The 57671-nt window shown below is 51.1% G+C and carries 54 protein-coding genes and 1 pseudogene (1 of these 55 running past the window's edge); 47 read left to right on the forward strand and 8 right to left on the reverse strand.

Going from position 1 to position 57671, the window contains the following annotated elements; all coding sequences use genetic code 11:
* Positions 1-298: 298 nt before the first annotated feature.
* Genes ACO0LL_RS12970 through ACO0LL_RS12985 form a run of 4 tightly spaced genes read right to left on the reverse strand, consistent with a single transcriptional unit; the run spans position 299 to position 3672 of the window.
* On the reverse strand, positions 299-1009 hold the full coding sequence (locus ACO0LL_RS12970; protein ID WP_422951280.1) for an ABC transporter ATP-binding protein: 711 nt from the start codon (positions 1007-1009) through the stop codon (positions 299-301).
* Positions 1006-1773, reverse strand: coding sequence for an ABC transporter ATP-binding protein (locus ACO0LL_RS12975; protein ID WP_422951281.1), 768 nt, complete (start codon positions 1771-1773; stop codon positions 1006-1008). Before ACO0LL_RS12975 ends, ACO0LL_RS12970 begins: the two co-directional genes overlap by 4 nt.
* Positions 1770-2741 (reverse strand): branched-chain amino acid ABC transporter permease, encoded by a 972-nt coding sequence (locus ACO0LL_RS12980; protein ID WP_422951282.1) that lies wholly within the window; start codon positions 2739-2741, stop codon positions 1770-1772. The genes ACO0LL_RS12975 and ACO0LL_RS12980 overlap by 4 nt, the downstream gene beginning before the upstream one ends.
* Positions 2742-2751: 10 nt before the next feature.
* Complete coding sequence (locus tag ACO0LL_RS12985) at positions 2752-3672, reverse strand: branched-chain amino acid ABC transporter permease (protein ID WP_422951283.1); 921 nt, start codon at positions 3670-3672, stop codon at positions 2752-2754.
* A 209-nt stretch (positions 3673-3881) separates the two neighbouring features.
* Between ACO0LL_RS12985 and ACO0LL_RS12990 the strand changes: the two genes are divergently transcribed.
* From ACO0LL_RS12990 to ACO0LL_RS13040, 11 genes and pseudogenes are all read left to right on the forward strand, one after another.
* Positions 3882-5516, forward strand: coding sequence for an AMP-binding protein (locus ACO0LL_RS12990; RefSeq protein ID WP_422951284.1), 1635 nt, complete (start codon positions 3882-3884; stop codon positions 5514-5516).
* Between the two features lie 65 nt (positions 5517-5581).
* Complete coding sequence (locus tag ACO0LL_RS12995) at positions 5582-6757, forward strand: ABC transporter substrate-binding protein (RefSeq protein WP_422951285.1); 1176 nt, start codon at positions 5582-5584, stop codon at positions 6755-6757.
* Positions 6758-6800: 43 nt separating this feature from the next.
* Positions 6801-9194: a bifunctional salicylyl-CoA 5-hydroxylase/oxidoreductase gene (locus ACO0LL_RS13000; protein WP_422951286.1), complete on the forward strand. Its 2394-nt coding sequence runs from the start codon at positions 6801-6803 to the stop codon at positions 9192-9194.
* Positions 9195-9196: 2 nt separating this feature from the next.
* Positions 9197-9979, forward strand: a complete 783-nt coding sequence (locus ACO0LL_RS13005) for an SDR family NAD(P)-dependent oxidoreductase (protein WP_422951287.1) — start codon at positions 9197-9199, stop codon at positions 9977-9979.
* Positions 9979-10554 (forward strand): MarR family winged helix-turn-helix transcriptional regulator, encoded by a 576-nt coding sequence (locus ACO0LL_RS13010; RefSeq protein WP_422951288.1) that lies wholly within the window; start codon positions 9979-9981, stop codon positions 10552-10554. The genes ACO0LL_RS13005 and ACO0LL_RS13010 overlap by 1 nt, the downstream gene beginning before the upstream one ends.
* Positions 10551-11405 (forward strand): enoyl-CoA hydratase family protein, encoded by an 855-nt coding sequence (locus ACO0LL_RS13015; protein WP_422951289.1) that lies wholly within the window; start codon positions 10551-10553, stop codon positions 11403-11405. Before ACO0LL_RS13010 ends, ACO0LL_RS13015 begins: the two co-directional genes overlap by 4 nt.
* 14 nt (positions 11406-11419) lie before the next feature.
* Positions 11420-12601 (forward strand): acyl-CoA dehydrogenase family protein, encoded by a 1182-nt coding sequence (locus tag ACO0LL_RS13020; protein WP_422951448.1) that lies wholly within the window; start codon positions 11420-11422, stop codon positions 12599-12601.
* A gap of 9 nt (positions 12602-12610) precedes the next feature.
* Positions 12611-13024 carry an acyl-CoA thioesterase gene (locus ACO0LL_RS13025; protein WP_422951290.1) on the forward strand — a complete coding sequence of 138 codons (414 nt, stop codon included), beginning with the start codon at positions 12611-12613 and terminating at the stop codon, positions 13022-13024.
* A 71-nt stretch (positions 13025-13095) separates the two neighbouring features.
* A complete protein-coding gene (locus ACO0LL_RS13030; protein WP_422951291.1) occupies positions 13096-13488 on the forward strand; it encodes a RidA family protein in 393 nt (130 codons plus the stop codon).
* Positions 13476-15005, forward strand: a pseudogene (locus tag ACO0LL_RS13035) (3-hydroxyacyl-CoA dehydrogenase); the annotation flags it as partial. The gene ACO0LL_RS13030 and the pseudogene ACO0LL_RS13035, both read left to right, overlap by 13 nt.
* Before the next feature lie 91 nt (positions 15006-15096).
* The gene (locus tag ACO0LL_RS13040) at positions 15097-16272 is read left to right on the forward strand and encodes an acyl-CoA dehydrogenase (protein WP_186946636.1); all 1176 of its coding nucleotides are present in this window, start codon (positions 15097-15099) and stop codon (positions 16270-16272) included.
* 69 nt (positions 16273-16341) lie between these two features.
* Here the strand turns inward: ACO0LL_RS13040 and ACO0LL_RS13045 are convergent, their stop codons facing one another.
* A complete protein-coding gene (locus ACO0LL_RS13045; RefSeq protein ID WP_422951292.1) occupies positions 16342-18003 on the reverse strand; it encodes an isovaleryl-CoA dehydrogenase in 1662 nt (553 codons plus the stop codon).
* 127 nt (positions 18004-18130) lie between these two features.
* Here ACO0LL_RS13045 and ACO0LL_RS13050 point away from each other — a divergent pair, with 127 nt between their 5' ends.
* From ACO0LL_RS13050 to ACO0LL_RS13075, 6 genes are all read left to right on the forward strand, one after another.
* A complete protein-coding gene (locus tag ACO0LL_RS13050; RefSeq protein ID WP_422951293.1) occupies positions 18131-18769 on the forward strand; it encodes a TetR/AcrR family transcriptional regulator in 639 nt (212 codons plus the stop codon).
* Positions 18770-18778: 9 nt separating this feature from the next.
* A complete protein-coding gene (locus ACO0LL_RS13055) occupies positions 18779-21106 on the forward strand; it encodes a DNA polymerase III subunit gamma/tau (RefSeq protein ID WP_422951294.1) in 2328 nt (775 codons plus the stop codon).
* 81 nt (positions 21107-21187) lie between these two features.
* On the forward strand, positions 21188-21514 hold the full coding sequence (locus tag ACO0LL_RS13060; protein WP_110253135.1) for a YbaB/EbfC family nucleoid-associated protein: 327 nt from the start codon (positions 21188-21190) through the stop codon (positions 21512-21514).
* A gap of 2 nt (positions 21515-21516) precedes the next feature.
* Complete coding sequence (gene recR, locus ACO0LL_RS13065) at positions 21517-22113, forward strand: recombination mediator RecR (protein ID WP_162058699.1); 597 nt, start codon at positions 21517-21519, stop codon at positions 22111-22113.
* 29 nt (positions 22114-22142) lie between these two features.
* A complete protein-coding gene (locus ACO0LL_RS13070) occupies positions 22143-22808 on the forward strand; it encodes a hypothetical protein (protein ID WP_422951295.1) in 666 nt (221 codons plus the stop codon).
* A 35-nt stretch (positions 22809-22843) separates the two neighbouring features.
* Positions 22844-24091, forward strand: coding sequence for a CaiB/BaiF CoA transferase family protein (locus ACO0LL_RS13075; RefSeq protein WP_422951296.1), 1248 nt, complete (start codon positions 22844-22846; stop codon positions 24089-24091).
* 164 nt (positions 24092-24255) lie between these two features.
* Here ACO0LL_RS13075 and ACO0LL_RS13080 read toward each other — a convergent pair whose 3' ends face one another.
* Together ACO0LL_RS13080 and elbB are read right to left on the reverse strand one after the other, a co-directional pair.
* Positions 24256-24858 (reverse strand): MarC family protein, encoded by a 603-nt coding sequence (locus ACO0LL_RS13080; protein ID WP_422951297.1) that lies wholly within the window; start codon positions 24856-24858, stop codon positions 24256-24258.
* A gap of 41 nt (positions 24859-24899) precedes the next feature.
* On the reverse strand, positions 24900-25550 hold the full coding sequence (gene elbB / locus ACO0LL_RS13085) for an isoprenoid biosynthesis glyoxalase ElbB (RefSeq protein ID WP_422951298.1): 651 nt from the start codon (positions 25548-25550) through the stop codon (positions 24900-24902).
* Positions 25551-25932: 382 nt separating this feature from the next.
* Here elbB and ACO0LL_RS13090 point away from each other — a divergent pair, with 382 nt between their 5' ends.
* The 16 genes from ACO0LL_RS13090 to ACO0LL_RS13165 all read left to right on the forward strand — a co-directional run bounded on the left by ACO0LL_RS13090 (position 25933) and on the right by ACO0LL_RS13165 (position 41834).
* Positions 25933-26133, forward strand: coding sequence for a DUF1289 domain-containing protein (locus ACO0LL_RS13090; RefSeq protein WP_162058702.1), 201 nt, complete (start codon positions 25933-25935; stop codon positions 26131-26133).
* Positions 26134-26188: 55 nt separating this feature from the next.
* On the forward strand, positions 26189-28447 hold the full coding sequence (locus ACO0LL_RS13095) for a molybdopterin cofactor-binding domain-containing protein (RefSeq protein WP_422951299.1): 2259 nt from the start codon (positions 26189-26191) through the stop codon (positions 28445-28447).
* Between the two features lie 219 nt (positions 28448-28666).
* Positions 28667-29137 (forward strand): type II secretion system major pseudopilin GspG, encoded by a 471-nt coding sequence (gene gspG / locus ACO0LL_RS13100; protein ID WP_422951300.1) that lies wholly within the window; start codon positions 28667-28669, stop codon positions 29135-29137.
* Between the two features lie 9 nt (positions 29138-29146).
* Positions 29147-29611 (forward strand): type II secretion system minor pseudopilin GspH, encoded by a 465-nt coding sequence (gene gspH, locus ACO0LL_RS13105; protein ID WP_422951301.1) that lies wholly within the window; start codon positions 29147-29149, stop codon positions 29609-29611.
* Between the two features lies 1 nt (position 29612).
* Positions 29613-29999: a type II secretion system minor pseudopilin GspI gene (gene gspI / locus ACO0LL_RS13110; RefSeq protein WP_162041053.1), complete on the forward strand. Its 387-nt coding sequence runs from the start codon at positions 29613-29615 to the stop codon at positions 29997-29999.
* Positions 29989-30672: a PulJ/GspJ family protein gene (locus tag ACO0LL_RS13115; RefSeq protein WP_422951302.1), complete on the forward strand. Its 684-nt coding sequence runs from the start codon at positions 29989-29991 to the stop codon at positions 30670-30672. The genes gspI and ACO0LL_RS13115 overlap by 11 nt, the downstream gene beginning before the upstream one ends.
* Positions 30669-31673, forward strand: a complete 1005-nt coding sequence (gspK, locus tag ACO0LL_RS13120; RefSeq protein WP_422951303.1) for a type II secretion system minor pseudopilin GspK — start codon at positions 30669-30671, stop codon at positions 31671-31673. The genes ACO0LL_RS13115 and gspK overlap by 4 nt, the downstream gene beginning before the upstream one ends.
* Positions 31674-31679: 6 nt before the next feature.
* A complete protein-coding gene (gene gspL, locus ACO0LL_RS13125) occupies positions 31680-32927 on the forward strand; it encodes a type II secretion system protein GspL (RefSeq protein WP_422951304.1) in 1248 nt (415 codons plus the stop codon).
* The gene (gspM, locus tag ACO0LL_RS13130) at positions 32927-33427 is read left to right on the forward strand and encodes a type II secretion system protein GspM (RefSeq protein WP_422951305.1); all 501 of its coding nucleotides are present in this window, start codon (positions 32927-32929) and stop codon (positions 33425-33427) included. Before gspL ends, gspM begins: the two co-directional genes overlap by 1 nt.
* Positions 33428-33442: 15 nt before the next feature.
* Positions 33443-34222, forward strand: coding sequence for a type II secretion system protein N (gene gspN / locus ACO0LL_RS13135; protein WP_422951306.1), 780 nt, complete (start codon positions 33443-33445; stop codon positions 34220-34222).
* 29 nt (positions 34223-34251) lie between these two features.
* A complete protein-coding gene (gene gspD / locus ACO0LL_RS13140; RefSeq protein ID WP_422951307.1) occupies positions 34252-36384 on the forward strand; it encodes a type II secretion system secretin GspD in 2133 nt (710 codons plus the stop codon).
* Between the two features lie 3 nt (positions 36385-36387).
* Positions 36388-37818 (forward strand): type II secretion system ATPase GspE, encoded by a 1431-nt coding sequence (gene gspE, locus ACO0LL_RS13145; RefSeq protein WP_422951308.1) that lies wholly within the window; start codon positions 36388-36390, stop codon positions 37816-37818.
* A 4-nt stretch (positions 37819-37822) separates the two neighbouring features.
* A complete protein-coding gene (gene gspF / locus ACO0LL_RS13150; protein WP_422951309.1) occupies positions 37823-39043 on the forward strand; it encodes a type II secretion system inner membrane protein GspF in 1221 nt (406 codons plus the stop codon).
* A 10-nt stretch (positions 39044-39053) separates the two neighbouring features.
* Positions 39054-39653: a type II secretion system protein N gene (locus ACO0LL_RS13155; protein ID WP_422951310.1), complete on the forward strand. Its 600-nt coding sequence runs from the start codon at positions 39054-39056 to the stop codon at positions 39651-39653.
* Positions 39650-40474, forward strand: a complete 825-nt coding sequence (locus ACO0LL_RS13160) for a uracil-DNA glycosylase (RefSeq protein ID WP_422951311.1) — start codon at positions 39650-39652, stop codon at positions 40472-40474. Before ACO0LL_RS13155 ends, ACO0LL_RS13160 begins: the two co-directional genes overlap by 4 nt.
* A gap of 103 nt (positions 40475-40577) precedes the next feature.
* Positions 40578-41834 carry an HD-GYP domain-containing protein gene (locus ACO0LL_RS13165; protein ID WP_422951312.1) on the forward strand — a complete coding sequence of 419 codons (1257 nt, stop codon included), beginning with the start codon at positions 40578-40580 and terminating at the stop codon, positions 41832-41834.
* A gap of 54 nt (positions 41835-41888) precedes the next feature.
* Here the strand turns inward: ACO0LL_RS13165 and ACO0LL_RS13170 are convergent, their stop codons facing one another.
* The gene (locus tag ACO0LL_RS13170; protein WP_422951313.1) at positions 41889-42869 is read right to left on the reverse strand and encodes an NADPH:quinone oxidoreductase family protein; all 981 of its coding nucleotides are present in this window, start codon (positions 42867-42869) and stop codon (positions 41889-41891) included.
* 105 nt (positions 42870-42974) lie between these two features.
* On the opposite strand from ACO0LL_RS13170, the gene surE reads away from it, so the two are divergent.
* The 14 genes from surE to der form a co-directional block, all read left to right on the forward strand.
* On the forward strand, positions 42975-43712 hold the full coding sequence (gene surE / locus ACO0LL_RS13175; protein ID WP_422951314.1) for a 5'/3'-nucleotidase SurE: 738 nt from the start codon (positions 42975-42977) through the stop codon (positions 43710-43712).
* Positions 43709-44578: a protein-L-isoaspartate(D-aspartate) O-methyltransferase gene (locus ACO0LL_RS13180; RefSeq protein WP_422951315.1), complete on the forward strand. Its 870-nt coding sequence runs from the start codon at positions 43709-43711 to the stop codon at positions 44576-44578. Before surE ends, ACO0LL_RS13180 begins: the two co-directional genes overlap by 4 nt.
* Before the next feature lie 42 nt (positions 44579-44620).
* A complete protein-coding gene (locus ACO0LL_RS13185; RefSeq protein WP_422951316.1) occupies positions 44621-45571 on the forward strand; it encodes a peptidoglycan DD-metalloendopeptidase family protein in 951 nt (316 codons plus the stop codon).
* 166 nt (positions 45572-45737) lie between these two features.
* Complete coding sequence (gene rpoS, locus ACO0LL_RS13190) at positions 45738-46787, forward strand: RNA polymerase sigma factor RpoS (protein WP_422951317.1); 1050 nt, start codon at positions 45738-45740, stop codon at positions 46785-46787.
* A 118-nt stretch (positions 46788-46905) separates the two neighbouring features.
* Positions 46906-48240, forward strand: coding sequence for a 23S rRNA (uracil(1939)-C(5))-methyltransferase RlmD (gene rlmD, locus ACO0LL_RS13195; RefSeq protein WP_422951318.1), 1335 nt, complete (start codon positions 46906-46908; stop codon positions 48238-48240).
* Between the two features lie 236 nt (positions 48241-48476).
* On the forward strand, positions 48477-48902 hold the full coding sequence (gene ndk, locus ACO0LL_RS13200; RefSeq protein WP_110253161.1) for a nucleoside-diphosphate kinase: 426 nt from the start codon (positions 48477-48479) through the stop codon (positions 48900-48902).
* A gap of 86 nt (positions 48903-48988) precedes the next feature.
* Positions 48989-50149, forward strand: coding sequence for a 23S rRNA (adenine(2503)-C(2))-methyltransferase RlmN (rlmN, locus tag ACO0LL_RS13205; RefSeq protein WP_422951449.1), 1161 nt, complete (start codon positions 48989-48991; stop codon positions 50147-50149).
* Positions 50146-50952, forward strand: coding sequence for a type IV pilus biogenesis/stability protein PilW (pilW, locus tag ACO0LL_RS13210; RefSeq protein WP_422951319.1), 807 nt, complete (start codon positions 50146-50148; stop codon positions 50950-50952). Before rlmN ends, pilW begins: the two co-directional genes overlap by 4 nt.
* Positions 50945-52018 carry a helix-turn-helix domain-containing protein gene (locus ACO0LL_RS13215; RefSeq protein WP_422951320.1) on the forward strand — a complete coding sequence of 358 codons (1074 nt, stop codon included), beginning with the start codon at positions 50945-50947 and terminating at the stop codon, positions 52016-52018. Before pilW ends, ACO0LL_RS13215 begins: the two co-directional genes overlap by 8 nt.
* 2 nt (positions 52019-52020) lie before the next feature.
* The gene (gene ispG, locus ACO0LL_RS13220) at positions 52021-53298 is read left to right on the forward strand and encodes a flavodoxin-dependent (E)-4-hydroxy-3-methylbut-2-enyl-diphosphate synthase (RefSeq protein WP_422951321.1); all 1278 of its coding nucleotides are present in this window, start codon (positions 52021-52023) and stop codon (positions 53296-53298) included.
* A 14-nt stretch (positions 53299-53312) separates the two neighbouring features.
* Complete coding sequence (gene hisS / locus ACO0LL_RS13225) at positions 53313-54671, forward strand: histidine--tRNA ligase (RefSeq protein ID WP_422951322.1); 1359 nt, start codon at positions 53313-53315, stop codon at positions 54669-54671.
* Positions 54672-54722: 51 nt separating this feature from the next.
* Positions 54723-55379 carry a YfgM family protein gene (locus tag ACO0LL_RS13230; protein WP_422951323.1) on the forward strand — a complete coding sequence of 219 codons (657 nt, stop codon included), beginning with the start codon at positions 54723-54725 and terminating at the stop codon, positions 55377-55379.
* A 12-nt stretch (positions 55380-55391) separates the two neighbouring features.
* Positions 55392-56552 carry an outer membrane protein assembly factor BamB gene (gene bamB / locus ACO0LL_RS13235; RefSeq protein ID WP_422951324.1) on the forward strand — a complete coding sequence of 387 codons (1161 nt, stop codon included), beginning with the start codon at positions 55392-55394 and terminating at the stop codon, positions 56550-56552.
* 5 nt (positions 56553-56557) lie between these two features.
* Positions 56558-57671, forward strand: partial view of a ribosome biogenesis GTPase Der gene (gene der / locus ACO0LL_RS13240; protein WP_422951325.1) — the 5' portion only. 230 nt of this gene lie beyond the right edge of the window; only the first 1114 of its 1344 coding nucleotides appear in the window; its start codon is at positions 56558-56560; its stop codon lies off the right edge, out of view.

Here is a 57671-nt window from a genome sequence, read left to right on the forward strand (position 1 = left end):
AGGAAGATGAGCGTTACGACCAAATGAAATTGGGACTGTAGCCGCCTTTAGGCGGATCAAGGGTTACCAGCGCCTTTGAGGCGCCCCAGCAATAAACCTCCGGCTTTGCCGGAGGTAATTTAATTTATGCACCACAACTAGTATTCGATATATTCACATACCGACCCTGATGCTGTTTTGAGAGTAATCTATTATCGTGATTAAAGGTTTACTATTATCGCGCAGATTTGCTGCTGAATGATTTGGATTGAGTCATGCGAAAGTGCTGGGATTGAGTGCGTAACGACGATAGTAATTTTTAAACCCCCACATATTTCTGCCAGGTCTCAGGCGACTGCGTCAGGCTCTCGCTATTGCCATGCCAGACTATCTTGCCCCGTTCCATGATGCTGTGTTGGTCGGCAAGGGGGATGAGCTTCTCTACATATTTATCGATGACCAGCGTGGTTTGACCCTGGTCACGCAGCTTTCTCAAGCAGGCCCAGATTTCTTCGCGCACTAGTGGTGACAAGCCTTCCGTCGCTTCATCCAGGATCAACAGGTGGGGATTAGTCATCAGGGCGCGTGAGATGGCCAGCATTTGCTGTTCGCCACCAGATAACTGGTTACCCATATTGCCAGCCCGTTCTGCCAGACGCGGAAAAAGCTGATAAATCTCTTTGAGGCTCCATGGCGTTTTGCTTTGATTGCGATTGGCGGCAAAGGCGACCAGATTTTCTTTGACGGTCAGGTTAGGGAAAATCTGCCGGCCTTCCGGCACCAAGGCTATGCCCATCCTGGCGATTTTATCCGTCGTCATTTTTTCTATGCGCTGCCCCATGAAACTGATATGGCCCTTATGTGCCGGAGTCAGGCCCAGTATCGAGCGCAAGGTCGTTGTTTTGCCAGCACCATTACGCCCCAGCAGGCTGGCGACTTCGCCCTGGCGTATCTGTAAGTCTATGCCAAACAAGACCTGGCTGTGACCATAGGCGGTAGCGATATGTTCGACTTCCAGTATGGTCTTCATGCGACGTCCTTGATTGCGATATCCATTTCATCACCTAGATAGGCTTTCTTGACTTCCGGGTTCTGGCGTATCTGTTTTGCCGTGCCAGTGGCGATGATGGAGCCTGCCACCAAGACAGAAATACGGTCAGCCAGTTTGAATACTGCATCCATATCATGTTCTATCAAGATCACTGCGGCCTTGCCACGCAGGGCGGCGATCAGATCCAGCATCTTGCCTGATTCTTCATGACCTGTGCCTGCCATGGGTTCATCAAGCAAGAGTAGTTTGGGTTGTGTCGCCAGCGTCAATCCCAGTTCCAGTTGGCGTTGCTCGCCATGTGCGAGTTCACAAGCTTTACTATTGACCACTTCCGCCAAGCCTATGTCGCTGGCGAGTTGTCTTGCTTGCTCAAAAAGTGCCTGCTCATCTATCGCTTTGCGCCAGAAGCGAATGCTGCTGCCTGAGCGTGCCTGTATTGCCAGACTCAGGTTATCGATGACGGTATATGACTGGAAAATATTCGTGATCTGGTAAGAGCGTGCCAACCCTAGCTTGACGCGCTCATGCATGCTGGTGGCAGTAACATCCACACCATTGAAAATTATTTGCCCCTGGTTTGGTGCAATGGCGCCGGATATCTGGTGTATCAGCGTGGTCTTGCCGGCGCCATTCGGGCCTATGATGGCGTGGATTTCGCCGGGCAAGATATCCAGGCTTAGATTGTTGGTTGCGACCAGACCACCATAACGTTTGACCAGAGCTTTTAACTGTAAAACGCTCATGCCTGATCCTCCTGCGGTTTTTTGATGGGCATGAATTTTTGTGGCAGGCTGGCTAGGCCATTTGGCAATAGCATGACCACCAGCAGCAGGATAATGCCCAGATACAGTTGCCAGTGTATGGTGTAGCCAGACAGTATCTCTTCCAGCATCAGCATGACTACCGCACCCAGTATGCCGCCAGACAGATAGCCTACACCGCCCAGTATCACCATCACCATCAGGCTGCCGGATTGTGTCCAGTGCAAAAGGTTAGGGCTGACCAGCATGTTCTGGTTTGCCAGCAGGGCGCCGGCCAGGCTGGCGATACTGCCAGCAATCGCAAAACACAGCAGCTTGTAGCGAAACACTGGGTAACCTATGGCTTCCATGCGGGTTTCATTTTCCTTGATGGCTTGTATCACCCGTCCAAAATGGGAGTTGATAAGCCTATAAAGAACGAAGAGGAATATGGTGCAAATAACCAGCACCAGATAATAAAAATTGCTGTCATTGCTCATATCCAGGCCAGTGACAGAACGTTGCGCCAGGCTCAGGCCATCGTCACCTCCATAATTTTTCAGCGACACAAACAGAAAGTACAGCATCTGCGCAAATGCCAGCGTGATCATGATGAAATACACGCCGCGCGTCCTGAGTGAGACACTGCCTATTGCCAGTGCCAGCACAAAGCCAGTCAGCATCGCCGCCGGCCAGCTGATCCAGGCAGATGTGACGCCATGCTGCATCAGTATGCCTACCACATAAGCACCACTGCCAAAGAAGGCAGCATGCCCCAGGCTGATCATGCCGCCAAAACCGAGTATCAGGTTCAGGCTGCTGGCTACCAGTGCGAAAATCATCAAGCGGCTTAACAGGCCTATATAAAATTCCTGGGCGAAGTAGGTCGCCAGCAGGGGGAAGGCAAGCAGCAGGAGCAGGATGCCTGTGCTGGACTTGCGCGATATGCTGTGATGTAGGCTGCTCTGCATGATGACTCCCTTAGCCTCGCGCAGGGAACAGGCCCTGGGGTTTGTAAAACAGCACGGCTGCCATCAGTACATAAATTAATATTGATGCCAGGGCAGGGCCAAGATTGGCTGCCATCTCCAGTGGCATCAATAGTTTTAGTGCACCAGGCAGCAAGGTTTTGCTCAGGGTATCAACCAGCCCCACCAGTAAGGCACCTACCAGTGCGCCGCGTATCGAGCCTATGCCGCCAATGACGATGACTACAAAAGCCAGTATCAAAATGCTTTCACCCATGCCCACCTGTACAGCAAGTATGGAGCCTAGCAGCGCACCAGCGATGGCGCACAGGGCTGCGCCAAAGGCAAACAGTAGCGTGAACACCAGCTTGATGTTGATACCCATGGTGATGGCCATTTCACGGTTCGACGCTCCAGCCCTCACCAACATGCCTATGCGGGTTTTTGTGACTACAAAATACAGCAGGCCAGCGACAGCCAGCCCGGTCGCAATGATGAACAGGCGAAAAGACGAATAAAAGAAGTCAGGCAGCAATTCCACCGGTTGTGCCAACTGTGGCGGAATATTCAGCATCAGCGGCTGTGCACCCCAGATCATGCGCGCACCTTCGTTGAAGATCAGTATCAATGCAAAAGTCGCCAGTACATGGGACAAATGATCGCGCTGGTATAAATGCCGGAAGACGACTACCTCCAGTATCATGCCCAGCAGCGCAGTCGCTATCACCGCTGCCAGCAAGCCCAGCCAGAAAGAACCCGTCATGCTGGTAAAGCTGGCGGCAAAATAAGCACCTGCCATGTAGAGGGAACCGTGGGCCAGGTTGATGAAGTCCATGATGCCAAAGATCAGCGTCAGGCCTGCAGCCAGCAGGAAAAGCATGAGGCCAAACTGCAAGCCATTTAAGCCGTGTTCAAGCAAAAGCGTGATATTCATCCCCTGATCCCTAAATGCTGATGGTGGTACAGATGTGAAATTACTTTAGGCCTAAAATATACTATAAGCGACGCAATTGAAAATATTTTCTTTGAGAAAATTGAATTTTGATGTGAAAAAACACTTTACCTAAAAATAGTTTAGGTTTAAAGTAGTTTGGTGTTTTCGGGGTTGCTGTATCTACATTGTGTACCAAAGCCGGAGAAGAAATGAATTCAACTGTGCTACCAGGGTCTGCCCATCTGGATACCTTTGCTTTTGATCACTTGCCGCCGCGCGAGCAATGGCCTGAACTGATTTTTTCTTTGCCTGAGTTGCAATATCCTGAACGCCTGAATTGTGTCGCCGACTTGCTCGACAAGATGTGTGCAACTGGCCATGCTGACAGCATGGCCATCCGCAGTCAGACCGAAAGCTGGACTTATTCTCATCTGTTGGCTACTGTCAATCGCATCTCCCACGTCTTGCTGGAGGACATGCATTTGCAGCCCGGTAACAGGGTGTTGTTGCGCGGTGCCAATAATCCCATGATGGCTGCCAGTGTACTGGCTGTCATTAAGGCCGGTTGTATCGCCGTGCCTACCATGCCGCTGTTGCGCGCTAAAGAACTGGGTGTGATCGCCAATAAAGCTGAAATTGCCGCTGCACTCTGTTCAGAAAATTTGCGTGAAGAGATGGAACTGGCTGTGCAGGCCAATCCCATATTGACGCAAGTGGTGTACTTCAATCATCAGGGCGATGATGGCCTGGAAGCCCTCATGGCTGGCAAGTCAATTGAATTTGCCGCCGTTGATACCCTTGCAGAAGATGTCTGCCTCATCAGTTTTACTTCCGGTACGACCGGCATGCCCAAAGGCACTATGCATTTCCACAGGGATGTGTTGGCGATCTGCGATTGCTTTCCGCGTTCCACCTTGCAATCTGCGCAAAACGATATTTTCATAGGCACGCCACCATTGGCATTTACATTTGGCCTGGGTGGCTTGCTGCTATTCCCTTTGCGCGTGGGTGCAACAGCGGTCTTGCTGGAAAAACTGACACCAGAATCCTTGCTGAAAGCCATAGACGAATTCAAGGCTACTGTCTGTTTCACTGCACCTACCTTTTATCGCCAGATGGCCACGCTGGCAAAGAATTTTGATTTATCCAGCCTCAAGAAAACCGTTTCTGCCGGTGAAGCCTTGCCTGCTGCAACCCGTGAAGCCTGGCGTCAGGCGACTGGCCTGGTCATGATAGATGGCATAGGCGCGACCGAGATGCTGCATATCTTTATTTCTGCCGCAGGTGATGAGGCGCGGTCAGGTGCCACTGGCAAGCCCATACCCGGCTACCAGGCATGCATATTTGATGAGCATGGCGACATGGCTGGCCCTGGCGTGGTTGGCCGTCTGGCAGTCAAGGGGCCGACAGGTTGCCGTTACCTGGCAGACGACAGGCAAAAAAATTATGTCCATCAAGGCTGGAACCTGACTGGTGATGCCTATGAAATGGATGCTGACGGTTATTTCTGGTACCGCGCCCGTACTGACGACATGATTATTTCTGCTGGCTACAATATCGCAGGGCCAGAAGTGGAAGAAGCCTTGCTGAAACATCCTGCTGTAGCTGAATGCGCAGTCATAGGCCTGGCTGACGAAGAGCGCGGTCAGATCGTCAAGGCTTTTGTCGTATTGAAAGCTGATGCACAGGCATCCGCAGAGTTGAGTAAAGAAATCCAGGATTTCGTCAAGAATAGCATCGCCCCTTACAAGTATCCGCGTGCCATAGAATTCATGACGAGTTTGCCGCGGACTGAAACCGGCAAATTGCAGCGTTATAAATTGCGTACGCCTGCTGCCAGCTAAGTATCAGGTATTAAGTATCAGATATAAAAGATTCGTCCAAGCCCACTAACCCGAAGGAGACGTCCGTGAAAAAGACCTTGCTGTGTTTATTGTTGTCCAGTATTGCTGCGACCAATGCGAACTATGTTTTCGCCGCAGACAAAGTCAAAGTAGGCATGGTCACCACTTTGTCAGGTGCTGGCGCTGGCCTGGGTGTTGATATACGCGATGGTTTTTCACTGGCCATGAAACATCTGGACAATAAATTCGGCAATTTACCTGTCGAAGTCATCACGGGTGATGATCAGCAAAATCCTGACGCGACCAAGCAACTGGTCGATAAGCTCATCAAGAAAGACAAAGTCGATTTGATGACCGGCATCGTGTTTTCCAATCTGATGCTGGCAGTCGGGCCAACTATTTTTGGTGCCAAAGTGCATTACATCAGCGCCAATGCCGGTCCTTCACAATATGCCGGTGAGCAATGTAATCCTTACTTCTTTAATGTGGCCTGGCAAAACGACAGCCTGCATGAAGCTGTTGGCAAGCAAGTCAATGACAAGGGCTTTAAGAATGTCGCTCTGGTTGCACCTAATTATCCAGCAGGCAAAGACGCGCTGACAGGCTTCAAGCGCTATTACAAGAGCAAGGTTGCCGAAGAAATCTTTACCAAACTGGGGCAGCTTGATTATGCGACAGAACTTGCACAGATCCGTAACCTGAAACCCGATGCCGTGTATATCTTCCTGCCAGGCGGTATGGGCATCAATTTCATCAAGCAGTTTGTGGATGCCGGTTTATCAAAAAATACCCAACTCTTTGGCCCGGGCTTTTCTGCTGATGAAGACATCATCAAGGCAGTAGGTGCTCCCATGTTGGGCATGTTCAATGCATCGCAATGGGGACATGATATGGATAACCCGCAAAACAAGCGTTTTGTAGCCGATTTTCAGAAGGAATATGGCCGCCTGCCATCGCTGTATGCATCGCAGGGTTATGATGCTGCCATGCTGATGGACAGTGCCGTGCGTGGTGTCAAGGGCAAGATAGAAGACAAGGATGCTCTGGGCAAGGCCATCAAGGCAGCCAACTTCAAATCTGTGCGCGGAGACTTCAAGTTCAACAGCAATCACTATCCTGTGCAAAATTATTATGCACGCATCATCAGCAAGGATGCTCAGGGCAGGGTGACGAACAAAACCCTGGGTGCTGTATTTACCAATCACCCCGATGCCTATGTGGCTTCCTGCAAAATGCAATAGTGCAGTGATTGGTCAAACAAAAATTAATCTTCAAGGTAATTTAATGAACATCCTATGCATAGGCGGAGGTCCGGCTGGCCTGTACTTCAGCCTGCTGATGAAAAAGCAAAACCCGGCGCACCAGATCACCATCGTCGAGCGCAATCGCGCTTACGATACCTTTGGCTGGGGCGTGGTGTTTTCTGACCAGACCCTGGGTAATCTGGTGAATGCAGACGAACAGACTGCCCGTTCCATCTTGCAATCTTTTAATCACTGGGATGATATTGACACCCATTTCAATGGGCAGGTCGTTACCTCCGGCGGTCACGGTTTTTGCGGCATAGGTCGCAAGCGTTTACTGAATATCCTGCAAGAGCGTTGCGAAGAACTGGATGTCAAGCTGGTGTTTGAAACGGACGTAACCGACGACCAGGCATTGGCGCTGGAATATGATGCTGATCTTGTCATTGCTTGCGACGGCTTGAACAGCCGTGTGCGCACCCGTTACGAGCAAAGCTATCAGCCCGATATCGACACGCGTAAATGCCGCTTTGTCTGGCTCGGTACCAAAAAGCTGTTCTCGGCTTTTACCTTTGTCTTTGAAGAAACCGAGCATGGCTGGTTCCAGGCGCATGTCTATCAGTACGATGGCGATACGGCGACCTTTATTGTCGAGACTCCGGAAGAAACCTGGCTCAAGGCTGGCATAGATAAAATGAGCCAGGAAGAAGCCATCGCCTTTTGCGAAAACTTGTTCGCCAAATATCTTGATGGCAATGCCCTGATGTCAAATGCCACGCATTTGCGCGGCTCCGCCAACTGGATCAAGTTCCCGCGCATTATCTGCAAGAACTGGGTGCACTGGAATCAATTGAATGGCAAGCGTGTGCCTGTGGTCCTGATGGGGGACGCTGCCCATACTGCCCATTTCTCCATAGGCTCAGGCACCAAACTGGCTTTGGAAGATGCGATAGAACTGGCACGCAGTTTCGAGAAACATGGCGAGCAAGGCATGGATGCCGTCCTGGAAGCCTATCAGGATTTACGTTCCATAGAAGTCTTGAAGATACAAAGCGCAGCCCGCAATTCCATGGAATGGTTTGAAAACGTCCAACGCTATACCGCCATGGAAGCGCCTCAGTTTGCTTATTCCATGTTGACGCGCAGCCAGCGTTTGTCGCATGAAAACCTGCGGGTAAGGGATGCAGCATACGTGCGCAGTTTTGAACACTGGATAGCAGAGCAGGCGTATGCCAAAGTTGGCTTGCCTGTGCCCAAAACAAAAACAGCGATCCCACCCATGCTGACGCCTTATAAATTGCGTGATGTGGTGTTGAAAAACCGCATAGTCGTCTCGCCGATGGCGCAATACTCAGCGGTCGATGGCGTGGCCGGTGATTATCATCTCGTGCATCTGGGTAGCCGGGCCATGGGCGGTGCTGGTCTGGTGTTTGCCGAGATGACTTGCGTCTCTGCCGATGCACGTATCACGCCTGCTTGCCCTGGCCTGTATGCACCTGAACATACGCAAGCCTGGAAGCGCATCGTCGATTTCGTTCACGCCAATACCGAGGCCAAGATTGCCGTGCAGCTCGGCCATGCCGGAGCTAAAGGTTCCACCTGCGTGGCTTGGGAGGGAACAGATCAGCCATTGAAAGAAGCTAACTGGCCACTGGTGTCAGCGTCAGAGCAGCAATACCTGCCCGGCATTTCGCAAATGGCGCGTGCGGCCACTATGGCAGACATGCAACGCATACAAGATGATTTTGTCCAAGCGACCAGGGCAGCAACAGAGGCAGGCTTTGATTGGCTTGAGCTGCATTGCGCTCACGGTTACCTGCTTTCAAGTTTCATCTCGCCACTGACCAATCAGCGTGAAGATGAATATGGAGGCTCGCTGGAAAACCGTTGCCGTTATCCGCTGGAAGTGTTCGCTGCCATACGTGCCGTCTGGCCTGCAGATAAGCCAATCTCAGTGCGCATATCTGCGCACGATTGGGTGGACGGCGGCATTATGCCTGATGATGCAGTTAGCATCGCCAGGCTGTTCAAGGCAGCAGGTGCAGACATGATAGATTGCTCATCCGGCCAGGTCAGCAAGCAGGAAAAACCTGTCTATGGCCGCATGTTCCAGACCCCGTTTGCTGATCGCATACGCAACGAAGCACAAATACCTACTATAGCAGTTGGTGCGATCTTTGAAGCCGATCATGCAAACAGCATCATCGCCGCTGGCCGTGCTGACTTGTGCGCTATCGCCAGACCACACCTGGCTGATCCTGCTTGGACTTTGCATGAAGCAGCCAAACTGGGCTTCAATGACATGCCCTGGCCCAGGCAATATGTCGCCGGAAAAATGCAACTGGAACGCAATCTCGAACGTGATCGACAAGTCGCCGCAGCCAGCGCCGGTCTGACGCCGCAGCAAGTTGCCGCCAAATTGCTGGAAGGATGAGCATGACTGTGCATCAGCAAAAATTACAAGGCAGGCATGCGCTGGTCACCGGTGGTGGCAAGGGTATAGGTCTGGCGATAGCGCAAGCCTTGCTCAGTGAAGGGGCAACAGTGACACTGGCAGGCCGTAGTGAAGCGACTTTGCAGGAGGCTGTGGCTTCCCTGGCGCATGTCAAGGTGCAGTATGTCATCATGGATGTCAGCGATGCGGAATCAGTGCAGGCAGCTTTTCAATTATCGCAGGGTAGGGATGGTCGCATCGACATTCTCATCAATAATGCCGGGCAAGCCAGTTCAGCTTCTTTCCTTAAAACCGATGCCAAATTATGGCAAAACATGCTGGATGTGAATCTGAGCGGCAGCTTCATTTGCATGCAACAGGCTTTGCCTGCGATGCTGGAAGCGGGCTGGGGGCGTATCGTCAATGTGGTCAGTACCGCAGGGCTAAAGGGTTATGCCTATGTCTCTGCCTACTGTGCTGCCAAGCATGGCGTCATAGGTTTGACGCGCGCAGTGGCACTCGAAGTTGCAGCCAAAGGCGTGACCGTGAATGCGGTTTGCCCCGGTTATACCGAAACCGATATCGTCAAGGAAGCCGTTGCCAATATCGTTGCCAAAACTGGTCGTACTGAAGAACAGGCGAAAGCTGAACTGGCCGCTGGCAATCCACAAAAACGCCTGGTGCAACCGCAAGAAGTCGCAGATGCCGTGCTGTGGTTGTGCATGGACGGTGCATCGGCAATGAATGGACAATCCATTGCCGTTGCCGGTGGTGAAGTCATGTGATGAAAACTGAAGAGCAGACAAGATCAGGTATGAAAGAAGACAGTAACCCCGTGTTCGATATGGAAACCCGTCTTACGCAAGATGACCATCAGTCCTTGCGTCTGTGGTTACGCATGCTGTCTTGCACCGTGATGATAGAAGGTGAAATCCGTAGCCGCTTGCGCAGCGAATTCGGGATTACCTTGCCACGTTTCGACCTCATGGCACAACTGGAACGGCATCCCGAAGGTTTGCGCATGGGTGAACTGTCCAAGCGCATGATGGTGACGGGTGGCAACATCACTGGCATTACCGATCAGCTGGAGCAGGAAAAACTGGTGACCCGCGTCGCCGATCTCAAAGACAGACGTGCTTACAGCGTCAAGCTGACGCCTGCTGGCCGTCGCGCCTTCAAACGCATGGCTGCAGTGCATGAAGCATGGATAGCGGATATGTTTTCTGGCTTGCAGGCAGAACAGAAAAGTAAATTATTTGAATTGTTGTCTCAAGTGAAAACGCATTTGCACGAGCCTGGTGTCGATAACAGCCTGGACAACAACATGGACAACAACCCTGAGCAGGAACAAGCACCATGAAATATCTACCCGGACAGCCCCAGGATTTACCTGGCAATCGCCAGCAACTGGCAAACTATGCAGCTCAGCATTTTACCTATGCCGTTGATGCTGGCGTTGCCACCATCACCCTGAATCGGCCAGAACGCAAAAACCCGCTGACCTTTGATTCTTATGCAGAGTTGCGCGACCTGTTCCGTACTTTGTCATATGGCGATGATGTCAAGGCCATCGTCATTACTGGCGCGGGTGAAAACTTTTGTTCTGGTGGGGATGTGCATGAAATCATCGGTCCATTGACCAAGCTTGATATGCCGGGTTTGCTGAGTTTTACCCGCATGACGGGTGATCTCGTCAAAGCCATGCGCGCTTGCCCGCAACCGATTATTGCTGCGATTGATGGTGTTTGCGCTGGTGCTGGCGCCATACTGGCGCTGGCTTCTGATATCCGCATAGGTACGGCACGTAGCAAGACGGCTTTCCTGTTCACCCGCGTTGGTCTGGCTGGTTGCGACATGGGTGCCTGTTCTATTTTGCCGCGCATTATAGGGCAGGGGCGTGCTTCTGACTTGCTATACACCGGGCGCTCAATGTCTGGTGAAGAGGCAGAACGCTGGGGCTTTTTCAATCGCCTGGCGACACCAGAAAATGTGCTGGCGGAAGCGCAGGCCTATGCAAAAAATCTGGCTGAAGGCCCGAATTTTGCTCACGGCATGACCAAGAAAATGCTACAGCAAGAATGGAATATGGGTGTTGATGAAGCCATAGAAGCCGAAGCACAGGCCCAGGCCATATGCATGATGACTAACGATTTCCATCGTGCCTATCATGCCTTCGTTGCCAAGCAAAAACCTGTCTTTGAAGGGGATTGAACATGACGCATATGATGCATGACACCAGCTACCTGGACTGGCCCTTCTTTGACGATAAACACCGTGAGTTGCAACGCACGCTGGATGCCTGGTCTGCAGAAAACCTGCCTGATCATCATGCCGCGGATGTCGATCAGGCCTGCCGCGATCTCGTCAAACAACTGGGCGAGGCTGGCTGGCTCAAAAATGCCATAGGCGGTAGCGCCTATGGTGGCAATGCTGACGTTATCGATACCCGCGCCATTTGTCTGATACGTGAAACACTGGCTCGTCATTCCGGCCTGGCAGATTTTGCCTTTGCCATGCAAGGACTGGGATCTGGTGCGATCAGCTTGCATGGTACAGAGGCGCAAAAGAAAAACTATCTGAGCAAGGTCGCCAAAGGCGAGGCGATTGCTGCTTTTGCTTTGTCGGAACCAGAAGCTGGCTCGGATGTAGCCGCCATGCAATGCGCGGCAGAATTTGTCGTGGATGCAGATGGCGGTCACTATGTCTTGAATGGCGAAAAAACCTGGATTTCCAATGGTGGCATTGCCGACTTCTATGTATTGTTTGCCCGCACTGGCGAAGCACCTGGTGCGCGTGGCATCACTGCATTTATCGTCGATGCTGGTCTGCCGGGCTTTGAAATTGCCGAACGTATCGATGTGATAGCCCCGCATCCGCTGGCACGTCTGAAGTTCACTAATTGTCGCATCGCGGTTACGCAGCGTCTGGGTGAGGCAGGGCAGGGCTTCAAGGTAGCGATGGCGACGCTGGATATCTTCCGTACTTCCGTTGCTGGTGCTGCCCTTGGCTTTGCTCGTCGCGCCATGGACGAAGCCATGCACAGAGTAACGACACGCAAGATGTTTGGCCAGACCCTGGCAGATTTTCAATTGACGCAGGCCAAGCTGGCTCAGATGGCTACTACGATAGATAGCTCAGCACTGCTGATTTACCGCGCAGCCTGGCAAAGAGACCAGGGCCGGAAAGTCACCAAAGAAGCTGCCATGGCCAAACTGACTGCGACTGAAGGTGCGCAGCAAGTGATAGATGCAGCGGTGCAGATGTTTGGCGGCCTGGGCGTCGTCAGCGAAGTGCCGGTAGAGCGCCTGTACCGTGAAATCCGTTCTCTCCGTATCTATGAAGGCGCGACGGAAGTTCAGCAACTGATCATAGGTCGTGAATTGCTGAAAGAGTTTGCCGCAGTATGAGCTTTAATTATGATTTTTACGGCTGAGTTGCCCATACGTTTTGCTCACTGCGACCCGGCAGGCATCGTGTTTTATCCGCGCTATTTTGAAATGATGAATGGTGTGGTAGAAGACTGGTGCGCGCAAGGTTTGGCTTGCAGTTTTCATGAAATGCATATTGCACGCGGCATAGGTTTACCGACCGTGCATCTGGAAACTGATTTCATCAAACCGGCAGAACTGGGCGAAAGCTTGCTGGCGGAGTTGATAGTGACGAAACTAGGCAAGAGTTCAGTCGAACTGGAAATTTGCTTTAGCGGACCGCAACAGGATGTGCGTCTGAAAGCCAGGCTGGTGCTGGTCATGATGGATTTGAAATTGCGCAAGGCAGTAGCGATACCTGATGAACTGCGTACTGCCATGCTGAAGTATTGCGAAATATAAGATAGATAAGATAGATATAATGGACTTTTCAGGCTCAAGGCTGTGAAAAGTCATCAATGAAAGGATAGATGATGGACATTTTGCAACCTCCAGGCTGGGCTAGGCCACGTGGCTATTCGAATGGCATTTCTGCCAGTGGCCGTACTGTGTGCGTCAGTGGCATGGTGGGCTGGGATGCGCAATGCAGCTTTCAGACCGATGATTTCGCGGGCCAGGTAAGGCAGGCCTTGCAGAACATCGTTGAAGTATTGACAGAGGCAAATGCCAAACCTGAGCATATCGTGCGCATGACCTGGTATGTCATCGATAAAAAAGAATATGTAGGTGCCTATAAAGAAGTGGGCGAAGCCTACCGCGATATCATAGGCCGCCATTACCCAACCATGACTGCCGTGCAAGTGGCAGGCTTGATAGAAGACAGAGCCAGGGTAGAGATAGAAGTCACCGCCATCGTACCGGAGTAAATATGCAGACCAGTATTGCAGTTGTAGGCATCGTCGGTGCCGGTGCCATGGGGCGCGGTATTGCCCAGATTGCGGCACAGGCAGGTTTTACCGTGCTCTTGTTTGATGTACAGGCAGATGCTGCCAGTAAAGCCAGTCAGCTCATTGCCGAACAATGGCAAAAAATGCTGAGCAAGGAAAAACTCAGCGCAGAACAATATCAGCGCGCTGTAGAAAACCTGCGAGTCGTCAATAGCATGCAGGAACTGGCCAAATGCGATCTGGTGGTAGAGGCAATTGTTGAAAAGCTGGATGTCAAGCGTACTTTGTTCCAGCAATTGGATGGCGTCGTCAGTGACACTTGCATACTGGCGACCAATACTTCTTCACTGTCAGTCACCGCCATTGCTGCAGGCACAAAAATACCTGAGCGTGTCGCAGGTCTGCATTTCTTTAACCCTGTCCCCTTGATGAAGGTGGTTGAGGTCATCGATGGTTTGCTGACCGATGCTGCGGTCGCCGAGCAGCTCATGGCATTTTCCACGCAAATCGGGCATTTGCCAGTGCGTGCCAAAGATACACCTGGCTTTATCGTCAACCATGCAGGTCGTGGTTATGGCACTGAAGCCCTGCGGATATTGCAAGAGAATGTCGCCAGCTTTCGCCAGATAGACCAGATCATGCGTGAAGCTGCAGGTTTTAAGCTTGGCCCGTTTGAATTGCTGGACCTGACCGGGCTGGATGTATCTCACCCTGTCATGGAAGCGATTTATCATCAGTATTATGAAGAGCCACGCTATCGCCCCAGTGTCATTACTGCTCAGCGGGTACACGCGGGTGTATTAGGTCGCAAGACTGGGCGTGGTTTTTATACTTATACTGGCAACCAGGATGCGCCACCGGTTCCTGAGCAGTTGCCTGCCTGGGCAGGGCCAGTATGGATCAGTCAGGAAAACGCAGACGCAGTGCCAGCGCTGCTTGCCTTGTTTGAGCGTTGCGGCGTTGCTATCGAAAATGGTGAGCAGCCATCCTCAGACGCACTGTGCATAGTCAGTCCATATGGCGAAGATGTCAGTACCTGTGTAGCAAGAGCCGGGCTGGATGCCCGCCGTACTCTTGGCATAGATGCACTGACTGCTTGTCAAGGTAATCTGAGCCTGATGGTGAACCCCGCTACAGATGCAAACCTGGCAGCACAATGCCAGTCCCTGCTGCAAAAAAGCGGGCAGGGCGTCAGCCTGATACAGGATAGTGCCGGTTTCGTGGTTCAGCGTATTTTGGCTACCATCATCAATATCGCTAGCGACATAGCCCAGCAAGGCATATGCAGCCCGCAAGACCTGGACAAGGCAGTGGTATTAGGCCTTGCTTATCCAGCAGGGCCGCTGGCTTGGGGCGACAAACTCGGCACTTCGCGTATACTATTGGTTTTGCGGAACTTGTATGACAGCACTGGCGACCCGCGCTATCGCCCCAGCCCCTGGTTGGTACGCAGGGCGCAACTGGGTTTGTCCTTGCTGCATTTGCCACATCAATAAGGCTGCATAAAACCAGACATGTCACTTCTTATTGTAGGAAAGTGGCATGTAAATAAATATATAACGGTACATATTCAATCAGGAGAAACAGATGGCCAAGGCTGTATTTAGTTGGGAAGATCCCTTGTTATTGTCCTCGCAACTCAGCGATGAAGAACGCATGGTGCAGGATGCTGCACGTGTCTATTGCGAAGAAAAACTGACACCGCGGGTACTGGAAGCTTTCCGTCATGAAAAAACAGATCCAGCCATTTTCCGTGAAATGGGTGAGCTTGGTTTGCTGGGTTCCATGATCCCTACGCAATACGGTGGTGCTGGTTTGAACTATGTTTGCTATGGCCTGGTCGCGCGTGAAGTAGAGCGTGTTGATTCTGGTTATCGTTCCATGATGAGCGTGCAAAGCTCACTGGTCATGGTGCCTATCAATGAATTTGGTAGTGAAGCACAAAAACAAAAATACCTGCCCAAGCTGGCGACGGGTGAATGGATAGGCTGCTTTGGCCTGACCGAGCCTAACCACGGTTCTGACCCTGGCAGCATGGTGACCCGTGCCAGGACTGTACCGGGTGGTTATTCCCTTAGCGGCGCGAAGATGTGGATCACCAATAGTCCTATCGCTGATGTCTTCGTAGTCTGGGCAAAAACAGATGATGGCCGTATTCGTGGCTTTATCCTGGAAAAAGGCTGGAAAGGCCTGACCGCACCGGCCATTCATGGCAAGGTAGGCTTGCGTGCTTCCATCACTGGCGAAATCGTCATGGATGAAGTATTCGTGCCAGAAGAAAACCTGATGCCGAATGTAGAAGGTCTGAAAGGCCCGTTCACTTGCCTGAACTCTGCCCGTTACGGTATCGCCTGGGGTGCTTTGGGTGCGGCAGAATTCTGTTGGCATACGGCACGCCAATACACCATGGACCGCTTGCAATTTGGCCGCCCACTCGCCGCAAATCAGCTGGTACAGAAAAAACTGGCTGACATGCAGACAGAAATCACGCTGGCACTGCAAGGCTGTTTGCGTCTGGGCCGCATGAAGGATGAAGGTACGGCAGCAGTTGAAATCACGTCCATCATGAAGCGTAATTCTTGCGGCAAGTCTCTGGATATTGCCCGTACTGCGCGCGATATGCTGGGTGGTAATGGTATTTCTGATGAGTTTGGCATTGCCCGTCATCTGGTGAACCTGGAAGTCGTCAACACCTATGAAGGCACACATGATATTCATGCCTTGATACTGGGTCGTGCGCAGACTGGTATTGCGGCGTTCTAATGAAGTAATCGCTGCCCGGTCTTTGTGACCGGGCAGCAATTCAGAAATTGATTCGTCTTCAGGCTGTGTTCAGACTGTAAACGCGCGGGCAATAATGTGCTCTTGCAGGTCTCCGGTCGTGGCTGCATCGAGTGTGCCAAGAGTACCCAGAGTACCATATACGCGACCACATCCCGCATCTGTGCGGCTTTGTATAAAAGCCCTGGCTATATCAGTTTCTGCATATTCTGCCATCAGAAAAGCCTGTGCCGTCAGTACCAGTTTTTGGGTAATGCGGCGGGCATTCATTTCCCAGAATTCTGCTAATGCCAAATCTGTTTGTAATTCCTCCACCATTTTCCTGACCTGCTCAGATGCTGATTTGCTCCACAATTGCAACAGTAATTGCAGGCCTTCCGGGTCTCTTTCCATCGCACGCAAAACATCCAGGCACATGACATTGCCTGAGCCCTCCCAGATGGAGTTGACGGGTGCTTCGCGATATAACCTTGCCATGGGGCCAGTCTCGACATAACCGTTGCCACCCCAGACTTCCATGCATTCACCGGTAAATTCCAGCGCACGCTTGCATATCCAGAATTTTGCGGCAGGCGTCATGATGCGTTTCCAGGCGCGTTGCAAGGCGTCATCTGGTGCATCCAGTGCGGCTGCCAAATGTAGCATGAGACGGGTCGCTGCTTCACTTTCCAGTGCCAGGTCAGTCAGTACATTGCGCATAAGGGGTTGATCTGCCAGCTTCTTGCCGAAAGCCGTGCGGTGGCGTGCATGATGGATGGCTTGCACCAGCGCCTGCCGCATCAGGCCCGCGCTGCCTATGACGCAATCAAGCCGGGTCAGGTTGGCCATTTCTATAATGGTTGGTATGCCCCGGCCTTCATTGCCTATCATGACACCATAGGCATCCTGGAATTCAACTTCACTACTGGAGTTGGATTTATTCCCCAGTTTGTCTTTCAGTCTTTGTACCAGGATAGAATTCTTGCTGCCGTCGGGCCGCCAGCGCGGCACAAAGAAACAGGACAAGCCAGTCTCGGTTTTGGCCAGCACCAGGTGGGCATCGCACATGGGCGCAGAGAAAAACCATTTGTGGCCGGTCAATGCGTAAGCCTGGCCTCGCCCCTCAGCACCCAGCGCCACTGCCGTGGTGGTATTGGTGCGTACATCAGAGCCCCCTTGTTTTTCTGTCATGCCCATGCCTATCAGGATGGATTTTTTCTGGGCTATCGGCAAGTCACGCGGATCATGTTCCAATGAATACAGCTTGTCTTTGAGTTCAGCGAACAGAGCAGCTTCGTTTTGCAGCACAGGGATGGAGGCAAAAGTCATGGTGCTGGGGCACAAGGAGCCAGACTCCACCTGTGACTGCATGAAATAGCCAGCTGCACGCGCAACATGTGCGCCCATGCGAGGCTGGCTCCAGGGGGTGGCTTGCAGGCCTTGCTTGCGCAATATCCCCAATAACTGATGCCAGCTTGGGTGAAAATCTACCCTGTCTATGCGCTTACCCTGTCTGTCATGGGTATGCAATTCTGGCAAATGTGTATTGGCCAATGCCGCAGCTTCTAGCACAGCACTGCTACCCAACTCCTGTCCGGATTCTGTCAGCGTGTTTTGATACCAGTCAGCCTGATACTGCGCCAGGCTGGTCATTAGAACGGCATCACTAGTGAAAATATTGTAATCTTGCAGGTCTGCGACCTGATTGCTTATTTCATGGGTTTGCCACTGCATATGTGCCTCATTGATATCGGTAAACTAAATAGTTAAGCCAGATGAATAGTGTAGTCTGATGAAGTAATCAAGATGTTCGCCTTTTAGCATTCCCCCAAGTATCTGAACTTATAAAACAAGAAACACCATGAGCGAGACTGCCAGCCCTTTGAAATTACGCCGCAAGCCAGTGCAGCAACGCTCTAAAATGACACAATTGGCAATCCTCGATGCCTTTGTTCGGCTTTTGGTCGAAAAAAGCTATGCCGATCTGACCATGCGCGATATCGCCCTGGTTGCTGGTGTGGGTCTGGGCACCTTATATGAATACTTTCCTGGCAAGAAGTCGATAGCGGCGCATTGCATACATGAGCGCATGAAGAATATAGGCGCGCAGATGCGCATCTGGGTGGAGTTGCAATACGGTCAGCCCTTAAAATACATCGTTTCGGATCTGCTAGAGCGCATTATTCTTTTGCATGCAGACAAGACCGAGGAATGGTCTGCCCTGATTTTCCTGGAACGGCAGATTTCCAATATGGAAGCCTATAGCGCCTTGTACGGGCAGGTTGTTGATATATGGGAATCTGCTTTTGCGGCAAGCTCAGACCGCGCAGTTCACCCACATGCCAGCCCGGCGATAGTCCATGCGGCTGTCTACGGCGTCCTGTATCAGACCCTGATGTTGTCCCCGCAAAGCCTGCAAGAGCCTGAATTTCTTGCTCAGATGAAAAACTTGGTGTTGGGATATCTGCAAATCACTGATCAGAGCGTCCGAATAAGGTAAAATCGCGGGATGTCCTATCAAGTCCTCGCCCGAAAATATCGCCCCAAGAGTTTTGAAACTCTGGTGGGGCAAGAGCACGTGGTCCGTGCCTTATCGCATGCGCTAGAGCAGCAGCGGCTGCATCACGCCTATTTGTTTACCGGTACCCGCGGTGTCGGCAAGACGACGCTGTCACGCATCCTGGCCAAATCCTTTAACTGTGAGACCGGCATTACTGCCCATCCTTGCGGTATTTGCGAAGCCTGTACCGCAATTGATGCCGGGCGCTTTGTTGATTATATAGAAATGGATGCTGCTTCTAATCGCGGCGTCGATGAAATGGCCTCGCTGCTGGAACAGGCGATTTATGCCCCGTCTAATGCGCGCTTTAAAGTCTATATGATAGACGAGGTGCACATGCTGACCAACCACGCTTTCAACGCCATGTTGAAAACGCTGGAAGAGCCGCCTGAGCACGTCAAATTCATTCTGGCAACGACAGACCCACAAAAAATCCCTGTCACGGTCTTGTCACGCTGCCTGCAATTTAATCTCAAGCAAATGCCGCCTGGCCATATTGTTGGTCATCTGGAAAACATCCTGGGGCAAGAGCAAATCGAATTTGAATTGCCTGCCTTGCGTTTGCTGGCGCAGGGTGCCCATGGTTCCATGCGCGATGCCTTGTCGCTGACCGACCAGGCAATTGCCTATGCTGCCGGTAAAGTCAGCCTTGATGCCGTACAAGGCATGCTGGGTGCGCTGGACCAGTCTTATCTGATACGTTTGCTGGATGCCTTGCTGGCGCAGGATGGTAAAGCTTTGCTGGATGTTGCCGACGAAATGGCAGCACGCAGCCTGTCTTACAAGTCTGCCCTGCAGGACCTGGGCAGTTTACTGCACCAGATCGCCGTGGCGCAAATGGTGCCTGCGGCAGTGGCTGAAGATATTCCTGAGCGTGAACAGGTTTTGCGCCTGGCACAAAGCTTTGCCAAAGAAGAAGTGCAGCTGTTTTATCAAATTGCCGTGCATGGCCGCAATGAGCTGGCACTGGCGCCTGATGAATATGCCGGTTTCAGTATGACGCTGTTACGCATGCTGGCATTCAAACCTGTCAGTGGTGAGCAATGGGTGCAGCCGCCTTCCAGTACACCACCGGCTGGTGGGCGTCCGGCTTTGCCAGGCAATAATGCGAACAATGCTCCGCCGGCACAAAGCCCTGTGCGTTCCAGCCCTGCTGCTTCAAGTAATAGTGTTGGTAGTGCTAACACTGCACCTGTCGCAAATGTAGTGCCGGCAGCAATGCCTGCACGCGCTCCGGCAGACGCGCCGAAACCGGTTGTACAGGATAATGCCGAGACACCCGCAACACCCGCAACTGCACCTGCTGCTGGCACACGTGTTAGCCCGGTACTGGCTGCTCTGGCTGCGGCACGCGCAAATACCAAGAATGGCACGCCAGCAGGAAAAACTGCAGCAGCAGAAACGGCACCAGTAGCCAAAGCTGCAATTGCACCTGTGGCTCCTGTGTCCCCAGTGGCTCCAGTTTCACCTGTAGCGCCGGTCAGGCCCGTTACTCCTGTCGCAACACCGTCAGTTAAAGTGGCTCCACCATCGGCGCAGCCCGTAGTCAAACCTGCCCAGCCTGTGTCAGCACCTGCACCTTTGATTGCCGAGCAGGATATGCAATCCATGGGCATGGATGATATGCCGCCACCCTGGGATGAAGAAATGTTTTTCGATGCAGAGCCTGCAAAACCGGCGATGCCACCAAGAGTGATGGCTACTGCTGCTGCCTCTGCTGTGCCGCAGGAGCAGGTCGCGCCAGTTGAAGTCGCTGTGCTTGCTGATGCTGCTGCATTTGTCGCAACTGCTGACCAGGAACCGCAAGCTGCCGCTGCAGAAGTGGTCAAGCCCAGGGAAGCAATCACTCTGAATGCTGATCGCCTGATCGCGAATGCGCCAGTGCCCGAGTTGAACTGGGATGGTCATTGGCCTTCGCTGGCAGCCAGCTTGCCAGTACGCGGCGTAGCGCAGCAAATGACGCAGCAAAGTGAACTGGTTAGTTGCAAGCAGGATGGCAATGCCCATGTATTCCGCCTGCGCCTGCCTTTATCGACACTCTTGTCTTCGGGCAGTGTAGAAAAACTTAGTGCGGCCTTGTCCGAAAGGTTTGGGAAAACCATACGGGTGGAAACCGAGATAGGTGCGGTTGAGCATACTGCCAACGCGCAGGCTGTGGCTGAGCGCGGAGTGCGTCAGCAACAGGCAGAAAAATCCATACAGGGCGACAGTTTCGTGCAGACTTTAATGCGCGAATTTGGTGCCACTATCGTCACGGGTAGCATACGGCCGGTCTGATGCCGGTGATATGCAAAAATAAGTACAAGTCTGCGTGACCAAATTTAATCAATATTCCATTTTTATTTTCGGAGAAATTTTATGATGAAGAATCAATTAGCTGGCCTGATGAAACAAGCCCAGGCAATGCAGGACAATATGAAAAAAGCCCAGGATCAATTGGGTCTGGTAGAAGTAGAAGGCCAGGCTGGTGCTGGCCTGGTCAAGGTCGTCATGACCTGCAAGAACGATGTCAAGCGCGTTACCATCGACCCGTCTTTGCTGGGTGACGACAAAGACATGCTGGAAGACCTGGTTGCTGCTGCTTTCAATGATGCAGTGCGCAAGGCAGAAGCCACTTCTCAAGAAAAAATGTCAGCTTTGACAGCTGGCATGCCTTTGCCACCTGGCTTCAAGATGCCGTTCTGAGTGTGAAAAAACTCGGTAGTCTGGAAGCCTTGTCTGAGGCGCTGCGCCGCTTGCCCGGCGTAGGGCCAAAGTCAGCACAGCGTATGGCTTATCACTTGCTGCAACATGACAGGGAAGGCGCCGCCATCCTTGGCATGGCGCTGACTCACGCGGTTGAACGCATACAGCATTGCGCATCCTGCAATACCTTCAGTGAGAGCGAAGTTTGCGAAACCTGTCTGGATGCCGTGCGCGATACCAGTCTGCTGTGTGTGGTGGAAACACCTTCTGACCAGATGATGATAGAACAAACCATGACGTACAAGGGTCTGTACTTTGTCCTCATGGGGCGACTCTCGCCACTTGATGGCATAGGTCCGAAAGACATCCATCTGGAAAAACTGGTCTCCAGAGCTACCGACGGTAAAGTGCAAGAAGTGGTGCTGGCGACCAATTTCACCAATGAAGGTGAGGCAACCGCGCATTACATCAGCGAGACGCTGAAGGCACGTGGCTTGCGGGTCAGTCGCCTGGCACGTGGTGTGCCAGTTGGTGGCGAGCTTGAATATGTGGATGCAGGTACGATTGCCCGCGCCATGCTGGATAGACGGACTACTTAATACAGTAACTGAGATAATAATAAGCCATCATGTTTCTGATCACCGCCGAACAAAAAAGCAAATTGCAGTTGCAATGGTCAGACCTGATACAGGGCTTGGCTGGTAGTCCACGGCATGCCAAAGAAGTATGGGCTTTGCTGGATAAGCATTACTCCGAACCTCAACGCAGTTTTCATAATCTCACGCATATCCAGTCCATGCTCAGGCATGCAGAAGAGCGGCGTGCAGATATCCAGAATTTCCCTGTTGTCTCCTTGGCGATCTGGTTTCATGACATGGTGTATGACACACATGCCAACAATAATGAACTGAAAAGTGCAGAGCTGGCAGGCGAATTGATGATGCGCATGGAGATCAATCCCACCGTCATCATGCATGTGCAGCAATGCATACTTGCCACTGCCAGGCATGAAGTGGCTGATTTTAAAAACCGTGCGGCTGATATTCCCTTGTTCCTTGATATTGCATTGACTATCCTCGGCGCACCCAAGGATGTTTATCAACAATATAGCCGGGCTATCCGCAATGAATTCCGCTGGCTGGAAGCGCCTGCCTACAGGGCGGGGCGTTTGAAAGTATTGAAGCGCTTTGCTGGACGTGAACAAATCTATTTTCATCCTGCCATGGCAGCGCAGTTTGATGCCCAGGCACGCGAAAATATCGCATGGGAAATCAAGAAGCTGACTTTTGTCTGATCCTATCCAGTAACACTTTCTGAGTACATTCCACTATGCAGTCACAAGCTAAAGCACATGGCCCTTTGGCGGGCATCAAGGTTCTGGAGTTGGGCACGTTGATCGCAGGGCCATTTTGCTCGCGCATGCTGGCTGAATTTGGTGCTGAAGTGATCAAGGTAGAATCGCCCGATGGCGGCGACCCTTTGCGGCAGTGGCGTGTGCTGAAAGATGGCACTTCGCTTTGGTGGAGTGTGCAGGCGCGCAATAAGAAAAGCATCACCCTGAATATGAAGCAGGAGCAGGCGCGTGAAATTGCCAAACGCCTGGCGCTGGATGCTGACATCATCATAGAAAATTATCGCCCCGGTGTGCTGGAAAAATGGGAGCTGGGATTTGATGCTTTAAAAGCCATCAACCCCGCTACCATCATGGTGCGCCTGTCTGGTTATGGCCAGACCGGGCCTTTGAAAGACTTGCCCGGCTTTGGTGCCATCGGTGAATCCATGGGAGGTTTGCGTTATGTCTCTGGTCATGCCGACCGGCCACCTGTGCGCGTGGGCATATCGATAGGAGATTCTGTCGCCGCCTTGCATGGCGTCATTGGTGCCATGATAGCTTTGCGTCATCGCGATGTCACCGGCGGACGCTGGAATGGCAAGCAGGGCGAGGCATGTGTCGCTGGGCAGGGGCAAATGGTGGATGTGGCTTTGTATGAGTCAGTCTTCAATTTGATGGAATCGCTGGTGCCAGAATTTGATCATGCTGGTGTCGTGCGTGAACGTACTGGCGGTGCCTTGCCTGGCATAGTGCCATCGAATACTTACACCACGGCGGAAGGTGAAAATATCGTCATTGCAGGCAATGGCGACGCAATCTTCCATAGACTCATGAAAGCCATAGAGCGTGAAGACCTTGCGCAAGACCCAGGCTTGGTACGCAATGATGGCCGCGTCCCGCGCACGGGGGAAATTGATGCGGCAATTCAAGGCTGGTGCTCAGGCCGCGATATAGATACAGCTTTGCAAATACTCAAGGCAGCCGATGTGCCAGTGGGTAAAATCTATTCTGTACGGGATATGATGAGCGACCCACAATTCCTGGCGCGCCAGATGTTCGAGCAGCATGCATTTGAAGATGGCACTCCAGTCAAGTTGCCTGCCATTACACCGAAGATGTCAGAGACTCCTGGTCAGACGCTATGGCTGGGCCCGCGTCTGGGCCAGCATAATCAGGAGGTATTGAGTGAGCTGGGTTATAGTGATGCCGAGATCGCGCAAATGGCTGCGGACAAAGTAATTTAAATCAGTAATTTAAATAAGTAATGTAAAGGTCAACCATGAACCGCCAGATGCTTAAAAATTTCCTGATCGCCCTGGCGCTGTTCCTGCTGGGCTATTTCACTTCTAATTACTGGGCATCTTGATTTGACTGGCCAGGCTCTCCATTCCTGGCCAGCCAAGTATGCTCAGTTCAGGGTTTTCAGATAATCCCTGATCCCCGCCAACAGCATTTCGACCGACATGGCTGTCAATATCAAGCCCATCAGGCGTTCAAATGCAGTCATGGCGCGTACCCCGAGAACCTTTTGCATACGTTCCGCACTCAATAACACCACCAGCCACACCACGGCAACGGCAGTCAATGCCGCCAGATGCACCATCATGTCCTGACGGCTGTCGGATGAAAACAGCAGCACTGTCGCCAGCGCAGACGGGCCAGCCAGCGCGGGTATTGCCAATGGCACGATAAAGGGTTCGTGGCCATCTTCCACGTCTCCGAAAATACCGCCTTCCTGCGGGAAAACCATGCGCAAGGCAATCAGGAACAGGATTACACCACCACCTATGCGCAAAGAGACTTCAGTCAATTGCAGCGCGGTCAGGAAGTGTTTGCCAAAGAACATGAACAGCAAAAGCAGGCCAAAGGCTATCGCGCATTCGCGCACGACTACACGCCAGCGTCGCTCGGGGGCGACATGGGATAATGCACTGACAAAGATGGGGACGTTTCCAAACGGGTCGGTGACCAATATCAGCAACATCAGGGATTGAAAAAAATCTTGAGTCATGAAGACCTTGTTTTAAAAATGATACCTGGGGCTTTGGTGTTTCAGATTAATGCCAGCGTCGCTTTGACGGCAGCTTCTATGCCTGTCGCTGCTTCAGCAATATTTTCCGCCAGCATGTAGGCGGGAGTGCTGACGACTTTTCTGTCTTTATCGACGACAAATTCTTTGACCGGGCAATTAATGTGCTGGCCACCCATGGCAGTGATGGCAGCAGCTGTGCCCTCGTCGTTGCCTATCGTGACCGCAATACCATTGCCATATACCAGTGGCAGCATGGCAGGGGCTATGCAGATATAGCATGCTGGTTTGCCCGCGTCGGCGATGGCTTTGGCGAATCGCAAGACATCAGGCTGTATCTGACAGTCCGCCCCTTTGCTGGCAAAATCAGACAGGTTTTTTGCTGCACCAAAACCACCGGGGAAAAATACGGCGGCATAGTCGTTGACATTGGCCAGGGCGACATCCTTGATTTTGCCGCGGGCAATGCGGGCAGATTCCACTAATACATTGCGGCTTTCACCCCCAGCGACCAGGCCAGTAAGGTGATTGACAACATGGGCTTGCGGGATATCAGGCGCCAGGAATTCTGGTTCTGCACCGGCTCTGACGAGAGCCAGCATGGTCAGGACACTCTCGTGAATTTCAGCGCCATCGAAGACGCCACAACCGGAAAGAACGACGGCTACTTTCATGATGTACCTTTATATTTGTGAGGGATAGACAGAAAGCAGCCAATTTTCCCGCTGAAGCCTGTAGGCTGTCAACAAAGTCCCTCTTTTTCTGGAAAAATAGAGGGCAAAATAGAGTAAGACCACCAACGCAGTAATCAAAAAAACATTTACTATTAGCCGGGGAAAATGCGAACGCTCGTTTTATTATAAGAGCATAAACCCTTAAAACCTGTTTCTGATCTGTAGCGAGCGGACGTCAGCGGGGTGAAGAGCAGCGCAAAAAGCGGAATGTACTTAAGTACATGAGCATTTTGAGCAGCACATGAGCTCCGATCACGTCTGCGCAGTAAGATCATAGACAGGTTCTCAGGCAAGATTTTCCCGAAAACAAGAGTACACATATATGTCAGTAATAAAGATGGAAGGCAAAGAGCGCCCGGATACACCCTGTGTTGCCGTTTGCTCAACAACATTTGATGATGTCTGTCGTGGCTGTGGCCGCACTGTGGCTGAGGTGGCAGAGTGGGTGTTCATGACGGCAGAACAGAAGGAAATCGTCTGGACCAGGATATTGGCAGAAGGTTATCCAAGACGGAATACATAAGCGCGCCAAATATATAGAAATAATATAAAGGCGACAAAAATAACGGAGACAGCGCATGTCGCAGCTTAAAAAATCAGGACGCCGCCGCTTCATCCTGGGTGGCTTGGGATTGACTGGTGCATTGCTGGTAGGCTGGGGCGTCATGCCACCGCGCCAGCGACTGAACACCAGTACACCCTTGACAGTATCAAATGGCGAAGTCGCCATGAACGGCTGGATCAAGATTGCGCAAGATGGCACAGTCAGTGTTGCCATGCACAGGAGCGAGATGGGGCAGGGCATACATACCGCCCTGCAAATGCTGGTAGCTGAAGAGCTGGATGTGCCCATGAGTATGGTCAGGCCCATGTATGTGCCCGCAGATAAAATTTACGGCAGCATGGCGGCCCTGGCCGACGGCTTGCCATTTCATCCCGATGACCATGGCAGCGTAAAGCGCGTTGCGCAATGGGTGACGCTCAAATTTGCCCGTGAACTGGGTTTGCAAATGACGGGTGGCTCTTCCAGCGTCAAAGATGCCTGGCAACCGATGCGTGAAGCAGGGGCTACGGCCCGCGCCATGCTGATTGCCGCTGCAGCAAAAAAATGGAATGTGGCTGCGACAGAATGTACAACCAAAGATGGCGTGGTCAGCCATTCATCCGGCAAGCAAGCAAGATATGCTGAGCTGGCTGCCGATGCTGTCAATAGCCAGCCTGGTGAGATACAACTCAAGCGTCCGCAAGATTTCAAAATCATAGGCCAGCCCCAGCCGCGTACTGATGCCGCGCCCAAAGGTGATGGCAGCGCCCAGTTTGGTATTGATGCGCGTCCCGAAGGTATGGTCTATGCCGCGATCAAACAAAGCCCGACCATAGGCGGCCGTATCAAGTCTTTTGATGCTGCGGCAGGCAAAGCCATGCCGGGCGTCATTCAGGTTATTGATTTTTCCATGGAAGGCGCGGTGGCGGGTGTTGCCGTGGTGGCGCAGTCTTATTGGCAAGCCAGACAGGCATTGGATAAATTACCTATCACTTGGGATGCGGGTGAGCATGCGCAACTCTCTACAGAAAACATATTCAAGGACTTTGCCAGTAAACTCGATAGTGAATCTGGTTTTGCCTATCACAAGACTGGAGATGTCGAAGAAACCTTGGCTGGCAAGGGCGTAGCAAAAACCATAGAGGCAGAATATCGTGCGCCGTTTCTTGCGCATGCTGCGATGGAGCCTATCAATTGCACCGCGCTGCTCAAGGATGACAAGCTGCAAATCTGGGTTTCTACCCAAGTGCCTGGCGTGGCTGCAGATGTGGCTGCCAAAGTCGCAAAGCTTAAATCTGAAGATGTCACTCTGCACATGGCCTATCTGGGTGGTGGTTTTGGCCGCAGGCTGGAAGTGGATATGGTCGCGCAAGCCGCGCGTATTGCCTTGGAAACCAAGGGTGCTCCTGTAAAGATGATCTGGAGCCGGGAAGAAGATACTACGCACGACATGTATCGCCCGGCCGCCCTGGCACGCTTCAGGGCAGGGCTGGATAGTACGGGTAAATTACTGGCTTACGATAACAAGTCCGTGTCGGGTTCAATTACCCATCAGGTATTGGTGCGAACCTTTGGTTTGATGGGGGCAGGTCCTGATAAAACCACGGCAGAAGGCGAGTTTGACATGCCGTATGAAATCCCGCATCAGCGTATCCGGCATGTCATTGCTCCAAGCCCGGTAGCGCTGGGTTTCTGGCGCTCAGTTGGCCATTCACACAATGCTTTTTTTAAAGAGAGTTTTATCGATGAACTTGCCCACGCAGCCAATCAAGATAGCCTGACATTTCGCCGTGGCTTGCTGAAAGAGCATCCACGTCATCTGGCCGTGCTGGATGCGGTAGTGCAAAAGGCTGGTAAGCCAGCAGAGGGCAGGGCGCATGGCCTGGCACTGCATGAATCATTTGGCAGTATAGTCGCCCAGATAGCTGAGGTCTCCGTGCAGGACGGGCAAATCCGGGTGCACAAGGTCACTTGTGCAGTGGATTGCGGTATAGCGGTTAATCCCAATATCATTGCCCAGCAGATGGAGTCTGCGGTGGTGTTTGGCCTCAGTGCTGCCTTGTATGGCGAAATCACCATCAAAGACGGCAAGGTCGTGCAGAGTAACTTCAACGACTATCAGGTCTTGCGCATCAATGAGGCGCCAGAGGTCGAAACCATTATCATCAAAAGTGCAGAACCACCGCAGGGGATAGGTGAGCCAGGCGTGCCACCAATAGCCCCGGCAGTTGCCAATGCGGTATTTATCCTGACTGGTAAACGTCTGCGCAGTCTGCCGCTGAAATTGAGTTGACACATACTGGTGGTAGTATGAAGTGCAATTCAACAGAATTCATACATATTAATTTCCAATTTTGTGTTTAAATATTGTCTTCAAGGCATTTTTTGTTACTATTCGATACAGAAAGTGGCCCCAGGGATAATCTCAGGATTTATACTGCGTCAGCGTGCAGCTAGTATGTACGCCACGCATTTTTTTATTTTTAGAGTTTTTATTTTTTAGAATTACGCCATGCTTAATTTTTCAGTTCCTTCAGTTTCATTACGTGCAGGCAAGGCCAGGAATTCCCAGCGCGGTTTTACCCTGATCGAGATCATGGTGGTTGTGACCATCATCGCCATTCTGGGCGCATTCATGGTACCTAGACTGGTTGGATTCACCCATGAAGCCAGGGTGACTGCAGCCAAGCAGGATATTTCCACCATCATGGGTGCACTGAAGATGTATAAGTTGCACAATCAGCGTTACCCGACTACTGAACAGGGTTTGCAGGCACTGATAGAAAAACCGACGTCTGGCCCTGCAGCAAATGCCTGGCAGACAGGTGGTTATATAGAAAAACTGCGCAATGACCCATGGGGCAAGCCATATCAATATCTTTCGCCAGGTATCAGGGGTGATATTGATGTATTTTCTCTTGGTGCTGATGGCCAGCCCGGTGGTAGTGGTGAAGATACAGACATAGGTTCCTGGGATTTATAAGAAGTACGCATGAAGATCAAGCATGGGCAGCGGGGCTTTACCTTGCTGGAGCTATTGGTGGTATTAGTCATTTTCGGCATCATACTGGGTGCCATCAGTGTCAATGCCATGCCGGGCGAGCAACAGCGCCTGGAAAATGACGCCAAACGCATTTCCCTGCTTTTGCAACTTGCACGTGATGAAGCTATTGTGCGCAATTTGCCCGTGGCTTTTGAGGTCGATCAGAATGGTTATCGCTTCCTGGTCAGGGAAGATAGAATCTGGTCCCCCATCAAGGACGACATGCTGCGCGAACGGTTTTTTCAAACTGCGCCAGTAGAATTATCCATGCAACCGCAAGTGGCAGACAGTTCGGTGATCAGGATATTGTTTGGCCGTGAACCCGTCGATAAGCCCTTTGTTCTCACCATCAAGTCCAATGACAAACATGTCAGTGTGCGGGCCGACGGTATAGGCCATTTTTCAGTGGAATAAGATGCATAAGATGCCGCGCTTGCGCTCACAATCTGGATTTACCTTGCTGGAAGTACTGGTGGCGCTGGTCATCGTCGGTACTGCCCTGGGTGCCAGCTTGCGTGCAGTCGGTAGCCTCACGCAAAACAGCAGCAGCTTGCGCGCCTCCATGATGGCGACCTGGTCGGCTGAAAATCGTCTGGCACAAATACGTCTGGCGCATGAATGGCCCGCTTTTGGTGAACGTACTTTTGCCTGCCCGCAGGGCGACTTGCACCTGATGTGCGAAGAGCATGTCATTGCCACTCCCAATCCTTCTTTCAGAAGAGTTGAAGTGTTTGTGTATGAAGCAGACAGCCCTGAGCGTCGCATCATCAAGCTGACGCAGGTGGTGCCGAATGCACTTTAAATGTAAATCATCCCGAAAAAACCGCGCAGCCAATTTGCCGCAGTCCGGTTTTACCCTCATAGAGCTCTTGGTAGCAATTACCATATTGGCGATTATCGCCGTGCTCGGCTGGCGTGGCCTCGATAGTATTGTTCGCGCCCGCACCGTGCTGGCGGAGGAAATGGAGCAGACACGCGGCATACAACTGGCGTTTGCCCAGTTGGAGAATGATTGCGCCCACATCGTCGATGCCGCTAATTTGCCGGGCCGTGAAGTTTTCAGCGCCCAAGGGCCAAGGCTGGCATTGGTGCGCACTGTATTTGAAGAGAATCAACCCACCCGCTTGCAAGTCGTTGTCTATAGTGTGCGTGGCGGCGTTCTTGGCCGGCGCGAAATGCTGCCTACCCGTGAACTGGCAGTGCTCGAGCATGACTGGCAAGATGCCATGTCAGAAGCAGAGACCACGCCGTCGATCGGCTTGCAGACCCAGGTGACAGGCTTTGAAATGCGCACCTGGAAAGAAGGCGAAAATGGCTGGCGTGCGGGTGGTAATGAAGCTGCGGCTGCCAATCCTGTACCCGCAGCGCCAGGTATTCCAAGTAGGGCCGGTAAATTGACCGGGCTGGAAATTGCCGTGCAGTTATCAGGCCGCGAACTGCCTGTCACCAAAGTATTCTTGCTGGGTGCGGTATGAAGTCAAAAAATACCCGCCAACAGCGTGGCGTAGCTGTGATTACTGCCTTGTTGCTGACAACCCTTGCTATCACCATTGTCGCCAGCCTGTTCTGGCAACAACAAGTACAGGTCAGGTCGATAGAAAACCAGCGCATGCAATTGCAAAAGAAATGGATTTTGCGCGGGGCGATAGATTGGGCAAGGCTGATATTGCGTGAAGACGGCAAGCAGTCTGCCAATGTTGATCACCTGGGGGAACCATGGGCTGTCAAGCTGGCAGATACCCGCCTTGATCAGTATGTGGAAAATGCCAAGACTGAAAATGAAGATAGCGATGCCACGCTGTCAGGCCAGGTCGTTGATGCGCAAGGTATGTATAACCTGAACAATCTGGCAACAGATGGCAATGTGGATGCACGTGAAGTTGCCGTGTTTAGTCGCCTGCTGGTGAATTTGCGTTTTGACGGGCAACTCGCAGAAGCTGTTGCAGATATGGTGGCAAGGACACAAACCCGGGCGATTGCTGCGCCAGGTTCTTCTTCTGCTGAAACAGGGGCTGGAAAAAGCACCTCCGATTTCTCGCAACCTGAAGTACAATTCTTGCGCTTTACTCAAGTAGATGATTTGCTGGCAATTAATGGATTTACGCCGGAAATGATGGAGAGGTTAAAAGGCTTTGTGACGGTGTTGCCTGGCAAGACCAGTATTAATGTCAATACGACATTTGCTGAAGTGCTGGCTGCCAGAATTGACGGGCTTAGCGTGGGTGATGCTGCTGCCATGATCGCTAGTCGCGACCGTGCGTACTTTCGCACGGTGGCAGAATTCAAGTCGCGCTTTGAAGACAGACTCAAAACACTGACGGACAAGGATGTGGATGTCGCAACCAAATACTTCATCGTCAATGGCAAGGTCAAAATGAATCGTTCGGCACTGGATGTCAGTGCATTGATAGAGCGTGCCGATAATATAGGATCGACGGCAATGACAACAACGGTGCTTTGGGTACGGGAAAATTAAATAAAAATGGCAAGCACACTGTATATCTCTTTGCCCTCCAGAGTGGCGGCACAACACAGGCCAGATTGGTCTGCGCAAGCATTGGCTTTTGCCTTGATATCGGCAGAAGGCCGCTTGCAACAGCAAGGGCATTCCAGCCTTGCCGAATTAAAAGCGCTGGCGATCAGCGCAAAACAGGTGGCTTTTATCCTGGCTGCCAGTGACACCAGCTTGCTGAAGACCAAAGTACCACCGATGTCAGCAGCCAAGTTGAAACAGGCATTGCCGAATTTGCTGGAAGATCAGTTGATTACAGACCCATCTGATCTGGTCCTGGTCAGTGGCGATGTGCTCAATGGCGAGGTTGTTGTTGCCGTCACAGATAAAGCCTGGCTTGAAGGTTTGGCCAAGCGGGTAAAAGACTGGCCTACCAGAAAATTTTCTGCCTATCCCGCACAATTGTCGCTTGCCTACGATGAGACCAGCCAGACGGCCTCCGCCTTGATAGAAGAAAAGGATGAGGGGCTGGAGCTGAGCCTGCGTGACGGTGTTCAGCATGGCCTTGGCCTGAGCCTCGAAAGTGCTGGCATGAGTGATGCGCTTTCCATGTTGGCGCAGTTGAGCAACAGTCCTAAAGTTGCTGCTTATGTTCCGGCGACTAGAATCGAAGCCTGTCAACTGGCATTGAAGGCAGATGGCTTGGAAGACAAGATAGAAATCTTGCCGGTAAGCTGGATCAACCGGGTAGCGGGTATCAATACCAATACGCCAGACTTGATGACAGGTGTGGCGGCAGAACATATGGCCAGTTTTGACTGGAGCAAATGGCGCTGGCCGCTACGTTTGGCAATAGCCTTGGCGGTAGTCAATTTGCTGGCGCTGAATATTGAATGGTTCAATCTGAAGCGTGAAGAAAAAGATCAGAAGAGTGCCTTGTTGCAGGTATTCCGTAATGCCTATCCAAAAGAAACCGTTATTTCTGACCCGTTGAAGCAGATGCAGCAAAAAATCAACATATCAAAACGGGCAGCGGGGCAGTTTGCAGTCAATGATTTTGCCGTGATTGCAGCACAATTCTCGCAAGTCTGGGACAGAGTCGGTGTGCCAGGCGGTGTGGCGTCCATAGAATATAAAGACAGATCACTATTCGTCAGAATCAAGCCGAATGTGCAAGTACCGATGGATGCCTTGCGTTCTGCACTGGCCGAGCAATCCATGAAAATCAGTACCGCGTCAGATGGTGCTTTGCGTGTTTCTACCGGAGGTAAAGAATAATGTTCAGTGCAATCAGAGAACAGTTCAATTTCTTTTGGCAGTCCCGGGTAGAGCGCGAGCGCAAAATGCTGATCATTTGTGCCTTGTTCATTATTGTTGCCATAGTCTATGGTTTTTTTCTTGCTCCTGCCTTGAGCGGGCGTAAGCAATTGAGTATTGCATTGCCGGTCTTGAATCAGCAATTGGCAGAAATTACCGAGTTAAGCAAACAGCAGGCCGGGTTAACTGCCAATTTGTCTGAATTTGTTGCGCCTGTGAGTCGTGAGCAGGTCGAAGCGGTATTGGGGCGGCGTGGCATCAAGGTGCAAACTGTCGCTGTTAGCGATGACTTGGTACGTTTGCAAATTCCAACCGCTTCTTATGCAAGTTTGATGGAATGTCTGGTTGAAATGCAAAAAGCCTCAAGACTGACCGTGGAAGAAGCAAAGCTGGTGTCCCTGCTGGAAAGTGGTCAGGTAAGTGCGACTCTGACTTTGCGGCAGCAAAGAAGTTCTACCTGAGGCCGGAATACAGCAATGTTAATCACCCGGCGTTTGACGTGGATACTGGCAGCATTGATCAGTGTCATTTTGACTGTAGTTGTGTTTTTGCCTGCGAGTTGGCTGGGCTTTGTGCTTGAAAGGCAAAGCCAGGGCAGGTTGAGTTTGGGCGATGTGCAAGGCAGTTTCTGGCAAGGCTCGGCATTTGTGGGTGTGGCAGCAGGTAAAGTTGGGCCGGTGACGCCCTTGTTCCCTGGGCGATTTCAGTGGCGTATTTCGCCTCTGCTGATGTTGGGGCAAATCAAGGCCGAGCTGGAAAATTCTGCGGCCCTGTCTGCCCCGGTCAAGATTGCCGGCAACTTCAGCCAATGGCAAGTCAGCCCTTCGGTGTTGTTGTTGCCACCAGAACGGCTGGAGGGGTTGGGCGCTCCTTTGAATACCGTAGGGCCTACAGGATTATTGCATTTGTCCTGGAACGAATTGCTGTTTTCGCGCAAGAATGCGCAACTGAGTATGACTGGGCATATGCAGCTGGAGCTGGCAGAAATGGCTTCACGCCTGTCGCCTATCAAACCTCTGGGCAGTTACCAGATGGCTTTTGATTTGCGCGGAACAGAAGCAGATATGCAGTTGTTGACGATAAAGGGGCCGATGATGCTGGCAGGAAGTGGAAAAATGACAAACGGTCGTTTCCAGTTTTCTGGCAAGGCATGGGCAGAAGCAGGGCAAGAAGCAAGGCTGGCAAATTTATTGAATTTGCTTGGGCAGCGTCGTAATGACGGTGAAAAAGATGTAATTGCGTTAGAGTTCAAATGAAAACATTTCCATTAAAGCACAGGGTCGCCATGACTAGAAATTCGCTACGCCAACCTATCCAGCAATTGTCTGCATTGACTGGTGCAGCAGTATTGACTGCCGGTTTCTTGATGGCACCCATGGCCATGGCACAAGATCCGTCAAAAAATACGGTCGATATCAACCTGGTTGGCGCGGACATAGAGTCGGCCATCAAGGCGATAGGTCACTATACCGGCGTCACTTTTATCATTGATCCACGCGTCAAGGGACAGATCAATCTGGTGTCGGAAACACCGCTAACCAAGGACCAGGCGTATAAATTGCTGACTTCCACTTTGCGTCTGCAAGGTTTTTCAGTAGTGACGGCTGACGGGTATTCCAAAGTGGTGCCAGAGTCAGATGCTAAGCTGCAACCTGGCCCTACGCATAATACAAATTCGGAAAGATCCGAGACCGCCAAAGGCGATCAGGTCGTCACCCAGATTTATAAATTGAACTATGAATCATCTGCCAATATCGTCACGATATTGCGTCCGTTGATTTCACCGAATAATACGATCAATGGCAACCCTAGCAATAATACGGTGGTCATTACCGATTACGCAGACAACATCAAGCGCCTGAACAAGATCATTGCTGCCCTGGATGTGCCTGCAACCACAGATATGGATGTGGTCCTGATCAAGCATGCAATCGCTTCTGACATCGCCACCATGGTGTCCAAGGTCATAGATTCAGGCGGTGGTGGTGCTGACCCCACCAAGCCAATCTTGTTGGCTGACCCGCGTTCGAATGCCATACTGGTGCGTGCTTCTTCTGTGGCCAAGGCAAACCAGATCAAGTCCCTGATCGCCAAACTTGATCAGCCGACATCGCAACCTGGCAATGTCCATGTGGTTTATTTAAAAAATGCCGAGGCTGAGAAGCTGGCGCAAACCTTGCGTTCCATCGTTACTGGCGATACTTCTTCTTCGCGCAGTTCAAGCAGCACGATTTCCAATGCAGGCAGCGCAGCCAATGGTACTAACAGCCCGGTGTCAGCAAATACTACTGGCACTGCGCAAAGCAGCATGCCATCGTTCAGTAATAACAGCACAGGCAGCAGTTCTGGTGGCGGTGCAGCTGGATATATACAGGCTGACGCATCGACCAATACCCTGATCATTACCGCAAGCGAACCTGTTTACCGCAATTTGCGCACGGTGATAGAACAGCTTGATGCCCGCCGTGCCCAGGTTTATGTAGAGGCACTGATTGTTGAGATCAGTGCAGACAAATCCAATGAGCTGGGTGTGCAATGGCTGGGTTTGTCAGGTGACAGTACCAGTAATTATCGTATAGGCGGCGGCACATCGTTCTCTACCAAGGGAAATAATATCGTTAACCTTGCTGCAGGCAATGCCACTACTTTAGGCTCGGTGTTGCCGGGCTCAGGCTTGTCCTTGGGCTTGTTCAAGCAAGTCAATGGTCAATTGGGCCTGGGCGCATTGGCGCGCGTGTTGCAGACAGATGGCAATGCCAATGTCTTGTCGATACCAAATATCGTCACGCTGGATAACGAAGAAGCCAATATTATCGTTGGTAAAAATGTCCCGCTGATTACTGGTCAATTTACGACTGCATCGAGTGGCACCGCCGGTGTCAATCCTTTCCAGACCATAGACCGCAAACAGGTAGGTTTGAAGTTGAAAATCAAGCCGCAAATCTCTGAAGGCGGCACTGTCAAACTGGCGATTTATCAGGAAGTATCGAGTGTTGATGATACGACCAATGCCGCAGGCATTATTACCAAGGAACGCTCGATCACGACCAATGTGCTGGTCGATGATGGCCAGATTATTGCGCTGGGTGGCCTGATTGAAGACAGCACCACAGATGGTGGCGAAAAAGTGCCTGGCCTCGGTGATCTTCCACTCATTGGCAATCTGTTCAAATACCAGACCAGCAAGCGCTCCAAAACTAACCTGATGGTGTTCCTGCGTCCTACAGTTATACGCAATGCAGAGCAAAGCAATAATATTTCTGTTGATCGCTATGACTATATGCGCACCCAGATCGTACCTTCCAAAGATGGCGTTGCAGAGAACTTGTGGCCGTCTGCAGAAAAAGGAAAATTACTGACTACTCCTTTGCTGATCTCTCCTGAGAAAACACCGACAACAGGCAAGGAAGGCAAATAAGCCATGCTTGATCATCGTTTATTGCCATATGGTTTTGCCAGGGATTTCTCTGTGCTGGCAGTCAGGGACAATGCTGTCCTGAATGGCGTCGTAGAAATCCAGATTTCCAAGATGACGCCGTCTGCAGCGATATCTGAAGTCGGGCGCAAGTTTGGCAAGGTCAAACTGGTCGTATTGCCACATACAGAATTGTCTGAGGCGATTGCCAAGGCCTATGCCGGTTCGGGTGGGGATGCCGCCGATGTTGTTGGCGAAGTTGAATCTGACCTGGACTTGGCCAAGCTCATGCTGGATATGCCAGCGATTGAAGACTTGCTGGAATCGGCCGATGATGCGCCCGTGATACGCATGATCAATGCGCTGCTGACGCAGGCTCTGCGTGACGGTGCGTCGGATATACATATCGAGCCGTTTGAACAGATTTCTGTCGTGCGTTTCCGTGTTGATGGTGCCTTGCGTGATGTGGTGCGTCCGAAGAAGGCAATCCATGCGTCGCTGATTTCGCGTATCAAGATCATGGCGCAACTCGATATTGCTGAAAAACGTCTGCCACAAGATGGCCGTATTACCTTGCGCATAGGCGGCAAGCCAGTCGATGTGCGGGTATCCACTTTGCCAACCGGTCACGGTGAGCGGGCTGTATTGCGCTTGCTGGATAAAGAAGCAGGGCGTCTGGATTTGAGTCATCTGGGCATGAGCGCCGATGTATTGACACAATTCGACAAGCTGATTGCTCAGCCGCATGGCATCGTGCTGGTGACCGGGCCAACGGGTTCGGGCAAGACCACGACTTTGTATGCAGCTTTGTCGCGGGTGAATGCCGGTACCACTAATATCCTGACGGTAGAAGATCCTATTGAATACGAGTTGGCCGGTGTAGGCCAGACCCAAGTCAATGCAAAAATCGAAATGACTTTTGCCAAAGCCTTGCGGGCAATTTTGAGGCAAGATCCTGACGTCATCATGATAGGTGAGATACGCGATCTGGAAACTGCGCAAATCGCGGTGCAAGCTTCTTTGACTGGCCATCTGGTGCTGGCAACTCTGCATACCAATGACTCTGCTGCGGCCGTCACACGTTTGCTGGATATGGGGATAGAACCCTTCCTGTTGTCTTCCTCTTTGCTGGGTGTGGTTGCTCAACGGCTGGTGCGCAAGTTGTGTACGCATTGCCGTGTTGAAAAAGAAGGTACCTGGCATGCGGTCGGTTGCGAGCATTGCGGGCATACTGGTTATCAGGGGCGCGTTGGTGTTTATGAGTTATTGCAAACCACAGACGCGATTCGTGCCCAGATACATCATGAGGCGGCAGAAGCAGAAATACGCACGGCTGCCCAGGCAGATGGCATGAGAACCATGCGTGAGGATGGCGATCGCTGGCTGAAAACCGGTGTGACTACGCCAGAAGAATTGCTGCGCGTGACTAAGGAATAAGTACATGCCAGCATTTCGATATGAGGCTGTTGATACCACGGGCCATACCAGCAAAGGTGTATTAAATGCCGATAGTGCCAGGGCTGCCCGCAGTGACTTGCGAGCGCAGGGCCTGGTGCCGGTTACTGTAGAGTCCATTGCCAATCAAATGGATGCAGGTGGCAAGCGCAAGACCAGCTTATTTGCCGATCATCTTTCTACCGTAGAAAACGCCTTGTTTACCAGGCAATTGTCCAGCTTGCTGGAGGCTGGCTTGCCGCTTGAGCAATGTCTGTCTGCCCTGCTTGAGCAATCAGAGCGCACTTATGTCCGTGACCTGGTTGGCTCAATACGCTCGGAAGTCATGGCAGGTAATTCCCTGTCTGACGCGCTGAAGCAGCATCCCAATGATTTTACCGATATCTATTGCGCACTGGTAGCTTCGGGCGAGCATATCGGCCATTTGTCGCGGGTGTTGTCACGACTGGCCGATTACATAGAGAGGCGTAATTCGCTGGTGCAAAAAGTCAGGCTGGCATTTACTTATCCGGCAATCGTGACGGTGGTGGCTTTTGCCATCGTGATTTTTTTGCTGACTTATGTGGTGCCGCAAATTGTTTCTGTTTTTGCCAATACCAAACAGAAGCTACCTTTCCTGACACTGGTGATGCTGGCAATTTCAGATTTTGTGCGGGCTTATGGCTGGATCGTTGCAATACTGTTGGTGGCTGCTTTCTCCCTGTGGCGGCTGGCTTTGCGCAATCCTGATTTCAAGATGCGCTGGCATCGCTGGTTATTGCACGCGCCTTTGTATGGCAAGTTTGAACGCAGCCTGAATACGGCAAGGTTCGCCAGTACTCTGGCGATTACGACTGGCTCAGGCGTGCCTATCTTGCGGGCTCTGCAAACCAGCCGCGAAACCTTGTCCAATGTGGCAATGCGCGCGCAGGTGGAAGAAGCAACGGCCAGTGTCAGGGAGGGCGTCAGTCTGGCCCGCGCCTTGTCGGCACACAAGCATTTTCCACCGATGCTGATACACATGATCAGAGCTGGTGAGGTGACTGGTGAATTGCCCGCCATGCTGGAACGTGCATCAAATACCCAGGAGCAGGATCTGGAGCGCCGTGCAATGACCATGGCTGGCTTTCTTGAGCCGGTATTGATCCTTACCATGGGTGTCGTCGTCTTGCTCATCGTGCTGGCGGTACTGATGCCTATCATAGAAATAAATCAATTGGTACGCTAAAAGGATAAAAATGAAACGCTTACCTGTCCTTGTGACGTTTATTGTATTTGTCGCACTTTGTGCGTCTCTGAGTTTTTGGGCTCTGCGCCTGTTCAAACCACAGGCCAGAGCTGTCGCCGCTGGATTTCAGCAAAATAGTTATGAGCCTGGTACCGGGCAATGGGGCGGTATTTTTGGTAATAGTCAGGTAGCGCAGGCTGCTGCCACTAACTATCAATTAAAAGGCATAGTGCTGGCAAAGCGAGCTGAAAAGAGCCTTGCCATCATCAGTGCCAATGGCAAGCCTGCATTGGCCGTGGCCATGGACAAAGAAGTTGCCCCCGGTGTGATTTTGAAAGAAGTGCATGAACAATATGTGATGGTGTCTGAATCAGGCATCATGCGCCGTGTTGAATTGCCGCAAACGCCAGACATGAACCGTGGACCTGCGCAAATTCCACCTTTAAATCAATCGAATTCAGTGCCACCTCAAGTTGCGCCTGTCGCATTTCCCTCAGCCAAGCACAATGATGCACCGGGCGGCCCTATCAGTAGCCCACCACCACCGATGGTAACACCGGGCTTGCCTACGGCTTCTCTGCCATCTGCGATGCCGGGCGGGCAGCAATGAGTTCTTGGCAAGATGTGTGCCCAGAAGATGTGCGTCTGGCGATAGAACAGGCACACTCATCCTGGCGGCCTGTCATAGAGACTGGATTGCAGAGAGTGCATGAAGCCAATCCGAATTATTTCTCTGGTTTGACAAGGTCTGTCTATCTGCCCAACCAAGCCAGATTATTTGCTGCTTTCTCCATGCCTATGGATGATGTACGTTACATCCTGATGGGTGAGGGACCTTATCCGCGGGCAGACAGTGCAACTGGTTACTGTTTCATGGACGGAGCGGTAAAAAGCTTGTGGTCTGATGAAGAGGGCGCTGGTTTGTCCAAGAAAGTCAATCGCGCCACGTCTCTGAGAAACTTTATGAAGATGTTGCTGGTTGCTTCTGGTCATTTGCAACAAGAGGCAACGACTGGTGACGCCATGGCTGCTGTTGCTACACAGGCGCGTTTGCCCGAGGGTGGTTTTATACAAACTCTGGACGATTTACAACACAAGCTCATCGCACAAGGATTTTTACTATTGAATGCCAGCCTGGTATTTCGGGAAGACACAGCTCCGGTAAAAGATGCAAAAGCATGGCAGCCATTTTTGCAAACAGTTTTATCTGCGCTACATCAATATCAAAGTTCGCACAAAAAGCAAAAGGCAGTGTTAGTCTTGTGGGGTAAGATTGCAGAGCAGCTTCGCGTCATGCCCGAGACCGCACTGTACGAGCAGATCAATGCCGAGCACCCATATAATTTGAGTTTCATTAGTAACAAAACCATGCAGGATTTTTTCCGCCCCATGAATTTACTGGCTGACTTGCCTGAAGGAAAAATTTTGTAATATGCGGTTTTTACTACTGGCTTGTGGACGAGCTTTGTAGAATAATTGGGTGACACGCATTGAAGCATTGTTTGCTTACCCAAATCATAACTTTCCCCTGCCTATGTTGAAGAAAATTGAAGTTGCTCAACTGAGGATTGGCATGTATGTGCAGGAACTGTGCAGTTCCTGGATAGATACACCGTTCTGGCAAAAGTCTTTCTTGCTTGGGGAAGCTGAAGAACTAAAAAAAATCCAGGCAACCAAAATCCGTCATGCCTGGATAGATGTCAGCAAGGGCCTTGATGTCCTCCAAGATGCGGTAGAAAAAACGGTTACCGAACCTGAGCCAGAGCCGCAGCCTGAACCCACACCAGAGCCTCTGCCAGAACCTGCTCCACAGCCACGCCAGATCAGCTCAGTCTCCATGGATGATGAACTTGGGCGTGCTTCTGCCATTGTCAGCAAATCCAAGCAAGCCGTGTTCAGCATGTTCAGTGAAGCGCGCATGGGCAAGGCAGTGGATGTTGGTAATGCCCAGACCATGGTGGAAGAAATTGCTGATTCCGTCATGCGCAATCCTGGTGCCCTGATAGGTCTGGCCAGGCTCAAGACCAAAGATGATTACACCTACATGCATTCTATTGCTGTATGTGCACTGATGGTGGCATTGGCCAAGCAACTGGGCTTGTCTGAAGAGGCAACCAGAGAGGCCGGCCTGGCTGGCTTGTTGCACGATATAGGCAAGATGATGGTCGATGCTGATATTTTGAACAAGCCAGGAAAATTGACGGATGCTGAATTTGTCTCCGTCAAGGAACATCCGGTGGCGGGCTATAAAATGCTGAAAGAAGCCAAGGGCGTCAGCGCGATTGCCCTGGATGTGTGTCTGCATCATCACGAGAAAATAGATGGCACTGGCTACCCAAGACGCCTGAAGGGGGATGAGATCAGTTTGTATGCACGCATGGGGGCAGTATGCGATGTGTATGATGCGATTACTTCAGACCGGCCTTATAAGCAAGGTTGGTGTCCAGCCGAATCGCTGCGCAAAATGGCCGAATGGAGCAGTGGGCATTTTGATGAAAAAATCTTCCAGGCTTTTGTCAAAAGCATAGGCATTTATCCTGTAGGTACTTTGGTCAAGTTGGAGTCTGGCAGGCTGGCTGTCGTCGTTGAACAACAAATTGGCAAGTCGCTTTTATTGCCTAAAGTCAGAGTATTCTTCTCTGCTAAATCCATGGCCTATATCGCACCTGAACTGATCGATTTGTCGCGCCCAGGCATGAATGACAAGATCGCTTCACGTGAAGATGCCGCCAAATGGGGCATCAAGGACATCAATCGTTATTGGCTCGGTGAGGCTGCCAATAACCGTTAGCAAATAGTGATCTCTTTAGGAAGAAGACCTCGCACTGAGGCGAGGTCTTAAGCTTTATTTTTCAGGTTGTATGACTATCTTGCCAGTCACTTTGCGGGCTGCCAGGTCGTTCAAGGCTGCTGGTGTGTCTTTGAGTGCATAGCGGCCAGAGATATGTGGCTTGATTTTTCCTTCATGCAGCCAGCTCATCAACTCACGCATAGCAGCCAGATTGGCTTTAGGCTCACGCTTGGCAAACTCACCCCAGAAAACACCAACCAGAGAAGCGCCTTTGAGCAGAGTCAGATTCAATGGCAGCTTGGGTATTTCACCATTGGCAAAACCCACCACCAGGTAGCGGCCGCGCCAGCCTATCGAGCGGAAAGCTGGTTCTGCGTAAATGCCACCGACCGGGTCATAAATAACATCCGGCCCTTTGCCATCGGTAGCTGCCTTGATGGCTTCGCGCAAATCCTGATTGCTGTAGTTGATCGTGACATCGGCACCATGCTGCTTGCAGATGTCGAGTTTTTCATCGGTCGATGCTGCTGCAATGACACGGGCACCCAGAGCCTTGCCGATTTCTATGGCAGCAAGGCCGACGCCACCGGCAGCGCCCAGTACCAACATGGTTTCACCAGCTTTTAACTGGGCACGATCTACCACTGCGTGATGGGAAGTACCATAGGTCAGGGTGATCGCTGCTGCAACGTCAAAGTCCATGCCTGTTGGCATGGGCATGACGGCATTGGCAGGGGCGACTACCTGTTGTGCAAATGCACCATTGCCAATAAAGGCAATCACCTTGTCGCCAACCTTGACATGGCTGACACCATCGCCAACGGCATAAACTATCCCGGACAATTCGCTGCCTGGTGTAAATGGCAGTTCAGGTTTGAACTGGTACTTGTTTTGTATGATCAATACGTCTGGGAAGTTGACGCCTGCTGCCTTGACGTTGATAGCAACCTGGCCGGGTGCAGGCACCAGATCTGCCAAGTCTTCTATCACCAAAGTGTCTGGCAATCCCCACTCCTTGCAAACAACAGCTTTCATTTTGATGTCTCCATAAAATAGTACGACCGTTTGATTTTGTGATTATGCCGTAAAAATCTGTTCTCTGTAGAAATTTATATTTCAGCATCAGGTAGAATACAAAACATGAAAATTCTGATCAGTAATGATGATGGTTATCTCGCTCCTGGCATCGTGGCGCTCGCTGAGGCCATGGCATCAATTGCCGAGATTACCGTGGTGGCTCCCGACAGTAACCGTTCCGGGGCATCGAATGCCTTGACCCTGGAACGGCCCTTGAGTGTGCAACGTGCCAGCAATGGTTTTTACTTTGTGAATGGTACTCCTTCTGACTGTGTACACATCGCCCTGACCGCCATCATGAAAGAAAAACCTGACCTGATCGTTTCTGGCATCAATCAGGGGCAGAATATGGGGGACGATACTTTGTATTCTGGTACCGTAGCCGCAGCGACTGAAGGGTTTTTGTTTGGTATCCCGGCAATTGCCTTTTCGCAAACTGAAAAAGCCTGGACGCATCTGGATTCAGCAGCACGCATTGCGCTGGAGATGGTGAAGCGTGGCTTCACTGGCATGGCTAGCCCATTCCTGCTGAATGTAAATATTCCGAATTTGCCGTTTGATGAAATCAAGGGAGTGCGCAAGGCGCGCCTGGGCAAGCGCCATACCTCTGAACCTGTCATTCACATGACAGACCCGCATGGCAGGGATATTTACTGGATAGGCCCGCCTGGCGCAGCGCGGGATGCCAGTGCAGGAACAGATTTTGATACGACTGCCAGGCATTTTGTGTCGGTGACCCCTTTGCAAATAGATTTGACGAATACGCGTCAACTGGCTGATCTGGATATGGACTTTGCATGACGACCAAGGATAAGCGCTTTCCTTTACCGTTGTCTTCTGTGGTGAACCAAAAAGACAAAGCAGGTAGTGGGGTGGTACGACATACCGCCATGCCGCAAACTGCCATGCGCAATGCCGCACATCACTTAAGTGGGGTGGCTGCAGCAAAGGCCTCAAAATCGCAGCAAATGCATGTGCCGCAGGGCGCTGCGGGCACTTCGGCGGGTTTGTCACCATCCTTATTGTCAGGTCCCCTGGTGTCTGAAGGCGTCAGGCGGGCCATGGTTGTACGTGTCGCTCAACAAGGTGTCAAGGATGCGACAGTGCTGGCGGCTTTGCAGGCTGTGCCCAGGCATCTGTTTCTGGAGTCCGGCATGGCCAGCCAGGCCTATGTCGATGCGTCTTTGCCGATAGGTCATCACCAGACCATTTCGCAACCGTATATTGTGGCCCGTATGCTGGAAATCATGCGTAATGGTGGCAAGCTGGAGCGCGTGCTTGAGATTGGTACCGGCTGCGGCTATCAGGCAGCCGTCCTGTCTGTAATGGTCAAGGAAGTGTATTCCATTGAGCGTATCAAGGCCTTGCATGAGCTGGCCAAAAGCAATCTGCGCCCCATGCGCATCGCGAATATCCGGCTTTTATATGGTGATGGCATGCAGGGTTTGCCGGGTGAGGCCCCTTTTGACGGTATCATATTGGCAGCAGCGGGACTGGAAGTGCCTCAGGCCCTGCTAAAACAGTTACGGGTAGGTGGCAGGCTGGTTGCCCCTGTAGGGGGGCGTAATCAGGTATTGCAATTGATAGAACGTGTATCCAATTATGAATGGAAGAGTTCTGTGCTCGAATCCTGCCATTTTGTGCCTCTGCATCCCGGCGTAATTTAGCTTTGCCCGTGGCAACAATGAATTTGATAGATTAAAACAGAAATGAAGAAAATACAGCAAATACTACAAACTGGTTTGTCCATCACAGTCCTGGCGCTTGTGACTGCGTGTACCACCAATGTTCAGAATAAAGCGCCGGTCGTGGAGCGTGGTTTTGATCCCAGGCCAGTTGATCCTCCTCCTGTGGTTGAAGTTATCAAGCCAGCAGTTAAAGTGCCTGATAATACGCGCGGTACCTATGTCGTCAAGCGTGGTGATGGCCTGTATAGAATCGCCCTGGATCATGGGCAAAGCTATAGTGACCTGGTTGCCTGGAACGACCTGAAAAACCCGAATGACATCAAGGTAGGTCAGGTTCTGCGGGTTGCACCGCCAGATGCTGTTCAGGGAGTTCAGGCCACAAGCGTGGCACCGAACGCGGGCATTGAAGTCAAACCTTTGCCAGTGAATGCGGCTAACAACAAAAACAGCCCGCGCGGTGATAAACGTCCATATTCAGACGCTAATCTCGCCGAGTTGCAAAAAACGGATTCCACAGTGGTAGCTTCCGTCACACCGACAGTGCCAGTTATCAAGTCCGAAACTCCTGCGCCAGCCAAAGTCTCAGAATCAGCAACTGAGACTGAAAATGTTGACTGGATGTGGCCTGCTGACGGTAAAGTCCTGGCGACATTTGACGATGTTAAGAACAAGGGTTTCGATATTGCCGGCAAACTGGGGCAGGATGTATTGTCTGCTGGTGCTGGTAAAGTTTTGTATGCAGGTAGTGGCATCCGTGGTTATGGTAATCTGGTGATTATTAAACACACCAGTACTTTGTTGTCAGCCTATGCGCATAACAAGTCCATACTCGTCAAAGAGGGGCAGAGCATCACCAAAGGGCAAAAAATCGCTGAAATGGGAAATTCTGACAGTGATACGGTGAAGCTGCATTTTGAGATCAGGGTGCAGGGTAAACCGGTAGATCCAGCCAGATATCTGCCAGCCCGGTAAGTCGTTTTGTTGTGGCGATGCAGCAAGTATTGATGTTTTGCGCAAATTGACATTTTTTATGTAGGGTAATTCCAGAAAAACTGTATTGGTAAATTAATATTGTCATTTTCAACAATAATTTGTTCAAGCAAGACTCACTCACCGGATTCGCAAACCAGCTCAGATCATGCATAACAATTTAAGCACCTACAAGTTGGAAAATTCTGCCGCTGGCGATGAGCCGGACGGCGCTGATGTTGATGCGCATTCTGCCTCAGACAATGCGGATATGGATGATGCAGCGGATCTGACGCAAGAGGGGCAGGAAGAACAAAGTGAAGACCCTGCCACGCTCATTGTTGCGCCTATTGATGAATTGAAAAATGTTCTTGCTGCCGAGCTTTCTACAGATACCACGCAATACTATTTGAATCAGATAGGTACCCGGCCCTTATTCGCTTCTGCTGAAGAACTGCATTATGCAACCCTGGCCAAGCAAGGTAATTTTGAAGCCAGGCAAAAAATGATAGAACATAACCTGCGTCTGGTTGTGTCGATTGCCAAACACTATATCAACCGCGGCGTTGCTTTGCTCGACATGATAGAAGAGGGTAATCTGGGTCTCATGCATGCCATAGACAAGTTTGAGCCTGAGCGTGGTTTTCGCTTTTCAACTTATGCAACCTGGTGGATACGCCAGAGCATAGAGCGCGCCATCATGAATCAGGCCAGGACCATACGCCTGCCTGTACACATGGTGCGTGAACTGAATCAGATATTGCGGGCCAAGTACCACCTCGAATCGCAAAGGCGCGATGGCAGGGATGCTGCGCTGGAGGATATTGCCTTGCTGGTCGATAGGCCGGTCGATGAAGTGCAGGATATTCTGACCCTGTCTGAGCACGCAACTTCGCTGGATACGCCACTGGATAATGATCCCCAGTCCAGCCTGATGGATATGTTGCCAGGTGATAGTGATGATGCGCCAGACATTCGCGCCGAGCAGCATGAAATGACGATCCTGGTCAGGGACTGGTTGTCTAAATTGCCTGATAAACAACGTATTGTCATCGTGCGACGTTTTGGACTTGATAATGATGATCCGGCAACGCTGGAAACCCTGGCAGATGAAATGGGGATCACCCGTGAGCGCGTTCGCCAGATACAGCAAGAAGCCTTGATCAAGCTTAAGCGCTCATTTGCGTCCCGTGGTGTGGGGCGTGATTCGGTACTTTAATCCGGATTCGCTGAGCAATTTACATATTTCTTGAGGTGCGCGTCCGCGCATCTCTTATAATTCCGTCTTTTAAATCTCACTTCCCATCGGCGTGATGTGTTTTACGCCATCAATTTCCATGAATACAATAGAAATTCGCTCTTTAGATATGGACGCGCGTGGCGTCGGTAATTTGCAAAACGAAGATGGCAGCGCTGGCAAAGTGGTTTTTGTCGATGGTGCATTGCCGGGTGAGTTGGTCGAATTTAGCACTTACAAGAAAAAAGCCAGCTGGGAAGCTGCCACCATGATGAGTGTGGTGCGTGAGTCTTCACAAAGGGTGGAGCCCAAATGTGAATTTTTTGGTACTTGCGGCGGTTGCTCCATGCAACATCTGGATGCCAATGCCCAGGTGGCCATGAAGCAGCGCGTGCTGGAAGATAATCTGTGGCATATCAGCAAGGTTAAATCCGACATCATGTTGCGTCCTATCATCGGCCCTACTTGGGGTTATCGCTACCGCGCCCGTCTGTCAGTGCGTCATGTGATAAAAAAGGGTACGGTATTGGTTGGTTTTCATGAAAAAAAATCACGCTATGTCGCCAATATGGAGACCTGTGAGATATTGCCCGCACATGTCTCGGCCATGCTCATGCCTTTGCGTGGCTTGGTAGCTTCACTCTCCATTGTTGAGGCTTTGCCGCAAATCGAGTTGGCGATAGGTGAGGGTGTTACGGCCATGGTGTTGCGCATCATGGCGCCTTTGACCAAGGATGATGAATTCAAACTGAAAGCATTTGCGGATCAGTATCAGGTGCAATGGTGGTTGCAAACCAAGGGTCCCGATACTGCAGAACCTTATTATCCGGCGACCAATGATTTGCATTATTTGTTGCCAGAGTTTGGTGTCAAAATGCCTTTCAAGCCTACCGACTTTACCCAGGTGAATCATCATATCAACCGTGTTCTGGTGGCACGTGCTTTGCGCATGCTGGATGTGCAAAAAGATGAGCGCATAGCCGATCTGTTTTGTGGGCTGGGTAATTTTACTTTGCCTATCGCTACTCTTGCGAGGGAGGTGGTTGGTATAGAGGGTAGTGATACCCTGACTGAGCGCGCTTTGGAAAATGCCAGACACAATGGCCTGGCTGATAAAACATCCTTCAGCACCCGTAACCTCTTCGAAGTGACGGCGCAGGACTTCGTCAAGTTGGGTAAATTTGACCGCTTTTTGATTGATCCGCCACGTGATGGTGCCATGGCCGTCTGCCAGGCTTTGATTGATCTGGGTGAAATTGCTCCGGAATTAAAACCCAAGCGCCTGGTATATGTCTCATGCAGTCCATCAACGCTGGCCAGGGATGCTGGCATGCTGGTCAATCAGGCCGGTTATCGCCTTAGCAGTGCGGGCGTAGTCAATATGTTTCCGCACACTTCCCACGTGGAATCCATGGCAGTTTTTGATCTGATCTAGATTTTTGCGGCCGCAAATCCACCAATGCAACTGGCAGTCATTGCTGGCAATGGATAGTAGGTTTGCTTTGATGCAATGAAATCCCTGTTTTAGATAATAAAAATCCAATTGATCCAGTCTGCGACCAATTGTATTTCTTGAAAGACATATCTGGGATGGTGGTTTCATGGTAAAATCTAAGGTTAGATGAATTCTTGAAATTTTTCTTAACCCTTTCTTTTTATTGGAGTTTTTAGATGGCTATCGAACGTACATTGTCTATTATTAAGCCTGATGCTGTTGCAAAAAACGTCATCGGTCAAATTTACAGCCGCTTTGAAGGCGCTGGCTTGAAGGTAGTTGCTGCCCGTATGGCGCAATTGTCCCGTGCTGAAGCTGAAGGTTTCTACGCTGTTCACAGCGCACGTCCTTTCTTCAAGGATCTGGTTGATTTCATGATCTCCGGCCCAGTAATGATCCAGGTTCTGGAAGGCGAAGGCGCAATTTTGAAAAACCGTGACCTGATGGGTGCGACAGATCCTAAGAAAGCAGACGCTGGCACAATCCGCGCTGATTTCGCTGACTCTATCGATGCTAATGCTGTTCATGGTTCTGATGCTCCAGAAACAGCTGCTGTGGAAATCGCTTACTACTTCCCAGCGTTGAACGTTTATTCCCGTTAATTCAGACTTTGTCTGCATGTAACAGAATAAAGAATTAAGATATACGCCTCATACGGTCTGGTGCTGTATGAGGCGTGAAAGAGAAGATCATGACGGTACTCACAAATTTATTGGATCTGGATCCAGCGCAGCTCGTCGCATATTGCGGTGACTTGGGTGAGAAGCCGTTTCGTGCCAAGCAATTGCAACGCTGGATACACCAGTTTGGTGCCAGTTCGTTTGATGAAATGACAGACCTCGCGAAATCCCTGCGCGAGAAGCTCGCTACGCGGGCGATGATTGCCGCTCCCGCCGTAATCAGTGACCATACTTCCACAGATGGCACCAGAAAATGGCTGGTCGATGTCGGCCAGGGTAATGCGGTAGAGACTGTATTTATCCCTGAAGAAAACCGTGGCACCCTGTGTATTTCTACCCAGGCAGGCTGCGCAGTGAATTGCCGTTTTTGTTCCACTGGCAAACAGGGGTTTAACCGCAACCTGAGCGTAGGCGAAATCATAGGCCAGCTCTGGATGGCAGAATTTGAATTGCGCAAGACCAAAGGTATTGCTCCCGGCCCCAAGGGTGAACGTCAGATCACCAATGTGGTCATGATGGGTATGGGCGAGCCTTTGCTGAATTTTGAACCAACTGTGACTGCCTTGCGTCTCATGCTCGACGATAATGCCTATGGTTTGTCGCGTCGCCGTGTGACGCTATCTACCAGTGGTGTGGTTCCCATGATAGACAAGCTGTCGCAAGAATGCCCGGTGGCGTTGGCGGTGTCGCTTCATGCGTCGAATGATACTTTGCGTGACAGCCTGATACCACTGAATAAAAAGCACCCATTGAAAGAGTTGATGGCGGCTTGCAAGCGTTACCTTGAATTTGCGCCGCGCGACTTTGTCACGTTTGAATATTGCATGCTGGATGGCGTCAATGACACTGATGCGCATGCGCGGGAATTGATAGAACTGGTACGTGACGTATCGTGCAAGTTTAATCTGATTCCTTTTAATCCTTTCCCGGAATCTGGTTTGAAGCGCTCGGCCAATCCGCGCATTAAAGCATTTGCGCAGATTTTGCTGGATGCAGGCCTGGTGACAACCACACGTAAAACTCGTGGCGATGATATCGATGCGGCTTGCGGTCAATTGGCTGGTGAAGTGCAGGACAGAACCCGCGTGCAGGAGCGCATGCAAAAAATGGCGGAATATCAAAAGAAGTTTGGCGAAAATTTTGGCAAGATCGTGGAGATCACTCAGTGAAAATTTCTCAAGTGCGTCAATGTTTTTTGAGCGGGGCGCTGGTAGTGCTGGCACTGTCCTTGTCGGCATGTGCGTCCAAGAGTCTTGAGGGTGACAGGCCAGATCAGAACATGTCTGCTGAAAAGCAGGATGCGCGAAAACGTGCTTCCATACGCATGGAGTTGGCGGTTGGTTATTATCAGCAGGGGCAGCAGAAAGTTGCTCTCGAAGAGATTCGCCAGGCTTTACTGATTGCCCCTGATCTGGTTGATGCTTTTAGCCTGCGTGCACTTATATTCATGGATATGGGTGAGAAGCAGTTGGCGGAAGATAATTTTCAGCATGCACTGAAGCTCGCGCCAGGCAATAGTGATATTGGTAATAATTATGGCTGGTTCTTGTGCATGAATGGTCGCGAAAAACAGGGTTTGGTGTATCTTGAGAATGCGGTAAAGGATCCCACCTATAATGCGCCGGCCAAGGCGTTGAATAATGCTGGATTGTGCAGTTTGCGTATCAAGGATACGCTTGCTGCAGAGCGTTATTTCATGCAGGGTCTGCGTGAAGATGCGGGTAATCCGCAAATCAATGCGAATCTGGCTGATGTGCTTTACAAGCGCGGCGAATACAAGCAGGCGAAGTTCTATATTGGTCGTGTACTTAAGTTGGACGTGTTGGCAGCGAATGTGTTCTGGCTTGCTATCAAAATCGAAAGAAAACTGGGTGACGAGGCTGCGGTAAATAGTCTGGCGACGCAATTGCGTCGCCGTCATCCAAATTCAAATGAATTTTCTCTGTATCAACGTGGAGTGTTTGATGAGTGATGCGGGCGCGAATCTACCTGTAGAACCTTTGGCTTCTGAGATATCTGAGACTAAAGCGGTTTTGTCTGTTGTGCAGACTGCCGGTTCTCAATTGTCTGCTGCGCGCGTTCAACTTGGTTTGAGTGTGCAAGAGGTGGCGGATCAACTCAAATTGTCCCAGCGTCAGATACTTGCGCTGGAGAGTAATCAATTTGATGACTTGCCCAAGATGGTGATCGTGCGCGGTTTTGTGCGTTCTTATGCAAAGCTTCTCAAGCTTGATCCGGCGCCAGTGATCGACTGCCTGCCTGCAGAAAAGGGCTTGTCTGGACTGGATGCAGATTTGCGTCCTACCCTTGCAACACCTTTCATGGAGTCGCGTACGCCTTTCCTTGGACGTCAGGACAGCAATAATAATCGCAAGTACGTGATAGGTGCGATAGTGCTGGCCGCATGTGCGCTGATCTTTGTCGCGGTGCAAAAGCTGGAGCAAAACGATTACATCAAGAGCCTGATCTCAGGGCAGTCCACAAAAAAAACGACTGAAGCAGAGGTTGAAAAACCGGTTGAAAATCCAGAGGCTGCATCTGTCAAGCCAGAAGCTGACAAGCCTGCGGCATCGACTATCCCTACGGTGCTTGGTACGCTCAATGACGCAAAATCAGAAACCCAGGATGTTGCGCCACCTAAAGTGAATCAGGATGTGCAAACTCCTGTGTCAGCGCCAGCAGTGACGCAGCAAAGTACAATTCCGGTTCCTGCTCCGGGTCCTACTCCTGCTGCTGCGGTAGTCCCTGCTCCAGTGTCAACACCCGCTGCGCTTGCCGCGCCAGCTGTTGCGGAACCAGGAAATAATCAGCTGAAATTGAAATTCAAGCAGGATTCCTGGATACAGGTCAAACGTGAAAACGGTAGCGTTGTAACTTCTCATTTGGCAAAAGCTGGCACTGAAGAAGTGTTTGACATGAAAGAAGCCTTGCAGTTAAGAATAGGCAATGCTGCCGGTGTAGAAGGTTGGTTGCGCGGTAAGTCTATGGAAATTGCACCGGGCAAGGACAGTAATGTCATTAATTTGAGCGTGAAGTAAAGATGACAGATTTTTTATCAGAAATCGGTTCTGGTCCCAAGCTTAGACGTGCATCCCGTTCTGCCAAAGTTGTCTATGGCACTCGCGAAGTTCTGGTGGGTGGCGGTGCGCCTGTTGTAGTGCAGTCCATGACGAATACCGATACGGCAGATGCAATCGGCACGGCAATTCAAATCAAGGAATTGGCCAGAGCAGGTTCTGAGCTGGTGCGTATCACAGTCAATAATGCGGAAGCGGCGGCGGCAGTGCCGGCCATACGCGAGCAGCTGGACAGAATGGGCATAGATGTGCCGTTGGTAGGTGATTTTCACTACAATGGCCACACGCTGCTGAATGACTTTCCTGATTGCGCCAAAGCTTTGTCCAAGTACAGGATTAATCCTGGCAATGTAGGTAAGGGTGCCAAACGCGATACCCAGTTTGCCCAGATGATAGAGATGGCATGTCGCTACGATAAGCCAGTGCGCATCGGTGTTAACTGGGGCAGTCTCGATCAGGCTTTGCTGGCGCGCATCATGGACGATAATGCCAAACGCCCTGTGCCATGGAGCGTGCAGGCAGTCATGTATCAGGCACTGATCACGTCTGCGATTGAGAGTGCGCAAAAAGCTGAAGAATTGGGTTTGGCGGGTGACAAGATTATCCTGTCTTGCAAGGTCTCAGGTGTACAGGACTTGATCGCGGTTTACCGTGAGCTGGCAGCGCGTTGCGATTATCCCTTGCATCTTGGTCTGACCGAGGCAGGCATGGGTAGTAAAGGCATCGTGGCTTCGACTGCAGCATTGTCGGTATTGATGCAGGAAGGCATAGGCGACACCATACGCATATCCCTGACGCCAGAACCCGGCGGTGATCGCTGCAAAGAGGTCATCGTTGGTCAAGAGATTTTGCAAACCATGGGCTTGCGAAAATTCACACCCATGGTCATTGCCTGCCCCGGCTGTGGCAGGACTACCTCGACTGTGTTCCAGGAACTGGCTGATGATATCCAGAGCTTCCTGCGCAATCAAATGCCAGTCTGGAAGAGTCAGTATCCGGGCGTAGAGAATATGAATGTCGCCGTCATGGGTTGTATTGTTAATGGCCCAGGTGAATCCAAGCATGCCAACATCGGTATCAGTTTGCCAGGTACGGGCGAATCACCGGCTGCACCAGTTTTTATTGACGGTGCCAAGGCGCTCACCTTGCGTGGCGACCGTATTGCAGAAGAATTCCAGGAAATCGTGCTGGACTATGTCAAGAGTCACTATGCCCCGGTGCATGGCGTAACAAATAATTAAATCAGGTAGCAAGTATGTCGGAAATAAAAAAAGCAGAAAAAATCGCTGGTGTGAAAGGGATGAATGACCTTTTGCCGGATGACGCCCCGTTGTGGGAGTTGTTTGAAAATACTGTGCAATCTGTATTGAAGAGTTATGGCTTCCAGCAAGTCCGTACACCTATCGTTGAACCTACCAATCTGTTCGCACGTGGTTTGGGTGAAGTGACTGATGTCGTCGAAAAGGAAATGTATTCCTTTGAAGACTCCATGAATGGCGACAAGCTGACTTTGCGCCCGGAGGGTACGGCCGGTGTCGTACGTTCTGCGATTGAACATAATCTCATTTACGATGGTCCAAGACGCTTGTGGTATACCGGCCCGATGTTTCGTCATGAAAAACCGCAGCGTGGACGTTACCGTCAATTCCATCAGGTAGGTGCTGAGGCGCTGGGCTTTACTGGCCCGGATATTGATGCCGAGCTGATCATGATGTGCCAGCGTTTCTGGGACGATCTGGGCTTGCAGAATGTGCGGCTGGAATTGAATTCCATTGGCGATGCAGAGGAACGCAATCAACACAAGGCCGCGTTGATCGCTTATTTTGAACAACATCAGGACATTCTTGATGCTGAAGCAAAAAGGCGTTTGCTGACGAATCCCTTGCGTATTCTGGACACCAAGAATCCTGCGATGCAAGAGATGGTTAATGCGGCACCTAAATTGCTCGACTATCTTGGTGCAGAGTCACTGGCTCACTTTGAAGGCGTACAAAAGATTTTGCGTCACAACAGCATTATATTCACCATCAATCCTCGTCTGGTGCGTGGTCTTGATTACTATAACCGCACTGTCTTTGAATGGGTTACTGATGACCTGGGTTCCCAGGGGACAGTTTGTGCTGGTGGCCGTTATGATGCCTTGTTTGGTATTTTTGGTGGCAAGCCAACACCAGCCTGCGGTTTTGCCATGGGTATAGAGCGCCTGCTGGAATTGATGAAAGCCAATGGCGACGTACATCAACCTGCAATGTGCGATGCTTATCTGGTGCATCAGGGGGCAGAGGCGCAAATGCAGGCGATGGTATTAAGTGAGCGTTTGCGCGATGCAGGCCTGGATGTTGTGTTACATTGCGCAACTGCCAATGGCGTTGGCAGTTTCAAATCCCAGATGAAAAAGGCTGACGGCAGCGGTGCGGCTTATGCTGTCATCATCGGTGAAGATGAGGCAAATAATAATACAGTGAGTATCAAGGAATTGCGTGCGGCTGACGCTGAAAATAATCAGGTTAACGTGCCTTTCGATACTGCGGTGGATTATCTGGTTGATCAAATCGCCGGTAGTGCAGACGCAGATTGCTGTGATGACCCAAATCATCACCATGTACACCATTAATCCATATTAAAAATATTAATAACATTAATAAAATAGATAGATAAAGACATTATGGCATACGATTTAGAAGAACAAGAGCAGTTAGATAACCTCAAGGCAGCCTGGAAAAAATACGGCAATATGGCAACCTGGGGATTGATTGTTGCCCTGGCCGCTTATGCTGGCTGGACTGCATGGTCATCGCGTCAAAACACCCAAACATTGCAAGCTTCACAGTTGTATGAAGAAATGCAGAAATTGGTTGTCGCCAAAGACAATGCGAAGGTGCAGGCGGTCACGGAAGATTTGAAAGCCAAATTTGCCTCTACTTCATATGCGCCCATGGCTGCGCTGGTGGCCGCAAAGAGTGCATTTGATGCAAATGATCTGAAAGCGGCCAAGAGCCAGTTGCAATGGGTGGCAGATACTTCCAAGGCAGAAGAGTACAAGGCACTGGCAAGAATACGCCTGGCTGGCATTGCTCTGGACGAAAAAGCCTATGACGAAGCCTTGAAGCAATTGTCAGGTACTTTTCCCACACAGTTCGATGCTGATGTGCTGGATGCCAAAGGCGATGTCTATGTAGCGCAAAACAAGATAGAAGATGCGCGTACGGCGTATAAATCAGCGCTGGAAAAAATGGCAGATAAAAGTCCGGGTCGTCAGGCTTTGCAAATGAAGCTGGATGTCATTGGTGGTGTGGCAGATACTAAAGTTGTCAGTAAATAAGGGGAATCATACATGCAATTTTCTGCCAAACTGCTCGTTGCGTCATCTGTACTCGTGGCAATGACGGGCTGTTCTACGCTGTCTTCGCTGAATCCATTTTCATCTAAATCTGACGCAAAAAATCAGCCAGCAGTTTTGACTGAGATCAAGTCCAGCATGGCGATTAAACCCAGCTGGACAGTGGCAATTGGTACTGCGGGTAACTATGTCTTCAGTCCTGCTGCCTATGCACAAAATGTTTATGTAGCTGCGGCTGATGGCACGCTGGCACGTATAGAAGTGGCGACAGGCCGCACGGTATGGCGTATCAATGCCGGTACCCGTTTGACGGCAGGTGTGGGTGTTGATGGTACAACTATTGCTGTTGCGGGTGAAAAAGGCCAGGTATTGGCATTTGACCTAGACGGCAAGCTGCGCTGGAAAACCCAGGGTACAAATGAGATTTTATCTGCTCCGGCAGTTGGCCAGGGTCTGGTTGTGGTCCGTAGTATTGACAACAAGGTCAGTGCTTATGACCTGACTAATGGGGAACGTAAATGGTCCATAGAGCGCCCATTGCCTCCTTTGACTTTGCGCCTTGCACCTGGCATCGTGATACAGGGGCAGCAGGCCATTGTCGCCATGCCTGGTGGCCGTATGTCTTCACTGGCGCTGAATAATGGCGGTTTGCGCTGGGAGGCAACGGTCGGTGAACCTAAAGGTGCTACCGAACTTGAACGTGTCGCAGACGTTTCAGGTGCGCCAGTCGTCTTTGGCGGTGATATTTGCGCCAGTTCTTATCAGGGCAGGGTAGCTTGTTTTGATGTGGCTACTGGTGCTTTGCGCTGGGCCAAGCCTTTGTCCAGCGATGCTGGCGTCAGTGTTGATGAACGCTTTGTGTTCGCATCTGATGTCGCTGGCGCTGTGAATGCCTTTGCCCGCAATGGTGGTGCAAGTGCCTGGCGTAATGACAAGCTCAGCTACCGTCGTCTGTCAGCACCAATTTCATATGACCGTGCAGTTGCGGTCGGTGATTTCGCAGGTTATGTCCACTTCCTGTCAAGGGAAGATGGTTCTTTCATCGGACGTGTTACTACCGATGGTAGTCAGATTTTAGCAGCGCCTTTGGTGGTCGATGCTAAACTGATCGTTCAAACAAAATCAGGATCAGTGGTTGCTCTTGCAACCGAGTAATAATAATGAAGCCGGTTATCGCACTTATAGGCCGACCTAACGTCGGCAAATCCACGCTGTTCAATCGGCTCACCCGTTCACGCGACGCTTTGGTCGCAGATTTACCTGGCTTGACCAGGGACAGGCATTACGGCGAAGGCCGTGTTGGTGAACGCCCCTTTCTGGTCATTGATACAGGTGGTTTTGAGCCTGTCGCCAAAGAGGGCATCATGCATGAAATGGCCAAGCAGACAAAGCAGGCTGTGGCTGAAGCAGATGTCGTTGTATTTATCGTCGATGGCCGCCAGGGTTTGACACCACATGACAAGACCATCACAGATTTCCTGCGCAAATCAGGCCGTTCTGTGATGCTGGTCGTAAATAAGGCTGAAGGTATGAAATACTCTTCAGTCACTGCAGATTTTTACGAGCTGGGCATGGGCGATCCCTACGTGATCTCTGCTGCTCACGGTGATGGTGTGGCAGACCTGGTCGAAGAAATGGTTGATATCGCCTTCGCCCAGCGTCCTGAAGAAGTCGAAGAGCCTGAATCTAAGGTGCGCGGCATCAAAATCGCTATCGTTGGCCGTCCCAATGTTGGTAAATCGACGCTGGTGAATACTCTGCTGGGTGAAGAAAGGGTGATTGCCTTTGACATGCCCGGCACCACCCGTGATTCCATAGAAATACCATTCGAGCGTGATGGCGTTCACTATTCGTTGATTGATACTGCAGGTATCCGTCGCCGCGGCAAAGTGTTTGAAGCTATAGAAAAATTTTCTGTCGTTAAAACTTTGCAATCGGTGTCTGAAGCCAACGTAGTCTTGTTGTTACTGGATGCGCAACAGGATATTTCAGAGCAGGATGCCCATATCGCCGGTTTCATTCTGGAGTCTGGCCGCGCCCTGGTCGTGGGAGTTAATAAATGGGATGGTTTGCAAAGCGACAGGCGTGATGAAATCAAACTGGATATTGAGCGCAAACTGAATTTCCTGACGTTTGCCAAATTCCACTTTATTTCAGCGCTGAAATCGACTGGTATAGCTCCTCTTATGAAATCCATCGACTCCGCATATGCTGCAGCGATGGTCAACTTGTCCACGCCTAAACTGACGCGTGCCCTGATTGAAGCAGTAGAGC

The sequence above is a fragment of the Undibacterium sp. TC4M20W genome (assembly GCF_049340245.1).
Classification (GTDB): domain Bacteria; phylum Pseudomonadota; class Gammaproteobacteria; order Burkholderiales; family Burkholderiaceae_D; genus Undibacterium.

Excerpts from the sequence above, each read along its gene's own strand:
- ACO0LL_RS12970 (WP_422951280.1), bottom strand. The coding sequence starts at position 1,009 with ATGAAGACCATACTGGAAGTCGAACATATCGCTACCGCCTATGGTCAC.
- ACO0LL_RS12975 (WP_422951281.1), bottom strand. The coding sequence starts at position 1,773 with ATGAGCGTTTTACAGTTAAAAGCTCTGGTCAAACGTTATGGTGGTCTG.
- ACO0LL_RS12980 (WP_422951282.1), bottom strand. The coding sequence starts at position 2,741 with ATGCAGAGCAGCCTACATCACAGCATATCGCGCAAGTCCAGCACAGGC.
- ACO0LL_RS12985 (WP_422951283.1), bottom strand. The coding sequence starts at position 3,672 with ATGAATATCACGCTTTTGCTTGAACACGGCTTAAATGGCTTGCAGTTT.
- ACO0LL_RS12990 (WP_422951284.1), top strand. The coding sequence starts at position 3,882 with ATGAATTCAACTGTGCTACCAGGGTCTGCCCATCTGGATACCTTTGCT.
- ACO0LL_RS13000 (WP_422951286.1), top strand. The coding sequence starts at position 6,801 with ATGAACATCCTATGCATAGGCGGAGGTCCGGCTGGCCTGTACTTCAGC.
- ACO0LL_RS13005 (WP_422951287.1), top strand. The coding sequence starts at position 9,197 with ATGACTGTGCATCAGCAAAAATTACAAGGCAGGCATGCGCTGGTCACC.
- ACO0LL_RS13010 (WP_422951288.1), top strand. The coding sequence starts at position 9,979 with ATGAAAACTGAAGAGCAGACAAGATCAGGTATGAAAGAAGACAGTAAC.
- ACO0LL_RS13015 (WP_422951289.1), top strand. The coding sequence starts at position 10,551 with ATGAAATATCTACCCGGACAGCCCCAGGATTTACCTGGCAATCGCCAG.
- ACO0LL_RS13020 (WP_422951448.1), top strand. The coding sequence starts at position 11,420 with ATGCATGACACCAGCTACCTGGACTGGCCCTTCTTTGACGATAAACAC.
- ACO0LL_RS13025 (WP_422951290.1), top strand. The coding sequence starts at position 12,611 with ATGATTTTTACGGCTGAGTTGCCCATACGTTTTGCTCACTGCGACCCG.
- ACO0LL_RS13030 (WP_422951291.1), top strand. The coding sequence starts at position 13,096 with ATGGACATTTTGCAACCTCCAGGCTGGGCTAGGCCACGTGGCTATTCG.
- ACO0LL_RS13040 (WP_186946636.1), top strand. The coding sequence starts at position 15,097 with ATGGCCAAGGCTGTATTTAGTTGGGAAGATCCCTTGTTATTGTCCTCG.
- ACO0LL_RS13045 (WP_422951292.1), bottom strand. The coding sequence starts at position 18,003 with ATGCAGTGGCAAACCCATGAAATAAGCAATCAGGTCGCAGACCTGCAA.
- ACO0LL_RS13050 (WP_422951293.1), top strand. The coding sequence starts at position 18,131 with ATGAGCGAGACTGCCAGCCCTTTGAAATTACGCCGCAAGCCAGTGCAG.
- ACO0LL_RS13055 (WP_422951294.1), top strand. The coding sequence starts at position 18,779 with ATGTCCTATCAAGTCCTCGCCCGAAAATATCGCCCCAAGAGTTTTGAA.
- ACO0LL_RS13060 (WP_110253135.1), top strand. The coding sequence starts at position 21,188 with ATGATGAAGAATCAATTAGCTGGCCTGATGAAACAAGCCCAGGCAATG.
- ACO0LL_RS13070 (WP_422951295.1), top strand. The coding sequence starts at position 22,143 with ATGTTTCTGATCACCGCCGAACAAAAAAGCAAATTGCAGTTGCAATGG.
- ACO0LL_RS13075 (WP_422951296.1), top strand. The coding sequence starts at position 22,844 with ATGCAGTCACAAGCTAAAGCACATGGCCCTTTGGCGGGCATCAAGGTT.
- ACO0LL_RS13080 (WP_422951297.1), bottom strand. The coding sequence starts at position 24,858 with ATGACTCAAGATTTTTTTCAATCCCTGATGTTGCTGATATTGGTCACC.
- elbB (WP_422951298.1), bottom strand. The coding sequence starts at position 25,550 with ATGAAAGTAGCCGTCGTTCTTTCCGGTTGTGGCGTCTTCGATGGCGCT.
- ACO0LL_RS13090 (WP_162058702.1), top strand. The coding sequence starts at position 25,933 with ATGTCAGTAATAAAGATGGAAGGCAAAGAGCGCCCGGATACACCCTGT.
- ACO0LL_RS13095 (WP_422951299.1), top strand. The coding sequence starts at position 26,189 with ATGTCGCAGCTTAAAAAATCAGGACGCCGCCGCTTCATCCTGGGTGGC.
- gspG (WP_422951300.1), top strand. The coding sequence starts at position 28,667 with ATGCTTAATTTTTCAGTTCCTTCAGTTTCATTACGTGCAGGCAAGGCC.
- gspH (WP_422951301.1), top strand. The coding sequence starts at position 29,147 with ATGAAGATCAAGCATGGGCAGCGGGGCTTTACCTTGCTGGAGCTATTG.
- gspI (WP_162041053.1), top strand. The coding sequence starts at position 29,613 with ATGCATAAGATGCCGCGCTTGCGCTCACAATCTGGATTTACCTTGCTG.
- ACO0LL_RS13115 (WP_422951302.1), top strand. The coding sequence starts at position 29,989 with ATGCACTTTAAATGTAAATCATCCCGAAAAAACCGCGCAGCCAATTTG.
- gspK (WP_422951303.1), top strand. The coding sequence starts at position 30,669 with ATGAAGTCAAAAAATACCCGCCAACAGCGTGGCGTAGCTGTGATTACT.
- gspL (WP_422951304.1), top strand. The coding sequence starts at position 31,680 with ATGGCAAGCACACTGTATATCTCTTTGCCCTCCAGAGTGGCGGCACAA.
- gspM (WP_422951305.1), top strand. The coding sequence starts at position 32,927 with ATGTTCAGTGCAATCAGAGAACAGTTCAATTTCTTTTGGCAGTCCCGG.
- gspN (WP_422951306.1), top strand. The coding sequence starts at position 33,443 with ATGTTAATCACCCGGCGTTTGACGTGGATACTGGCAGCATTGATCAGT.
- gspD (WP_422951307.1), top strand. The coding sequence starts at position 34,252 with ATGACTAGAAATTCGCTACGCCAACCTATCCAGCAATTGTCTGCATTG.
- gspE (WP_422951308.1), top strand. The coding sequence starts at position 36,388 with ATGCTTGATCATCGTTTATTGCCATATGGTTTTGCCAGGGATTTCTCT.
- gspF (WP_422951309.1), top strand. The coding sequence starts at position 37,823 with ATGCCAGCATTTCGATATGAGGCTGTTGATACCACGGGCCATACCAGC.
- ACO0LL_RS13155 (WP_422951310.1), top strand. The coding sequence starts at position 39,054 with ATGAAACGCTTACCTGTCCTTGTGACGTTTATTGTATTTGTCGCACTT.
- ACO0LL_RS13160 (WP_422951311.1), top strand. The coding sequence starts at position 39,650 with ATGAGTTCTTGGCAAGATGTGTGCCCAGAAGATGTGCGTCTGGCGATA.
- ACO0LL_RS13165 (WP_422951312.1), top strand. The coding sequence starts at position 40,578 with ATGTTGAAGAAAATTGAAGTTGCTCAACTGAGGATTGGCATGTATGTG.
- ACO0LL_RS13170 (WP_422951313.1), bottom strand. The coding sequence starts at position 42,869 with ATGAAAGCTGTTGTTTGCAAGGAGTGGGGATTGCCAGACACTTTGGTG.
- surE (WP_422951314.1), top strand. The coding sequence starts at position 42,975 with ATGAAAATTCTGATCAGTAATGATGATGGTTATCTCGCTCCTGGCATC.
- ACO0LL_RS13180 (WP_422951315.1), top strand. The coding sequence starts at position 43,709 with ATGACGACCAAGGATAAGCGCTTTCCTTTACCGTTGTCTTCTGTGGTG.
- ACO0LL_RS13185 (WP_422951316.1), top strand. The coding sequence starts at position 44,621 with ATGAAGAAAATACAGCAAATACTACAAACTGGTTTGTCCATCACAGTC.
- rpoS (WP_422951317.1), top strand. The coding sequence starts at position 45,738 with ATGCATAACAATTTAAGCACCTACAAGTTGGAAAATTCTGCCGCTGGC.
- rlmD (WP_422951318.1), top strand. The coding sequence starts at position 46,906 with ATGAATACAATAGAAATTCGCTCTTTAGATATGGACGCGCGTGGCGTC.
- ndk (WP_110253161.1), top strand. The coding sequence starts at position 48,477 with ATGGCTATCGAACGTACATTGTCTATTATTAAGCCTGATGCTGTTGCA.
- ACO0LL_RS13215 (WP_422951320.1), top strand. The coding sequence starts at position 50,945 with ATGAGTGATGCGGGCGCGAATCTACCTGTAGAACCTTTGGCTTCTGAG.
- ispG (WP_422951321.1), top strand. The coding sequence starts at position 52,021 with ATGACAGATTTTTTATCAGAAATCGGTTCTGGTCCCAAGCTTAGACGT.
- hisS (WP_422951322.1), top strand. The coding sequence starts at position 53,313 with ATGTCGGAAATAAAAAAAGCAGAAAAAATCGCTGGTGTGAAAGGGATG.
- ACO0LL_RS13230 (WP_422951323.1), top strand. The coding sequence starts at position 54,723 with ATGGCATACGATTTAGAAGAACAAGAGCAGTTAGATAACCTCAAGGCA.
- bamB (WP_422951324.1), top strand. The coding sequence starts at position 55,392 with ATGCAATTTTCTGCCAAACTGCTCGTTGCGTCATCTGTACTCGTGGCA.